The organism is Occultella gossypii, from assembly GCF_019947135.1.
GTDB classification, from domain to species: domain Bacteria; phylum Actinomycetota; class Actinomycetes; order Actinomycetales; family Beutenbergiaceae; genus Occultella; species Occultella gossypii.
Genome location: NZ_JAGSHT010000005.1, coordinates 226487 through 284157 on the forward strand (window position 1 = coordinate 226487; position 57671 = coordinate 284157).

Annotated in this window: 40 protein-coding genes (2 of these 40 running past the window's edge); 12 read left to right on the top strand and 28 right to left on the bottom strand. The window is 71.9% G+C overall.

All coding sequences use genetic code 11. From position 1 onward, the window contains the following. The 4 genes from KCQ71_RS05845 to acnA all read left to right on the top strand — a co-directional run. Window positions 1-54, top strand: the final stretch of a protein-coding gene (locus KCQ71_RS05845; protein ID WP_223403791.1) for an APC family permease. 1974 nt of this gene lie to the left of the window's left edge; the window shows 54 of its 2028 coding nt (coding positions 1975-2028); the start codon falls outside the window, past its left edge; the stop codon is at window positions 52-54. Beyond that, window positions 44-1369, top strand: coding sequence for a class I SAM-dependent RNA methyltransferase (locus KCQ71_RS05850; protein ID WP_223403793.1), 1326 nt, complete (start codon window positions 44-46; stop codon window positions 1367-1369). Before KCQ71_RS05845 ends, KCQ71_RS05850 begins: the two co-directional genes overlap by 11 nt. Continuing rightward, window positions 1366-3768, top strand: coding sequence for an HAD-IC family P-type ATPase (locus tag KCQ71_RS05855; RefSeq protein WP_223403795.1), 2403 nt, complete (start codon window positions 1366-1368; stop codon window positions 3766-3768). Before KCQ71_RS05850 ends, KCQ71_RS05855 begins: the two co-directional genes overlap by 4 nt. 94 nt (window positions 3769-3862) lie before the next feature. Further along, window positions 3863-6631: an aconitate hydratase AcnA gene (gene acnA / locus KCQ71_RS05860; RefSeq protein ID WP_308116609.1), complete on the top strand. Its 2769-nt coding sequence runs from the start codon at window positions 3863-3865 to the stop codon at window positions 6629-6631. Window positions 6632-6869: 238 nt separating this feature from the next. Here acnA and KCQ71_RS05865 read toward each other — a convergent pair whose 3' ends face one another. Beyond that, a complete protein-coding gene (locus KCQ71_RS05865; RefSeq protein WP_223403799.1) occupies window positions 6870-8828 on the bottom strand; it encodes an alpha/beta hydrolase family protein in 1959 nt (652 codons plus the stop codon). A 53-nt stretch (window positions 8829-8881) separates the two neighbouring features. Here KCQ71_RS05865 and KCQ71_RS05870 point away from each other — a divergent pair, with 53 nt between their 5' ends. After that, window positions 8882-10204 carry a serpin family protein gene (locus KCQ71_RS05870; RefSeq protein WP_223403800.1) on the top strand — a complete coding sequence of 441 codons (1323 nt, stop codon included), beginning with the start codon at window positions 8882-8884 and terminating at the stop codon, window positions 10202-10204. 36 nt (window positions 10205-10240) lie between these two features. Here the strand turns inward: KCQ71_RS05870 and KCQ71_RS05875 are convergent, their stop codons facing one another. Further along, window positions 10241-11695, bottom strand: coding sequence for a GuaB1 family IMP dehydrogenase-related protein (locus tag KCQ71_RS05875; RefSeq protein WP_223403802.1), 1455 nt, complete (start codon window positions 11693-11695; stop codon window positions 10241-10243). 51 nt (window positions 11696-11746) lie between these two features. Here KCQ71_RS05875 and KCQ71_RS05880 point away from each other — a divergent pair, with 51 nt between their 5' ends. After that, window positions 11747-13438: a long-chain-fatty-acid--CoA ligase gene (locus KCQ71_RS05880; RefSeq protein WP_223403804.1), complete on the top strand. Its 1692-nt coding sequence runs from the start codon at window positions 11747-11749 to the stop codon at window positions 13436-13438. Here KCQ71_RS05880 and KCQ71_RS05885 read toward each other — a convergent pair. The 4 genes from KCQ71_RS05885 to KCQ71_RS05900 all read right to left on the bottom strand — a co-directional run bounded on the left by KCQ71_RS05885 (window position 13435) and on the right by KCQ71_RS05900 (window position 17759). Next, a complete protein-coding gene (locus KCQ71_RS05885) occupies window positions 13435-14328 on the bottom strand; it encodes a carbohydrate ABC transporter permease (protein WP_223403805.1) in 894 nt (297 codons plus the stop codon). The two genes, KCQ71_RS05880 and KCQ71_RS05885, sit on opposite strands and share 4 nt — an antisense overlap. Beyond that, window positions 14325-15326 (bottom strand): carbohydrate ABC transporter permease, encoded by a 1002-nt coding sequence (locus KCQ71_RS05890; protein ID WP_223403807.1) that lies wholly within the window; start codon window positions 15324-15326, stop codon window positions 14325-14327. The genes KCQ71_RS05885 and KCQ71_RS05890 overlap by 4 nt, the downstream gene beginning before the upstream one ends. 35 nt (window positions 15327-15361) lie before the next feature. Beyond that, entirely contained in the window at window positions 15362-16645 is a 1284-nt protein-coding gene (locus tag KCQ71_RS05895) for a sugar ABC transporter substrate-binding protein (protein WP_223403808.1), read from the bottom strand. A gap of 103 nt (window positions 16646-16748) precedes the next feature. Beyond that, window positions 16749-17759: a LacI family DNA-binding transcriptional regulator gene (locus KCQ71_RS05900; protein ID WP_308116610.1), complete on the bottom strand. Its 1011-nt coding sequence runs from the start codon at window positions 17757-17759 to the stop codon at window positions 16749-16751. Window positions 17760-17930: 171 nt separating this feature from the next. Between KCQ71_RS05900 and KCQ71_RS05905 the strand changes: the two genes are divergently transcribed. The 4 genes from KCQ71_RS05905 (at window position 17931) to KCQ71_RS05920 (ending at window position 23842) form a co-directional block, all read left to right on the top strand. Further along, on the top strand, window positions 17931-20048 hold the full coding sequence (locus tag KCQ71_RS05905) for a glycogen debranching N-terminal domain-containing protein (RefSeq protein WP_223403812.1): 2118 nt from the start codon (window positions 17931-17933) through the stop codon (window positions 20046-20048). 92 nt (window positions 20049-20140) lie between these two features. Then, window positions 20141-20809 (top strand): YqaJ viral recombinase family protein, encoded by a 669-nt coding sequence (locus KCQ71_RS05910; RefSeq protein WP_223403814.1) that lies wholly within the window; start codon window positions 20141-20143, stop codon window positions 20807-20809. A gap of 83 nt (window positions 20810-20892) precedes the next feature. Beyond that, window positions 20893-22803, top strand: coding sequence for a 1-deoxy-D-xylulose-5-phosphate synthase (gene dxs / locus KCQ71_RS05915; protein ID WP_223403816.1), 1911 nt, complete (start codon window positions 20893-20895; stop codon window positions 22801-22803). A gap of 31 nt (window positions 22804-22834) precedes the next feature. Continuing rightward, window positions 22835-23842, top strand: a complete 1008-nt coding sequence (locus tag KCQ71_RS05920; RefSeq protein ID WP_223403818.1) for a ribose-phosphate diphosphokinase — start codon at window positions 22835-22837, stop codon at window positions 23840-23842. Here the strand turns inward: KCQ71_RS05920 and KCQ71_RS05925 are convergent. The 5 genes from KCQ71_RS05925 to KCQ71_RS05945 form a co-directional block, all read right to left on the bottom strand. Continuing rightward, complete coding sequence (locus tag KCQ71_RS05925; protein WP_223403820.1) at window positions 23815-25875, bottom strand: 3-hydroxyacyl-CoA dehydrogenase NAD-binding domain-containing protein; 2061 nt, start codon at window positions 25873-25875, stop codon at window positions 23815-23817. The genes KCQ71_RS05920 and KCQ71_RS05925 overlap by 28 nt on opposite strands. Then, complete coding sequence (locus KCQ71_RS05930; RefSeq protein ID WP_223403822.1) at window positions 25872-27098, bottom strand: thiolase family protein; 1227 nt, start codon at window positions 27096-27098, stop codon at window positions 25872-25874. The genes KCQ71_RS05925 and KCQ71_RS05930 overlap by 4 nt, the downstream gene beginning before the upstream one ends. Window positions 27099-27288: 190 nt before the next feature. Then, window positions 27289-28455 carry a hypothetical protein gene (locus KCQ71_RS05935; protein WP_223403824.1) on the bottom strand — a complete coding sequence of 389 codons (1167 nt, stop codon included), beginning with the start codon at window positions 28453-28455 and terminating at the stop codon, window positions 27289-27291. A gap of 156 nt (window positions 28456-28611) precedes the next feature. Further along, on the bottom strand, window positions 28612-29883 hold the full coding sequence (locus tag KCQ71_RS05940; RefSeq protein WP_223403825.1) for a ribonuclease D: 1272 nt from the start codon (window positions 29881-29883) through the stop codon (window positions 28612-28614). Further along, window positions 29880-30458, bottom strand: coding sequence for a DUF3000 domain-containing protein (locus KCQ71_RS05945; RefSeq protein ID WP_154794315.1), 579 nt, complete (start codon window positions 30456-30458; stop codon window positions 29880-29882). The genes KCQ71_RS05940 and KCQ71_RS05945 overlap by 4 nt, the downstream gene beginning before the upstream one ends. A 144-nt stretch (window positions 30459-30602) precedes the next feature. Between KCQ71_RS05945 and KCQ71_RS05950 the strand changes: the two genes are divergently transcribed. Then, window positions 30603-31844 carry a carboxylate--amine ligase gene (locus KCQ71_RS05950; RefSeq protein WP_223403827.1) on the top strand — a complete coding sequence of 414 codons (1242 nt, stop codon included), beginning with the start codon at window positions 30603-30605 and terminating at the stop codon, window positions 31842-31844. An 87-nt stretch (window positions 31845-31931) separates the two neighbouring features. Here the strand turns inward: KCQ71_RS05950 and KCQ71_RS05955 are convergent, their stop codons facing one another. The 7 genes from KCQ71_RS05955 to KCQ71_RS05985 form a co-directional block, all read right to left on the bottom strand. Then, a complete protein-coding gene (locus KCQ71_RS05955) occupies window positions 31932-32411 on the bottom strand; it encodes a hypothetical protein (protein WP_223403829.1) in 480 nt (159 codons plus the stop codon). A 26-nt stretch (window positions 32412-32437) separates the two neighbouring features. After that, window positions 32438-34867, bottom strand: a complete 2430-nt coding sequence (locus KCQ71_RS05960) for an HNH endonuclease signature motif containing protein (protein ID WP_223403831.1) — start codon at window positions 34865-34867, stop codon at window positions 32438-32440. Between the two features lie 251 nt (window positions 34868-35118). Beyond that, the gene (locus tag KCQ71_RS05965) at window positions 35119-35547 is read right to left on the bottom strand and encodes an HIT family protein (RefSeq protein ID WP_223403833.1); all 429 of its coding nucleotides are present in this window, start codon (window positions 35545-35547) and stop codon (window positions 35119-35121) included. Window positions 35548-35644: 97 nt separating this feature from the next. Beyond that, window positions 35645-36400 carry an iron ABC transporter ATP-binding protein gene (locus tag KCQ71_RS05970; protein ID WP_223403835.1) on the bottom strand — a complete coding sequence of 252 codons (756 nt, stop codon included), beginning with the start codon at window positions 36398-36400 and terminating at the stop codon, window positions 35645-35647. Then, a complete protein-coding gene (locus KCQ71_RS05975; protein ID WP_223403837.1) occupies window positions 36397-37455 on the bottom strand; it encodes an iron chelate uptake ABC transporter family permease subunit in 1059 nt (352 codons plus the stop codon). Before KCQ71_RS05975 ends, KCQ71_RS05970 begins: the two co-directional genes overlap by 4 nt. Beyond that, window positions 37448-38437 carry an ABC transporter permease gene (locus tag KCQ71_RS05980; RefSeq protein WP_223403839.1) on the bottom strand — a complete coding sequence of 330 codons (990 nt, stop codon included), beginning with the start codon at window positions 38435-38437 and terminating at the stop codon, window positions 37448-37450. The genes KCQ71_RS05975 and KCQ71_RS05980 overlap by 8 nt, the downstream gene beginning before the upstream one ends. A gap of 10 nt (window positions 38438-38447) precedes the next feature. Beyond that, on the bottom strand, window positions 38448-39488 hold the full coding sequence (locus KCQ71_RS05985; protein ID WP_223403841.1) for a siderophore ABC transporter substrate-binding protein: 1041 nt from the start codon (window positions 39486-39488) through the stop codon (window positions 38448-38450). 191 nt (window positions 39489-39679) lie between these two features. Here KCQ71_RS05985 and KCQ71_RS05990 point away from each other — a divergent pair, with 191 nt between their 5' ends. Continuing rightward, window positions 39680-40582, top strand: a complete 903-nt coding sequence (locus KCQ71_RS05990; protein ID WP_223403843.1) for an aminodeoxychorismate lyase — start codon at window positions 39680-39682, stop codon at window positions 40580-40582. A 27-nt stretch (window positions 40583-40609) separates the two neighbouring features. Here KCQ71_RS05990 and treZ read toward each other — a convergent pair whose 3' ends face one another. The 10 genes from treZ to KCQ71_RS06040 form a co-directional block, all read right to left on the bottom strand. After that, complete coding sequence (gene treZ, locus KCQ71_RS05995) at window positions 40610-42379, bottom strand: malto-oligosyltrehalose trehalohydrolase (protein WP_223403845.1); 1770 nt, start codon at window positions 42377-42379, stop codon at window positions 40610-40612. Continuing rightward, window positions 42376-44877, bottom strand: coding sequence for a malto-oligosyltrehalose synthase (treY, locus tag KCQ71_RS06000; RefSeq protein WP_223403847.1), 2502 nt, complete (start codon window positions 44875-44877; stop codon window positions 42376-42378). The genes treZ and treY overlap by 4 nt, the downstream gene beginning before the upstream one ends. Next, window positions 44874-47093 carry a glycogen debranching protein GlgX gene (gene glgX, locus KCQ71_RS06005; RefSeq protein WP_223403857.1) on the bottom strand — a complete coding sequence of 740 codons (2220 nt, stop codon included), beginning with the start codon at window positions 47091-47093 and terminating at the stop codon, window positions 44874-44876. The genes treY and glgX overlap by 4 nt, the downstream gene beginning before the upstream one ends. Window positions 47094-47143: 50 nt before the next feature. After that, window positions 47144-48724 (bottom strand): molybdopterin-dependent oxidoreductase, encoded by a 1581-nt coding sequence (locus KCQ71_RS06010; RefSeq protein WP_223403859.1) that lies wholly within the window; start codon window positions 48722-48724, stop codon window positions 47144-47146. A 70-nt stretch (window positions 48725-48794) separates the two neighbouring features. Further along, window positions 48795-50942, bottom strand: coding sequence for a DEAD/DEAH box helicase (locus KCQ71_RS06015; protein WP_223403861.1), 2148 nt, complete (start codon window positions 50940-50942; stop codon window positions 48795-48797). Window positions 50943-51155: 213 nt separating this feature from the next. Then, complete coding sequence (locus tag KCQ71_RS06020; protein WP_223403863.1) at window positions 51156-52889, bottom strand: NAD(P)/FAD-dependent oxidoreductase; 1734 nt, start codon at window positions 52887-52889, stop codon at window positions 51156-51158. A 28-nt stretch (window positions 52890-52917) separates the two neighbouring features. Further along, window positions 52918-54351 (bottom strand): AMP-binding protein, encoded by a 1434-nt coding sequence (locus KCQ71_RS06025; RefSeq protein ID WP_223403864.1) that lies wholly within the window; start codon window positions 54349-54351, stop codon window positions 52918-52920. Further along, window positions 54344-54964, bottom strand: a complete 621-nt coding sequence (locus KCQ71_RS06030) for a hypothetical protein (protein ID WP_223403866.1) — start codon at window positions 54962-54964, stop codon at window positions 54344-54346. The genes KCQ71_RS06025 and KCQ71_RS06030 overlap by 8 nt, the downstream gene beginning before the upstream one ends. Then, entirely contained in the window at window positions 54964-56739 is a 1776-nt protein-coding gene (locus tag KCQ71_RS06035) for a hypothetical protein (RefSeq protein WP_223403868.1), read from the bottom strand. The genes KCQ71_RS06030 and KCQ71_RS06035 overlap by 1 nt, the downstream gene beginning before the upstream one ends. Continuing rightward, window positions 56736-57671, bottom strand: the 3' portion of a protein-coding gene (locus KCQ71_RS06040; RefSeq protein ID WP_223403870.1) for a hypothetical protein. Its footprint extends 90 nt past the window's final position; the window shows 936 of its 1026 coding nt (coding positions 91-1026); its start codon lies beyond the right edge, outside the window; the stop codon is at window positions 56736-56738. Before KCQ71_RS06040 ends, KCQ71_RS06035 begins: the two co-directional genes overlap by 4 nt.

A 57671-nucleotide genomic window follows, 5' to 3' on the forward strand; every position in this document is an offset into this window, starting at 1 on the left:
GGCGAACGGCTCGGCGACCTGCCCGCGCCGGGGATGGTGCGACGTGGCGAGTGACGCGTTCACCGGACCCGTGGCATCCGGACCGGCGGCGGTCGGCGACGTGCTCACCCTCGATGTCGGCGCCCCCGTGCACGGCGGGCACTGCCTGGCCCGCCACGAGGGCCGGGTGGTCTTCGTCCGGCATGCGCTGCCCGGCGAGCGGGTCCGCGCGGTTCTGACCGAGGCCCGCCGCAAGGGCTACTGGCGGGCCGACGCGATCGAGGTGCTCACTGCCTCTCCGGACCGGGTGGACTCGGTCTGGCCGGCCGCGGGGCCCGGCGGAGTGGGCGGGGGCGAACTCGCGCACGTGAGCCTGCCGGGACAACTGGCTTGGAAGCGGGACGTGATCACCGATGCTCTCCGCCGGATCGGCCGGCTCGGCGACGACCACCCGGCGCTCGCCGGCCTGAGCGTCGAGCGGGCTCCCGGTGACGTCGAGCGTGGCGGTCTGCGCACCCGGAGCCGGATCGAACTCGTGGCCGACGGCGAGGGCCGGGCCGGTATGCACCGGTACCGTTCGCATGAGGTGCTCGCGCTGACGGACATGCCGCTCGCCGCCGAGCCGATCGCGGCCGCGGACCTGTTCGGGCGCACCTGGCGGCCCGGGGCCACCGTCGAGGCGGTCGCCCCGTCCGACGGTGAGGTGCTGCTCCTCGTCGACGGCGAGCCGCTCCGGGGTGGGCGGCGCAACGTGCGCGAGCGGGTTCGCCTGGCCGACGGGCGCGAGTTCGCCTACCGGGTGGCCGGAGGCGGCTTCTGGCAGGTGCACGTCGAGGCGCCACGGACCCTGGTCACCGCGGTGCTGGAGGCTGCCGCCGTCGGCCCCGGCGCAGCCGTGTGGGACCTCTACTCCGGTGCGGGCCTGTTCACCGTGCCGCTCGCCGACGAGGTCGGTCCCGAGGGTCGCGTCGACTCCGTCGAGGGCGATACCCGCGCCCTCGCCGACGCGCGTCGCAACGTCCACGGCCTCGATCAGGCGGTGCTCCACGGCGGCGACGTGGCGGCAGTGCTGGCGGAGCGCAACGGCCGCAATGGCGCCGCCGGCGCAGCGCCGGGCGCCGGCGCCGGGCGGGGCCCCGCCCCGCACGCCGACGTCGTCGTCCTGGACCCGCCGCGCGCGGGTGCCGGTGCGGCCGTGATGGACGCCGTGCTCGCGGCCGGCCCGGACCGGATCGTCTACGTGGCCTGCGATCCCGCGGCCCTGGCCAGGGACGTCGCCCACGCGCGCGAGCGCGGGCACGAGCTGGTGTCCCTGCGCGCGTTCGACCTGTTCCCGCACACCCACCACGTGGAGTGCGTGGCGGTCCTGGCTCCCACGAAGCGCGGATGAGCACCACCGAGGTGGGGCTCGGCCTGACCGCCGCGGATGTCGCGGCCCGGGTCGCCCGCGGCGAGGTGAACGTCGCCCCGGAATCGTCCTCGCGCAGCCTGGCCGCCATCATCCGCGGCAACCTGTTCACCCTGTTCAACGCCATCCTCGGCACCGCCCTGGTGGTGGTGCTGCTGGTCGGGAGCTGGCAGGACGCCGTCTTCGGGTTCGTGCTCCTGTCCAACGCCCTCATCGGCGGGCTCACCGAGTACCGGGCAAAGCGCACCCTGGACAAGCTCGCGATCCTCGACGCCCCGAACGCCACCGTCCTGCGTGACGGTGCCGAACAGGTCGTCGACCTCCATGAGATCGTCACCGACGACATCCTCCTGCTCCGCCTCGGCGACCAGGTGCCCGCCGACGGGGAGGTCCTGACCAGCCGCGGCGCCGAGATCGACGAGTCGATGCTCACCGGCGAGAGCGAGCCGGTGAGCAAGCGCCCCGGGGACGAGGTGCTCTCCGGCTCCGCCGTCGTCGCCGGCTCCGCGGTGATCAGGGCCACCCGGGTCGGCACCGCCGGCTATGCGAACCAGCTGACGGCGCAGGTCCGGCGGTTCTCCCTGGTGAACTCCGAACTGCGGTCCGGCATCAACCGGATCCTCGTGTACGTGTCCTGGGCGATCGTGCCGATCGCGATCCTGCTCGTCTGGAGCCAGATCCGGCACCACGGCGGCCTCGACCTCGCCCTGGCGGACGGCACCTGGCGCAACGCGGTGGTCTCCGCCGTCGCCGGTGTGGTCGGGATGGTGCCCGAGGGTCTGGTGCTGCTCACCTCGATCAACTTCGCCCTGGCCGCGATCGTGCTGGCCCGGCGGAAGGTGCTCGTGCAGGAACTGCCCGCTGTCGAGGTACTGGCCCGGGTGGACGTGCTCTGCCTGGACAAGACCGGGACCCTGACCGACGGCACCCTCGCCCTGGCCGAGCTGATCGAGCTCAGCCCGGTGCCGGGTGCCCGGGGGGCGCTGGCCGCGCTCGCCGCGGACCCGGATGCCAACGCCTCCGCGGCCGCGATCGCCGCCGGCGTGACGGACGTGCCCGTGCCCGCGGCGCAGGTGCTGGTCCCGTTCTCCTCGGCCCGCAAGTGGAGCGCGCACCGCACCGAGGCCGGCACCTGGGTGTGCGGCGCGCCCGAGGTGCTGCTCGAAGCGGGCGACGGCGTCCTGCAGCGGGTGCGCGACCTCGCCGACACCGGTGCCCGGGTGCTGCTCCTCGCCGCGGCACCGGCGGACGCGCTCACCGAGAGCGAGCCGGAGCCCGGCCCGCCGCGCGGATTGCGCCCGGCCCACCTGGTGGTGCTGCGCGAGCACGTGCGCCCGGACGCCGCGCAGACCCTCGCGTACTTCGCGGCGCAGGGCGTCACGGTGAAGGTGATCTCGGGGGATAACCCGGCCACGGTCGCGGCGATCGCCGGGGCCGTCGGCCTGGGTGGCGGCGACGTTGGCCGGCCGGTCACCGGGGTGGATGCCCGCACCCTGCCCGACGATGCCGAGGCGCTGGCCGACGTGGTCACCACCGAGCAGGTGTTCGGCCGGGTCACGCCGGAGCAGAAGCGAGCATTCGTGCACGCGCTGCAGTCCCGGGGGCACACGGTCGCGATGACCGGCGACGGTGTCAACGACGCCCTGGCCCTCAAGGACGCCGACCTCGGCATCGCGATGGGCTCGGGAGCGGCTGCCACCAAGGCGGTGGCCCGCCTGGTGCTCCTGGACGGGCGCTTCTCGACGCTGCCCGGGGTGGTCGACGAGGGCCGCCGGGTCATCGCGAACATGGAGCGGGTCGCCTCGCTGTTCCTGAACAAGACCACCTACGCCGTGCTGCTCGCCATCGTGGTGGCGATCACGGCGTGGCCGTACCCGTTCCTGCCCCGGCACCTGACCCTCGTCGGCGCGCTGACGATCGGCACGCCGGCCTTCTTCCTGGCCCTGGCACCCAGCCGGCAGCGGTACGTGCCCGGGTTCCTGCACCGGGTGCTGACCCTGGCGATCCCGTGCGGGGTCGCCTCGGCCATCGCGGTACTGGTGGTCTACGGCACCCTGAATGCCCGCGACGCCGGGCTGCAGGCGAACACCGGTGCCACCCTGACCCTCGTCATCATGGGCCTGTGGCTGCTCGGTGCACTCGCCCGGCCGTGGAACTGGTGGCGGGTGGCGCTCTTCGCCGCCATGGCCGCCGGCGCCGTGCTGGCCATCGTCGTGCCGTTCGTGCGCAACTTCTTCGCGCTCGAGGTGCCGGAGCCGTTCACCGCCGTGCTGGTGGCGGTCACGGCAGCGGTCGGGTGCGTCGTCATCGAGGTCGTGTACCGCCGTCGGCAGGCGCACCCGGGCGCCGCCGAGGTACACCCGCGCACGGAAGTGCGATAAGATATCTCGACATCGAGATAAATTACCTGATGCGGTCGTAGCATTAAATGCAAGGATGCGGACGCGACCCGCGAGAGAGCGCCGAGGAGTGGTTGTGAGTAGCGTCAACACGTTTTCCGCCAAGGGGACCCTGGACGTCGGTGGGACCGGATACGAGATCTACCGGCTGAGCGCCGTCGAGGGTCTCGAGCGGCTGCCGTACAGCCTGAAGGTGCTCGCCGAGAACCTGCTCCGGACCGAGGACGGCGCGAACATCACCGCCGACCACGTGCGTGCCCTTGCGGCCTGGGACCCGGACGCCCAGCCGGACACCGAGATCCAGTTCACGCCCGCACGCGTGGTCATGCAGGACTTCACCGGCGTGCCCTGCGTCGTCGACCTGGCCACCATGCGTGAGGCCGTCGCCGACCTCGGCGGCGACCCGGCCAGCATCAACCCGTTGTCCCCGGCGGAGCTGGTCATCGACCACTCCGTCCAGATCGACGTCGCCGGTCGTCCGGACGCGTTCCAGCGGAACGTGGACATCGAGTACCAGCGCAACCACGAGCGCTACCAGTTCCTGCGCTGGGGCCAGACCGCGTTCGACGACTTCAAGGTGGTGCCCCCGGGCACCGGCATCGTGCACCAGGTGAACATCGAGTACCTGGCCCGCGTGGTGATGACCCGCGAGGTCGAGGTGAACGGCGAGAAGGTCCTGCGGGCCTACCCGGACACCTGCGTCGGCACCGACTCGCACACCACCATGGTCAACGGCCTCGGGGTGCTCGGCTGGGGCGTCGGCGGCATCGAGGCCGAGGCCGCGATGCTCGGCCAGCCCGTCTCCATGCTCATCCCGCGCGTGGTCGGCTTCGAGCTGAACGGCCAGATCCCGTCCGGCGTGACCGCCACCGATGTGGTGCTCACGATCACCGAGATGCTCCGCCAGCACGGGGTGGTCGGCAAGTTCGTCGAGTTCTACGGCGCCGGCGTGGCCCAGGTGCCGCTCGCGAACCGCGCCACCATCGGCAACATGAGCCCCGAGTTCGGCTCCACGGCGGCCATCTTCCCGATCGACGAGGTCACCCTCGAGTACCTGCGTCTGACCGGCCGCTCGGACGCCCAGGTCGCGCTCGTCGAGGCGTACGCCAAGGAGCAGGGCATGTGGCTCGACCCCACGGCGCAGGGGTACTCCGAGCCCAAGTTCTCCGAGTACCTGAGCCTGGACCTGAGCACCGTGGTGCCCTCCATCGCCGGGCCGAAGCGCCCGCAGGACCGCATCGAGCTCACGCACGCCAAGAGCGCGTTCCAGCGGGACCTGCCGAACTACGCAGCCGACGTCGTGAACGGCGTGGACGAGGCCGAGAAGGAGTCCTTCCCGGCGTCCGACTCGCCGGCGGTCTCCCAGCAGACCCGGCGCACCGTCCAGGTGACCACGCCCGAGGGCAAGTCCTACGACCTGTTCCACGGCGCCGTCGCCATCGCGTCGATCACGTCCTGCACGAACACCTCGAACCCGTCGGTGATGCTCGCCGCCGGCCTGCTCGCGAAGAAGGCCGTGGAGCGGGGCCTGACCGTGAAGCCGTGGGTGAAGACCTCGATGGCGCCCGGCTCGCAGGTCGTCACGAACTACTACGAGAAGGCGGGCCTGTGGCCCTACCTCGAGAAGCTCGGCTACCACCTGGTCGGCTACGGCTGCACCACGTGCATCGGGAACTCCGGCCCGCTCGCCGACGAGGTCTCCGCCGCGGTCAACGAGCACGATCTGTCCGTGGTCTCGGTGCTCTCCGGGAACCGGAACTTCGAGGGCCGGATCAACCCCGACGTGAAGATGAACTACCTCGCGTCCCCGCCGCTCGTGATCGCCTACGCGCTGGCCGGGACGATGGAGTTCGACTTCGAGCACGAGCCGCTCGGCCGTGACGAGGACGGGTCGCCGGTGTTCCTGCGGGACATCTGGCCCTCCGCTGTCGAGGTCCAGGAGACCATCGACTCCTCGATCAACCGGGACATGTTCACCTCCGACTACGCGGACGTGTTCACCGGGGACGAGCAGTGGCGCGCCCTGCAGACCCCCGAAGGGGACACGTTCGAGTGGGATGCGGACTCCACCTACGTTCGCAAGCCCCCGTACTTCGACGGCATGGGCGCCCAGCCGGAGCCAGTCTCCGACATCACCGGTGCCCGCGTCCTGGCCAAGCTGGGGGACTCGGTCACCACCGACCACATCTCCCCGGCCGGCTCCATCAAGCCGGACTCCCCGGCCGGCACGTACCTCGCCGAGCACGGCGTGGCCCGCCGCGACTTCAACTCCTACGGCTCCCGCCGCGGTAACCACGAGGTCATGATCCGGGGCACGTTCGCCAATATCCGGCTGCGCAACCAGCTGCTGGACGACGTCGAGGGAGGGTTCACCAAGAACCTCCTCACCGGCGAGCAGACCACGATCTACGACGCGGCCCAGGACTACGCCGCGGCCGGTGTGCCGCTGGTCATCCTCGGTGGCAAGGAGTACGGCTCCGGCTCGTCCCGCGACTGGGCCGCCAAGGGCACCGTGCTGCTCGGCGTCAAGGCCGTCATCACCGAGAGCTTCGAGCGGATCCACCGCTCGAACCTGATCGGCATGGGGGTGCTGCCGCTGCAGTTCCCCGAGGGTGAGAACGCGGACTCCCTCGGCCTGGACGGCACCGAGACGTACGACATCGCCGGCGTGACCGCCCTGAACGAGGGCAGCACGCCGTCGACGGTGCACGTCACCGCAGCGAAGGCCGACGGCACCGCCGTCGAGTTCGACGCCGTCGTGCGCATCGACACCCCTGGTGAGGCGGACTACTACCGCAACGGCGGCATCCTGCAGTACGTGCTGCGCTCGCTCGTCGCTGCCTGACACGACAGGAAGCCCCAGCACGCGCCCTTGAATCCAAGGCCGCGTGCCGGGGCCCCTTGCTGCCCGGAGCCAGCCATCGGGACCGGCCCGGTCGACCCGCCCGGTTGTCAGTTCGCCTGACGCGAAGTGCGGGTTCCGGGCCGACCGACCCACAATTCGGGTCAGGGAAGCCGAGCGAGGGTGTCAGGGCTGGGGGCTGGGCGACCGGGTCGCGGGCGGCTGGGTGGTTCGCGCCGGCTCAGGCGGGGGTGAAGCCGAAGGCCTGGCCGTAGAAGGCCAGCTCCGCGGTGGCGGCGGCCTGGATATTCTCGGCGCCGCGGAAGCCGTGGCCCTCGCCGTCGAACATGACCAGTTCCACGTGCAGCCCCTTGTCCGCCACGGCCTTGGCCATCGACTCGGCCTGGTTCGGGGGGACCACCCGGTCGTCGGTGCCCTGGAGCAGGATCATCGGGGCGCTGAGCCGGTCCGTGTGGTGGATCGGGGAGCGGGCCAGGTACCGGTCCCGCTTCTGCGGGTAGGGCCCGATCAGCGAGTCGAGGTAGCGGCTCTCGAACTTGTGCGTGTCCCGAGCCAGCGCCTCGAGGTCGCCGATTCCGTACAGGCTCGCACCGGCCGTGAACGTGTCGGTGAACGTCAGGGCCGCCAGGGTCGTGAAGCCACCGGCGCTGCCACCCCGGATCGCCAGGCGGGCGCCGTCGACCCGCCCCGTGTCCGCGAGCCAACGGGCGCCGGCGGCGCAGTCCCGCACGTCCGCGAGGCCCCAGGCTCCGCGTAGGCGGTCCCGGTAGGCGCGCCCGTACCCGGTGCTGCCGCTGTAGTTCACGTCCAGGACGGCGAAGCCGCGGGTGGTCCAGAACTGCACGCTCGGCCGGAACCCGGGGGAGGTGGCCCCGGTGGGCCCGCCGTGGCTGAACACCAGCAACGGCGGCAGCTGCCCGGCCGGCCCGGCTGCGCTGCTGGACGTCGGCGGGTAGAAGAAGCCGTGGGCGATGCCTGCCTCGGAGCGCCATCGGACGGCCTCCGGCCGGGACACGTCGGCCGGGTCCAGGTGCAGCTGCGAGGAGGACCTCAGCACGTTGACCTGCCCGCCCGCGAGGTCGAGCTCGACGATCGCGCCCGGCTGCGTCGCGGACTCGCCGATGAAGACCACCCGGTCCCCGTGCGCTCGCACCGGGCCCCACGGTTCCCAGTCGCCGTCCCAGCGCTCCAGCTGACCGTTCGCGGTCAGCATCGCGCCGAGGAACCGGTGCCCGCCGCTGGACCAGGAGACCACCAGGTGCGCCTCGTCGAGGACGTCGTGGGTGCGCGGCCCGAAGCCCCACTGCGGCAGCGAGAAGTCCGCCTCGGCCGGGTGCAGGTGCCGGGTCCGGGCCTCACCCTCGACGAACTCGGTGCGGTACAGGTTCCACCAGCCGGTGCGGTCGTCGACGTGGATCAGGTCTCCGGTCGGGGTCCACTGCGGCTCCGCCGCGCTCACGCCGGGACCACCGGCGAGCGAGCGCTCGTGCAGGAGCCGGCCGCCGCCGTCGGCCACGGAGGCCACGTGCAGCGTGGTCGAGTCCCACGGCATGTTCGGGTGGTCCCAGGAGATCCAGGCCAGCAGCGCGCCGTCCGCGGACAGCCGCGGCGAGGTGACGAAGTCGGGGCCGTCCACCAGCACCGCGATTGCGGCCGGGTCGCCGACGGCGCTGCCGTCGAGCGGCAAGGAGACGAGGGTGGTCCGCGGGTCGGTCCGCTGACCGCCGGGGGTGCCGTGGTCCTCGGCGACGGCGTAGACCACCCCGCGCTCCGCGTCGACCTCGAGGTCGGCGTACCGGCGCCCGTCCGCAGGCACCAGCGGGACCGGGCGGGAGAACGAACCGCCGGCGTCGCGGTCGACCCGGTACAGCAGGTCGTCCTCGCGGCGGGACAGCACCACACCGGTGGGTGTCACCGCGTAGGACGCCCCGCCGTACTCGTGGGCACGGGTGCGCACGTCGAACGTCGCATCGACGACGTCGGTGACGGCGCCGTCGGCCTCATGCCGTACGAGCGCCTGCCGCCCGCCCTCGCTCGGCCGTCCCTCGATCCAGTAGGTCGCGTCGCCGTCGAGGGCGACCTCGGCGAGCCGGACCGTCCCCGAGGTGAGCTCGGTGACTCCGAGGGGGGAGGGCCATGCGCCGAACGGCGCACGAGTGCGGGTGTCGGTCTCGGTCATGGGCCCATCTTTCACCATCGAGGCAAGGCGCACCCCCGGTAGGCTGCACGGCCATGGGACGCGGGTCGATGAGGACGGGTGGGCGAGGGTCGATGGGGGCGCGGGCGAGCGTGGCGGGGCTGGGCATCATGCTGTTGGTCCTGGCCGGCTGCACCAGCCCGAACGGGACCACGCCGGGCCTGGACGTCCTGGAGTCGAGGGCACCACGGGCGGCCGTGGCCGTGACCGACGTGCCGGTCGCGGCCGCCGCCACCGTCGCTGCGGCCTCGGGGCTCGGCGCCCGGCTCATGGACGCGGCCCCGGACGAGAACCTGGTCGTGTCCCCGATCTCGGTCCTGGTGGCCTTCGGGATGCTGCGGGAGGGCGCCGCCACAACCACCGCGGCCGAGCTGGACGCCGTGCTGGGCTTCCCGGCCGAGCAGCGCGGGGAGGCGATGAACGCACTGCTGCGTCAGCTCGAGCTCCACGACGGCGACCCGGGCGAGGTACCCGCCGGCGAGGTCCCGGACGTGCCGGTGCTGCGCGTGGCCGACCAGGTCTTCCTGCAGGAGGGGTTCGCCGTGCAGCAGCCGTTCCTGGACGCCCTCGCCACCCACTACGGCGCGAACGCCGTCCAGGTGGACTTCACCGCGACCGGCCGCGCCGGCGGGCGCGCGGTCGTCGACGACTGGGTGGCCGAACACACCGGAGGGCAGATCGAGGCGGCGCCGGTGCCGTTCGACCGGAGCACCAGGCTCGCCCTGCTCAACACGGTCTACCTGGCCGCTGCCTGGCAGGAGCCGTTCGGCGACGGGACGTCGCTTGGGCAGTTCCACCGGCCCGACGGCACGATGGCCACGGCGCGGTTCCTCGAGGAGACCCGGGACCTGGCGTACTTCGTCGGTGCGGACGGTGCCGCGGCCGTACGGATCCCGTACACCGCGGACTTCGCGATGGATGTGGTGCTCGCTCCCGAGGGTCGCTGGGCACCGGCCGGATGGCCCGCGGTCGCGGCCGGCCTGGATGCCGCGGCGGGCGCGCCGGTGCCGGTGGAACTCACGCTGCCCACCTGGGAGCACACCACCAGCCTCGACCTGCGATCGATGTTGCGCGAGGCAGGCCTGTCCGAGACCCTCGGCGTGGCCCCCGACCTGAGCGGCATCGCGCCGGGGCTGTATGTCTCCGCGGCCGCACATGAGGCAACGATCACCGTGGATTCCGCGGGCACGGTGGCTGCGGCCGTCACCTCGGTCGCCGTCGGCGAGGCGAGCGCCGAGGTCACGCCGGACGCGGTCGTGTTCCGTGCGGACCGGCCGTTCGCCTACCGGATCGTGCACCTGCCCACCGCCGTGCCGGTGTTCATGGGCCAGGTGGTGGACCCGGGCGAGGGGGAGTGACGCTCGGCGGTGACACCGGCTCCCGCAGGTGGTGACTCACCAGCCCGCCGGCAGCGGGCGACCCTCGTCGTAGCCGACGGTCGACTGCAGTCCCACCAGCGCCTTGTCCGCGAACTCCGCCAGCGAGCGTGCGCCCGCGTACGTGCAGGAGCTGCGCAGACCGGAGGTGATGTGGTCGAGCAGGTCCTCCACGCCGGGACGGTCCGGGTCCAGGTACATCCGCGAGGACGAGATGCCCTCCTCGTAGAGCGCCTTGCGGGCCCGCTCGAACGGGGTCGACGTGGTGGACGTCCGGGCGGCGACGGCGCGCGCCGAGGCCATCCCGAAGCTCTCCTTGTAGGTGCGACCGTCGGCGTCGGTGTGCAGGTCGCCGGTGGACTCGTGGGTGCCGGCGAACCAGGACCCGATCATCACCTGCGATGCCCCGGCGGCGAGCGCGAGGGCGACGTCCCGGGGGTAGCGGACCCCGCCGTCGGCCCAGACGTGGGCGCCCAGCTCCTTCGCCCGCGCCGCGCACTCGAGCACCGCCGAGAACTGCGGGCGACCCACGGCCGTCATCATCCGGGTGGTGCACATCGCGCCCGGGCCGACCCCGACCTTGATGATGTCCGCACCGGCCTCGACGAGGTCGCTGACGCCGTCGGGCGTGACGACGTTGCCGGCCACGACCGGAACCTGCGGGTCGAGCGAACGAACGGCGCGCAGCGCCTCGATCATCTTCGCCTGGTGCCCGTGTGCGGTGTCCACCACGAGCACGTCCGCACCGGCCTCGAGCAGCCCCGTGGCGTGCGCGGCGACGTCCCCGTTCACCCCGATCGCGGCGCCGACGCGCATCCGGCCCGCGGCGTCGACGGCCGGCGTGTAGATCGACGAGCGCAGCGCCCCGGTGCGGGTCAGCACACCGACCAGCCGGCCGTCGGCGTCCACCACGGGGGAGAACCGGCGCCGGGCGGCGAACTGGGCCTCGAACGCGGTCCGCAGGGCGTCCGGGCCCTCGAGGACGCGCAGGTCCAGCACCGTCGGGTCCGGCGTCATCACCTCGTGCGCCTGGGTGAACTGGTCGACGCCCTGGCAGTCGCGGCGGGTGACCACGCCGATCGGCCGGCCGTCGGAGACGACCACGGCGGCGCCGTGGGAGCGCTTGTCGATGAGCGTCAGGATCGTGTGCACCGTGTCCGTGCGGCCTACCGTCACCGGCGTCTCGAGGACCGTGTGCCGGGCCTTCACGGAGGCGATCGTGCGACTGACCTCGTCCAAGGGCACGTCCTGGGGCAGGATCGCCAGGCCGCCGCGGCGCGCGACGGTCTCGGCCATCCGGCGGCCGCTGATCGCGGTCATGTTCGCCACCACCACGGGGATCGTGGTGCCGGTGCCGTCGGAGCTGGCCAGGTCCACGTCGAACCGGGAGGCGACGTCGGAGTAGGACGGCGCGAGGAACACGTCGCCGTAGGTCAGGTCGTGGGTGATCGTGTGGCCGGGCAGGAAGCGCATGACCGCCAGCCTATCCGGGCGGCTGCGTCCGGGGCGGACTAGGGTCGGGACATGAGCGATCCGATCCCGCCCTGGGTCACGAACTATCAGGAGGGGGTCCCGGCCACGATCGACCTCCCCACCGAACCGCTGCCGCGGATGCTCGAGGACTCGGTGCAGCGCTTCTCGACCGAGGTGGCGATGGAGTTCTTCGGTGCCCGCACCACCTACGCCGAGCTGGGGGACCAGGTGGCGCGGGCGGCGGAGGGACTGCGCCGGCTCGGCGTCGGGCCAGGGGACCGGGTGGCGCTGGTGCTCCCGAACTGCCCGCAGTACCTGGTCGCGTTCTACGCGGCGCTGCGCCTGGGCGCGGTGGTGGTGAGCCACAACCCGCTCTACACCGCCGAGGAGTTGCAGCACCAGTTCGACGACCACCGCGCCGAGGTGGTGATCGCCTGGGACTCGGTGGTGCCCCGGGTCGCGTCGTTCGCGGCAGCCACCGGCTTGCGGCACCTGCTCTCGGTCAGCCTGATCGCTGCGATGCCGCGCCTCAAGCGCATCGCCCTCTCGCTGCCGGTCCCGGCGGCCAGGGCCGGCCGGGCCGCGCTGAGCGGCCCCGCGACCGGGGCGACCGGCACCTGGGGCGACCTGCTCGCGGGCCCGGCCCTCGCCGTCGACCATCCGTTCCCGGACGTGCGCGACCTGGCCGTGCTGCAGTACACGAGCGGCACCACGGGACGCCCGAAGGGCGCCATGCTCAGCCACTACAACCTGCGTTCGAACGCGCTGCAGGGGCAGGCGTGGATGCACGGAGCGGTGCCCGGCGCGGAGACCATCTACGGCGTGCTGCCGATGTTCCACGCGTTCGGTCTCACCCTCTACCTGACGTTCTCGGTGCTCACCGGCTCCAAGCTGGTGCTGTTCCCGAAGTTCGACGTGGACCTGCTCCTCGGTGCGGTGCGGAAGTCGCCGCCGACGGTGCTGTGCGCGGTGCCGCCGATCTACCAGAAGGTCGCGGAGGAGGGCAAGGCGCGCGGCGTGGACCTGTCCACGATCCGGTTCGCGATCTCGGGTGCCATGGTGCTCCCCGGACAGGTCGTCGAGCTCTGGGAGTCGGTGGCCGGAGGGCTGCTCGTGGAGGGGTACGGACTCACCGAGGCCTCACCCGTGGCGCTCGGGAACCCGTTCGCACCGACCCGGCGCAACGGCACGATCGGGGTGCCGTTCCCGAGCACCGACATGCGCGTGGTGGACCCTGAGCAGCCCGACGTGGACGTGCCGCAGGGCGAGCCCGGCGAGCTGCTCATCCGCGGGCCGCAGGTGTTCTCCGGGTACTTCGGGGACCCCGAGGCCACCTCGCAGACCCTGCTCGACGGCGGGTGGCTGCGCACCGGGGACATCGTGACCGTGGACGCCGACCACTTCACCACGGTGGTGGACCGCCGCAAGGAGATCATCATCACCGGCGGCTTCAACGTGTCCCCGTCCGAGGTCGAGGAGGTGTTGGTGGCCCACCCCGACGTCGCCGAGGCCGCGGTGGTGGGCCACATGCGGGCCGACGGCGGAGAGCAGGTCGTCGCCGCCGTGGTCCTTGCCGAGGGGGCCCACCTCGACGAGCAGGCGCTGCGCGCCTACTGCCGCGAGCACCTGACCCCGTACAAGGTGCCGAAGCGGATCGTGGCCGTGGACGAGGTGCCGCGCTCGATGCTCGGCAAGGTGGAGCGGCGCAAGGTCCGTGAGGCGTTGGCGTCCCGCTGGGGTTAGCCCTTGATGGCGCCGTCCTGGGTGGACGTGATGCGGCGCTGGAACACGATGAACAGCACCGCCACCGGGATCGACATGATGACCGCGGCGGCCAGCTTCAGCGGGTACTGGGTGCCCTGACTGAGGGCCCCGGCGGTCAGCTGGGCGACGCCCTTCGTGAGCGTCTGCAGCTCGGGCCGGTCCGAGGCCACGATGAAGTGCGACAGCTCGTTCCAGGAGCCCTGGAAGCTCAGCACGACGATCGTGATCAGGGCCGGACGGGCCATCGGGAGCACCACGGACCAGAACACCCGGAACGGGCCGGCGCCGTCGATCCGGGCGGCCTCCTCGACCCCGAGGGGCACGGACATGAAGAAGTTCCGCATGATGAAGATACCGGCCGCGTCCGCCAGCAGCGGCAGGATCAGGGCCGCGAAACTGTTGTAGATGCCGAGGGAGTTGATGACCAGGAAGCGTGGGATCAGCAGCACCACGCCCGGTACGGCCATGATCGCGACGAGGGCTGCGAACACGAGGCTGCGGCCCGGGAACCGCAGGCGGGCGAGCGCGTAGCCGGCCATCGAGTCGAACAGCACCCGGCCGGTCGTCACGGCGAGGGTGACGATCACCGAGTTACGGACCCAGAGCGGGAAGTCGGAGTTGCGCAGGAGTTCGGTGTACGCGGCCGTGGACGGGGTGGCCGGGATCAGGGACAGCGGGTCCGTGGCGGCCTCGGCATCGGACTTCAGCGACGTCGCCAGGCTGATCGCGAACGGGTACAGATAGGCGACCGCGAGGATCACGAGCACGGTCAGCGCCACCGCGGTGCCGGACCGGGACCGGCGCAGCCAGGCGGGACCGCGGTCGCGGCGCACGGCGGACCGGCGGGCCGTGGCGACGGCTCCGGTCATCGCGGGTCCTCCCGCTCGCCCAGCAGCCGGCGGCCCACGAGGGTGCACGCCACGATGATCGCGAACAGCAGGAACGCGATGGCGGCGCCACGACCCCACTCCTGCTGCTCGAACGAGACCTGGTAGGACAGGTACGCCGGGGTCAGGGTGGTCTTGCCGGGCGTGCCACCGGTGCCGGTGTACACCTGATCGAACATCTGCCAGGTCCCGATCAGGCCGAGCGTGATCACTGTGAACAGCGTGGGGCGCAGCATCGGCACGGTGATCCGGCGCAGCCGCTGCCAGGGCGTGGCGCCGTCGACGACCGCAGCCTCCTCGACCTCGCCGGGCAGGTGCTGCAGGGCCGCCAGGAACAGCAGCATGAACGTCCCGGACGTGGTGAACACGGCGAGGACGATGAACACGCACATCGCCACGCTCGGACCCGAGATCCAGTTCCACCAGGACAGCCCGAGCAGCAGCGGGCCACTCTCGTACGGCGCCCGGACCCCGATCGCACCGAGGAACAGGTGCACCACACCGCGGGGGTCGGCGAACCAGTTCGGTCCCTCGACGCCGAGGACGGCGAGCAGCCGGTTCGTCGCGCCGGTGGCGGAGAACAGGAACAGGAACACCACGGTGATGGCCACCGACGACGTCACCGACGGGAAGTAGAACGCGCTCCTGAAGAAGCCCCGCCCGGCGTCCACCCGCCGGTGCACGAGGACGGCCAGTGTCAGCGCGAGGATCGTCTGTAGCGGGACCACGGCGAGGACGTAGTACACGTTGTTGCGCATCGCCCGGCCGAAGTCCTTCGTGGCGAGTCCGTCCCCGCCGAGCAGCTCGGTGTAGTTGGTGGCGCCGACGAACTGCGCGGACCCGGTCATCGGGTTCCCGATGCCGCGCCAGTCGGAGATGCTGACCCAGAACGCCATCGCGATCGGGACCACGAGGAACAGGCCGAGGATCACGACAGCGGGTGTGAGGAACACCCAGCCCGCCACGCCCTGCCGGGTCACCGACCGCCTACCGGTCCGCTGGGCCACCCGACGCCTCACCCGCCGAGCACGGCTTGCAGGTCCACCTGGACCGACGCGAGGATGGCCGCCGGATCGGCGTCCGGCAGGCCCTCGAGCTGGGCGTTGAAGTCGGCGAGCACCGCCGAGGCGCCCGGCGCGGACGGGAAGCCATGCGCGTAGTCGGCGCCGGCCAGGAACGCGGCCTGGTCCGGGTGCGCGGCGGCCCACTGTTCCCCGGCGGTGGACACCGACGGCATCACCCCGTACGCGTCCGCGAAGGCGAGCTGCTGGTCCGGGGAGACCAAGGTGGTGACCAGGTCGACGGCGGCCTCGGTGTCCGTGCCGGCCGCGACGCCCCAACAGTTCGTGAACTGCAGCGTGCCCGGGCCTCCCGGTCCCTGCGGTAGTTCGACCACCCGGTAGCGCACGTCCGGGAAGTCGGCGGTCATGGCCCCGACGACCCAGTTGCCCTCGATCACCATCGCGGCGTTGCCGCTGCCGAGGGCCTCGCCGCCCCAGCCGGTGTTCAGGCTGGATGGAAAGGCCGCCACCCCGGCGGCGAGCAGGTCGCGGACGTAGGTCAGGGCTTCGAGGTTCTCCGCGGAGTCGACGGTGGCTGCCGCGTTGTCCCTGGAGGTGAGCGTGCCGCCGGCCGCGGCCATGAACGCTCCGATGCGTTGCCATTCCGGTGCGAAACTCAGCCCGACGTGGTCATCGGTCGTCAGGGTCGTGGCCACCTTCCGCAGTTCCGCCCAGGTGGTCGGCAGATCGGCGTCCGTGAGGCCGGCCGCGTCCCAGTAGTCGGTGTTGATGACCAGGGCGAGCGTGGAGAAGTCCTTCGGGGCGCAGTAGGTGGTGCCCCCATACGTGAACGAGCGGAGCAGGCTGCTGTAGAACTCATCGGCCTGGGGGACCTGGTCCAGGTACGGGTGGAGCGAGCCGTTGTCGGCATACCCGGCGAACTGGTCGGAACTGAGGTAGAAGACGTCCGGAGGTTCGGCGGCCGCGAAGCCCTGGCTCAGCTGCTGGGTCAGGTCGGCCGCGACCAGGACCTCCGCCGGTGTGCCGGACTCGTCGGACCAGGCCGCGACGGCCGCCTCCACGGACTCCGTCTCGGCGGCCCCGCTGGAACCGATCAGCACGGTCACGGTGCCGTCGTCGACGCCGTCGTCCCCACCGCTCGGGGTCTCCTCGGTGAACCCCGTGCCGCCCGAGCAGGCCGCCAGGCCGAGGGTGATCGCGGCGGCGGCACCCGCGGCTCCAGCCCTTCGCCGACGGGACCGAGCGGCACGCCGGACCGGGGTCGTGTGCTGGTTCATGAGCAGCTCCCCGGTCGGTGACGGACGCCAGGCCTTCATCCAACCGCGCCCGGCGTCACTTGGCACGGCTTTGGTGGCCTCGGCAGCTCCCGCTCACCAGCACTCAGGACCCGACCGTGCCGGACAACGGGTCGGGCCGGATGCTCGTGCGCCGAACGATCAGCTCGGGAGGGAGCAGTTCGTTGCGAGCAGCAGTGCCACCTGGCTCAACGCCGATCTGACGCAGCACCAGGGCGAGGGCGCGACGCGCGGCCTCGGCGATCGGCTGGGCGAGCGTGGTCATCCCGGCCACGTAGGAGACAGCGGAGTCGTCGAATCCGGTCACCGCCACCCGGCGCCCCTGCGACTCGGCGGCCTGCATGACCCCCAGTCCGACCGTGTCGCTGACGCACACCACCGCACTCGGGCCCACCCGCCGCAGGAGTCTCGCGGCGGCCACCTCGGCGTGCTCGGTGGCGTTGTCCGTCGTCTCCTGCCACCGCTCGTCGGCGTTCAGACCGAGCTCGGCCATCGTCGACGACCACCCTGAGCGGCGGTCGTCACCGACGCCGGAGCCGTGGGGCCAGCCGAGGTAGGCGATCCGGGTGTGCCCCAGTTCGTGCAGATGCCGGGTGGCAGCGGCCGTACCGGCGGCTCCGTCCACGTCCACCCACGGGTGCGTCCCGTGCTCGGCGTCCCACGGGCGACCGAAGGTCACGAACGGGACGTCACGCTCGGTGAGCCAGGTGGTGCGGGGGTCGTCGTGATGGGTGTTCGTCAGCACGAAGCCGTCGAGGTCCGCGCCGGAGAGCAGCTCGTCGAACTGGACGATCTCCTCGTCGTCGTTCGAGGCCGCGAAGAGCATGATCCGGTAGCCACGTTCCTGGGCGGCCTGGGCCAGCCCGTGCACGAACCGGTCCCCGATGGTGCCGTACACGCTGTAGGTGACCGGCCCGAGGGCATAGCCGAGGATCTGGGAGCGCCGGGTCCGGAGCTGCCGTGCTGCCCGCGAGGGCTGATAGCCGAGTTCAGCGATCGAGTCGAGCACTCGGGCGAGGGTCTCCGGCTTGACGACGTCCGGGGCATTGATCGCGTTCGAGACCGTCTGACGGGACACCTTGGCGTGCGCGGCCACCGATTCCAGGGTGACTCGTTGCCGGGATCGCATTTGCCGCCTCCCCGCAGAATCGTGATCCAATCCGGGTCAATAATGGAGCAAAACCGTTCCAATCATATTGGATCGTTCAAACATTTGCCCTAGAGTGGTCCGGAACCGGGGTGGCTGTCAAGCATGGAAGGCGAGGTCATGGTCCGGCAACCGCTCCTGCATGAACAGCTGGTTGCCCTGGCCGCGCCGACGCAGGCATGGTCGGGTGCCGACGGGCAGATCCGAGCAGGGCGACCGGAGTTGCACGGGGTCTTCCACGCGGACGTCCGGGTGCTCAGCGAGGCTCTTCTGACGATCGACGGCGTCGAGCCCGAGGCGATCGTCACCGCGGGCGCGGGGGCCGGCACCGTCAGGGTCGTCGGGCTCGCTCGCGGTCTGGACGGGCCCGGTGCCGATCCGACGACGAGGATCGACCTTGAACGCACCGTCACCCCGGGTCGGATGCGGGAACGGTTGACCCTCTCCTCCGCCGCGGCCGGGACGGTCCGGGCCACCGTCCGGGTCCGCCTCGGCGCGGATCTGCTCGCCATGGACCTCGTCAAGCGCGGGCGGACCGGGGATCCGACGGTCCCCACCCGCACCGCAGCCGGCCTGCGGTGGGCCGGTGCCGGGGCCGCTGCCGGCGGGATCGGCATCCGGGTGCAGGCCCCGGGGGCGCGGATCGATCTCGACGATCCGATCGCCCCGACCCTGATCTGGACCGTCACCGCTGAGCCCGGGCGACCGGCCGAGCTCGAGTGGGACCTCGAGTGCGAGGACGCGGCGGGCGTCGTCCGCGCCGCGCCGCCTGCGCCCAGCCGGCCCGCCGACGCGGTCGGGGGTCGGCTGCCGTGGTCGACACCGACCGTGGACGCGTGGGACCGGCGCCTCCCGGAACTGCTGACCCGGAGCCTGGACGACGTGGCGGGTCTGCTGATGTCGAGCGCGCAGGCACCGGACGAGATCTTCCTCGCCGCCGGAGCGCCGTGGTTCTTCACCCTGTTCGGCCGGGACTCGATCTGGGCAGCGCGAATGATGCTGCCGTTGGGGACCGCCCTGGCCGGCGGCACGCTGCGCACCCTGGCGGCCTTCCAGGGCCGTGTGGTCGATCGCGCCACCGGCGAGGAGCCGGGCAAGATCCTGCACGAACTCCGGCGCGCCCCGATCGGCGCCGGCCACGCGAGGCTGCCGCCGCTCTACTACGGCAGCATCGACGCCACGCCGCTGTGGGTGTGCCTGCTCGCGGACGCGTGGCGCTGGGGCCTGCCGGACGCCGAGGTGGCCGCGCTGCTCCCGGCCGCCGAGCGTGCCCTGGACTGGATGGTCCGGTACGGGGACGCCGACGGCGATGGCTTCCTCGAGTACGACTCCGATGGTCGGGGTCTGGCGAACCAGGGCTGGAAGGACTCGGACGATTCGGTGCGGTGGCGCGATGGCGCTCTCGCCACGCCGGCCATCGCCCTGGTGGAGGTCCAAGGCTATGCGCACGAGGCCGCCCTCGCCGGAGCCGACCTGCTGGCCGCGTTCGGCCGCCCGGGTGCGGATCGCTGGCGGGACTGGGCGGGGGAGCTTGCCACGAGGTTCCGGGGCGCCTACTGGGTCTCGGACGCACGGGGCCCGTACCCCGCGATCGCCCTCGATGCGCAGAAGCGCCCGGTGGACTCCGTGGCCTCGAACATGGCGCACCTGCTCGGTACCGGCCTGCTGAACGCCGACGAGGAACGAGCCATCGCGGACCGGGTCGGTGGCGCGGCGCTCGACTCCGGGTACGGGTTGCGCACCCTTGCCGTTGGCTCCGGCGGGTACTGGCCGCTCAGCTACCACGGCGGCGCGGTCTGGCCGCACGACACGGCGATCGCGGTCCACGGGCTTGCCCGGGCCGGGTTCGGTGAGGTCGCCGCGCGACTCGGGGACGGGCTCGTGCGGGCCGCCCCTGCGTTCGACTTCCGGCTGCCCGAACTGTTCGCCGGTGACGCCGCCGCCGACGTGAGCCGACCGGTGCCGTATCCGGCGTCGTGCCGTCCGCAGGCGTGGGCCGCGACGGCGGCGGTGGCGATCCTGCAGGCACGCCTCGGTCTGACGGCGGACGTCCCGAACGGAATCGTCCGGGTGCGTCCCGCCGGCTCCGGCCCGCTGTCGGTCTCCGGCCTGCGGCTGGGGACCGAGGAACTGGCCGTGTCGGTCGACGCCCGTGGCGGTGTCGACGTGCAGGCGCCGGCCGGGTACCGGGTGGAGGGCCCGGCCGGCTTCCGTGCGACGAGCCGTGGCGGGACCTGAGGTTCACCGTCCGGCCCTTGTACCTGGGCCGGTCGCGCTCCGGCCCGCGAGCCTGCGCCGGGCAGGCCGCGTGGTCGCGTAACCTCTAGCGGGTGGAGCAGAACCGGTATCGCTACGTGCAGGGCCCGGGCGGCGATCCGATCACCTCCCGGCAGCGCGTCGCCTGGCTCCGGGCCAGGCTCTGGGGCGTCACCGCCACCGATGCGCGCCGACTGGTCACCTCCCGCGGGCAGGTCAGCAAGCAGCGCAAACGGCTGCTGGCCGCCAAGCTGAGCGGCTGGGAAGGACCCCGGTTGCCCCAGTTCGAGCATGGCATCCTGCGCGAGCCGGTCATCGCTGCCTGGGTGCAGCAGCGGTTCGGCATCGACCCGAACTCACACCTGTGCGCCGGGGAGAACCCGCGCCACCTGGCCACGCCGGACGGCGTCGGCGAGCATTCGATCTGTGAGATCAAGACCGCCGTCGCCGACCTCGACGAAGCCGCGGGCGTCTACCGGGACCAGCTCCAGTGGCAGCTGCACGTGACCGGCTGCGAACGGGTGCTGTTCGTCGTCGAGAACCGCCACAGCTACCGCCGAGACTTCCGCTGGGTCGGGCGGGACGAGGCCCGGATCGGGATGCTCGCCGAACACGCCGACGCGTTCCTGATCGAGCTCGACGAGCACCGTGCCCTGGCCATCGAGGCCGAACGACGTGGCGAGGAGTACCTGCTGGCGGGAGCGACGCCGTCGGGCTATGGGGCCCGGCCACGGACCGCCTGAGGCGACGAGCGGTCGTACCATGGAGCCCGCGACAGCAGTGTCGGTCGGCGCCGGCCGACGTGGGCACGGTGGGAGGATCGGCATTGGGTGAGCTCGAGAGGTTGAGCGGACCGGGCGACCTTCGCGGCCTGACCCCGAAGCGGATGCGCGCCCTGGCTGCGGAGATCCGCACGTTCCTCGTCGACTCGGTCTCGCGCACCGGCGGGCACCTCGGCCCCAACCTCGGCGTCGTCGAGCTGACCATGGCCGTGCACCGGGTGTTCTCGTCCCCGAAGGACAGCATCGTCTTCGACACCGGGCATCAGGCCTACGTGCACAAGATCCTGACCGGGCGCACGGACTTCACCGGACTGCGCTCGCGCGGCGGGCTGAGCGGGTACCCGAGCCGGGCCGAGTCCGACCACGACGTCGTCGAGAACTCCCACGCGTCCACGGCGATCTCCTGGGCCGACGGGATCGCGCGCGCGAACCAGGTGCTCGGGCACACGGACCGGCACGCCGTGGCCGTCATCGGTGACGGCGCCCTCACCGGGGGACTGGCGTGGGAGGCCCTGAACAGCGTCGCCGGCAGCGACGACCGCCGCCTCGTGGTGGTGGTCAACGACAACGGCTGGTCCTACTCGCCCACCGTCGGCGGACTGGCCCGCTACCTGGACGCGATGCGCACGGACCGCAACTACGAACGGGTGCTGAGCTGGGGCAAGAACACGCTGCGCAGCGGGGGCCTGCCGGGCCGGATGACCTATGACGCCCTGCACGGCCTCAAGGAGGGCCTCAAGGACGTACTACGCCCCCAGGGCCTGTTCGAGGGCCTCGGGATCAAGTATGTGGGTCCGATCGACGGCCACGACCTGGACGCGCTCGAGTCCGCGCTCCGCAACGCCAAGGGCTTCGGCGGGCCGGTCATCGTGCACGCCATCACCGAGAAGGGCCACGGCTACACCCCCGCCGAGCACGACGCCGTCGACCACTTCCACGCCGTCAAGGTGATCCACCCCGAGACGGGGTTGCCGGTCGCCGCCGCCGGGACCGACTGGACGTCGGTCTTCGGCGACGAGATCGTGGGCATCGCCAGGGCCCGGTCGGACGTCGTCGCGATCACGGCCGCGATGCCGGTGCCGGTCGGGCTCGGCGGGATGCAGAAGGAGTTCGCCGACCGCGTCTTCGACGTCGGGATCGCCGAGGAGCACGCGCTCACCTCGGCGGCCGGGATGGCATTCGCCGGCCTGCACCCCGTGGTCTGCCTGTATGCGACGTTCCTGAACCGGGCCTTCGACCAGCTGCTCATGGACGTCGGCCTGCATCGGGCCGGCGTCACCATCGCCCTGGACCGGGCCGGGCTCACCGGTGACGACGGGGCCAGCCACAACGGGATGTGGGACATGGCCATGGCCCGCATCGTCCCCGGGCTTCGTCTGGCGGCCCCGCGGGATGAGGCGACGCTGCGCGAGGCACTGCGCGAGGCCGTCGCCGTCCGGGACGCCCCGACCGTGGTCCGTTACCCCAAGGGCGCCGTTGGCGATCCGATCCCGGCGATTCAGCGGGACGGCGTCGTCGACGTGCTCGCCCGGACCCCTGGTGACGGCGACGCCCGGGTCCTCGTGGTGGGCATCGGCCCGTTCGCGGCCACGGCCGTCGAGGTTGGGAAGCGGCTCGCCCGGCAGGGCATCGGCAGCACCGTGGTCGACCCCCGGTGGGCACTGCCGGTCCCGGAGCAGATCCTCGACACCGCCACCCGGCACGACCTCGTCGTCACGATCGAGGACGGTGTCGTCCAGGGCGGCGTGGGGGCTGCGATCCGGGACGCCCTGGCCGAGCGGGACGTGCCGGTAGGTGTGCGTACGCACGGCCTCCCGACCCGGTTCCTCGGCCACGCGAGCAGGTCCCAACTCATCGAAGACCTCGGCCTGCGAGCCAAGGACGTCGCCCGCGACACGGCCGCGGCGGTGGCGGCGCTCACGGACCGTCGCGCCGACGTCGACCAGATCCCCTAGCATCGCCAGCAGACCCCCGAAAGGCACGCGCATGCGAGACATTGTGGTGTTCACCGGCAGCGCGCACCCCGCGCTCGCCAGGCAGATCTGTGACGAGCTCGGGATCGAGGTGTCCCCGTCGGAGACCTCCCGGTTCAGCAACGACTGCCTGCAGGCGCAGCTGCTGGCGAACTGCCGCCAGCGGGACGTGTACATCGTGCAACCACTGGTGCCGCCCACCCAGGAGCACCTGATGGAGCTGCTCCTCATGATCGACGCGGCCAAGGGCGCCTCCGCCGCGCAGATCACGGCGGTGATCCCGCACTTCGCCTACGCCCGGTCGGACAAGAAGGACGCGTCCCGGATCTCGCTCGGCGGGCGTCTCGTCGCGGACATGCTGGTCGCGTCGGGAGCCGACCGGATCCTCACGATGACGCTGCACTCGCCGCAGGTGCACGGGTTCTTCTCGGTGCCGGTGGACCACCTGACGGCCCTCGGGGTGCTCGCCGACCACTACCGCCGCCGTGACCTGTCCGACTCGATCGTGGTCTCGCCGGACCTGGGGAACGCGAAGACCGCGACCCAGTTCGCACGGCTGCTCGGCCTGCCGGTGGCCGCGGGCAGCAAGCAGCGGCTCGCCGACGACAAGGTGGTCATCGACGCCATCGTGGGCGACGTCGCCGGCAAGCGGGCGATCGTGCTCGACGACGAGATCGCGACCGGTGGCTCGATCGTCCAGCTGATGGCCAAGCTCGCCGAGGAGGGCTGTCACGAGGCGTCGGTCGCCTGCACCCACGGCCTGTTCACCGGCAATGCCGTGGCCCGCCTGAGCGAACACCCGATGATCACCGAGGTGGTCACCACGGACACGGTGCCCGCGCCGGGTGACTGGCACTCACTGGTGGTTCGGTCGGTGTCCCAGCTGTTCGCCGAGGCGATCCGGCGGATCCATGAGGGTGAGTCGGTCAGCAGCCTGTTCGACGGCGTCGACCCGACCCACGCCCCACCGCAGCCCTCCCTGTTCGAGCGGGCTCAGCTCGCCACGTCACGGGTCAGGTGACCCGACCGGCGCAGGTATGGCGTGATCCCACCCAGGTGGAACGGCCAGCCCGCGCCCAGGATCATCCCGAGGTCGATGTCGGCCGCCTCGGAGACCACCTGCTCGTCGAGCATGAGGGTGACCTCCTCGGCGAGCGCGCCGCCGACCCGGTCCAGCAGCTCCGGCGCCGTGTAGGCCCGGCCGGCCCGGGAACCGAAGTAGCGCTCGATCGCCGGGTCCACCGGTGAGGCGGCCGTGGGTCGCCCCTCGTAGGTGACGAAGGGCGTGCCGTCCTCGACCATCCTGGCCAGTCCGGGAGAGGTCGGGTACCGGTCGCCGAGGTTCTCGCGCAGGGTGTCCAGCACATGCATGGCGACGGCGGGGCCCACCAGCTGCAGCAACTGGAACGGGCCCATGGGTAGGCCGAGCGGCCGCAGCGCGGCATCCGCGGTGGCTACGTCGGTGCCGTCCTCGAGGGCACCGAGGACCTCGCCGAGGAGGCGCACGAGCACCCGGTTCACGACGAACCCGGGCGCGTCGGCGACGGCGATCGCCGATTTGCCCGACGCCTTCGCGACGGCGAACGCGGTGGCGTAGGCGGCGTCGTCGGTCCGCTCCGCGCGGATGACCTCCACGAGCGGCATCTGCGCCACCGGGTTGAAGAAGTGCAGCCCGACGACCCGCTCGGGGTGGGCGAGGTCGGCAGCCATGGCCGTGATCGACAGCGCGGACGTGTTCGTGGCGAGGATCGTGTCCGCACCGATGACCGTCTCGAGCTCGGCGAACACCTTCTTCTTCACGTCGAGTTCCTCGAACACCGCCTCGATGACCAGGTCACGGTCGGCGAGGTCGGAGAGCTCGGTGGTCGCGGTCACCAGGGACGTGATCCGGTTCGCCTCGTCGGCGCCGATCCGGCCCTGCTCGGCGAGCTTGGCCACCTCGGCCCGGACGAACCCGAGGCCCTTCTCGGCGCGATCGGCGTCCAGGTCCCGCATGATCACCGGAACGCGCATCCGGCGCGCGAACAGCAGTGCCAGCTGGGAGGCCATCAGCCCGGCGCCGACCACGCCGACGGAACGCACCGGCCGGGCCAGGTCCGCGGGCGGCGCACCCACCGGCCGCTTGGCGCGGGAGGAGGTCAGGTCGAACGCGTACACACCGGCCTTGAACTCCGGTGAGACGATCAGGTCGGCCAGCGCGTCGTTCTCGGCGGCGAAGGACGCGTCCTTGTTGCCATCCGCCGCCAGCGCGAGCAGGTCGAGGGCCACGTACGGGGCCGGCGCGGCGCCGTGCAGACGGGCGTCCACCTTGGCCCGGGCCGCCTCGACCACGTCGAGCCACCGGGCGCGGCCGGCCTCGTCGACCGGCTCGGGTCGGGTCGGGGTGACCTCGCCGCGGAGCACGCGGGCGCTCCAACGCAGCGACTCGGCCAGGAAGTCCGCGGGCTCCAGGGCGACGTCCATCAGGCCGAGCTCGACGGCCTCGTCGGCCTTGAGCTGGCGGTTGTTGCGCAGCGGGTTCTCCACCACCACGCCCAGGGCCTTCTCGATGCCGATCAGGTGCGGCACCAGGAACGTCCCGCCCCAGCCCGGGATCAGGCCGAGGAACACCTCGGGCAGGCCGAGGTTGCGAACGGAGACGGCAACCGTCCGGTAGGTGGCCGAGAGGGCCAGTTCCATGCCGCCGCCGAGGGCGACCCCGCCCACGTAGGCGAACGTCGGCACGGCCATGTCGGTGAGGATCCGGTAGGCGTCGTGCCCCGCCTCGGCGATCTCCCTGGCCTGCACGGTCGTGGTGATGCCGGCGGCGGCCTTCAGGTCGGCGCCGGCCGCGAAGTGGAACGGTTTGCCGGTGACCGCGGCGGCGACGATCTCACCGGCGGCGGCACGGGCCGCGACGGCCTCGACGGCCTCCCGTAGCGACGCCATGCCGCCGGCGCCGAGCGTGTTCGGCTTCGTGAAGTCGAGGCCGTTGTCGAGGGTGATCAGGGCCAGGGTGCCGAGGTCCTCGAGCTGGACGTCGCGGACCAGGGCGCGGGTGATGCGCTCGCTCATCGGTTGTTCTCCTCGGTGGCAGCGGAGTAGTCGGGGTGGTGGGGGTTCTCCCAGATGACCGAGCCGCCCTGGCCGAGGCCCACGCACATGGCGGTGACGCCGTAGCGGACCTCCGGGTGCGCGGCGAACTGGTGGGCGAGCTGGGACATCAGGCGCACGCCGGAGGCGGCGAGCGGGTGCCCGACGGCGATCGCGCCACCGTAGGGGTTGACCCTGGGGTCGTCGTCGGCGATGCCGAACGCGTCCAGGAACGAGAGCACCTGCACGGCGAACGCCTCGTTCAGCTCGAACAGGCCGATGTCGGTGATGGAGAGGCCGGCGATCTCCAGGGCGCGCTCGGTGGCCGGCACCGGGCCGAGGCCCATCACCTCGGGCGGGACGCCGGCGTACGCGTAGGAGACCAGGCGCAGCTTCGGGGCCAGGCCCCACGCGGCGGCGACGTCGCCCGCGACCAGCAGGGCCGCCGTCGCCCCGTCCGTCAACGGCGAGGACGTGGCCGCGGTGACCCGGCCGCCCGGCCGGAACGGGGTCGGCAGGCCGGCCATGCCCTCGACCGTGGTGCCGGGGCGGGGCGGCTCGTCGGCGGTGGCCAGACCCCAGCCGCGCTCGGGGTCGGGCACCCCGACCGGGACCAGATCGCCGGTGATGTGCCCGGCGGCCAGGGCCGCCGCGTACTTGGCCTGGGAGGCCGCGCCGAAGGCGTCCGCGCGTTCCTTCGTCAGCGCCGGGAACCGGTCGTGGAGGTTCTCCGCGGTGGCGCCCATGACCAGGGCGTCGGGGGAGACGATGCGCTCGGCGACGAACCGGGGGTTCGGGTCCGCGTCGCGGCCGAGGGGGTGACGGCCCATGTGCTCGACGCCGCCGGCCAGGGCCGCGTCCACGGCGCCGACGGCGATGCCGGACGCGAGCGTGGTGACGGCCGTCATCGCACCTGCGCACATGCGGTCGATCGCGAAGCCCGGGACCGTGGTCGGCAGCCCGGCGAGCAGGGCGACCGTGCGCCCGAGGGTCAGGCCCTGGTCGCCGGACTGGGTGGTGGCGGCGATGGCGACGTCACCGATCGAGGTGACCGGGACGCCGGGGTTGCGGCGGAGCAGGTCCCGCACGACCGCGACGGCGATGTCGTCCGCGCGGGTATGGGCGTACAGGCCATCCGGCCTGGCCCGCCCGAAGGGGGAGCGAACGGCATCGACAAGCACGACATCTCGACCGAGAAGGGGCATCGGGGTGACCTCCAGGTCACGTCGGCGGGACTTGAGTTGGGACTGCGAGTACTAGGTAACTCGTAGGCCACTCTACCCGCCTTGGCGTGTCCTGAACCACAGCGGGCCGCCCGCCTGGAGCGAGCGGCCCGGGATGGCCCGGTCCGTCATGGACATCGGTCAGGGTCTTCCGGTGGGCCGTCCCTCGGCGTCAGGGAAGCACGTCGGCACGAGACGACCAGAACAGGTAACGGTCGCCGCGTTCCTCCGTCTGGCCGTAGACGTTCGTCGCGCCGATGTACAGATCCTGCGGGATGTCGGTATCCGCACCGGTACGGCCCCAGGTCAGCGTGTCCCGGTCCGTCTGGGTGCCCACCCGCGCGAGGTCGAGGGTGCCCGCGGAACCACTGAACAGGTACACCCCGTCCTGTGCGGCGACCCCCTGGACCTTCTCGATCGAGGAGTCCTTGTCGATCCAGAAGTTGGCCTGCGATCCGACGGTTCCGTCCTGGCCGGCGAGGTCACCCGAGTCGGTCAACGGCCACCGGACGACCTCGGTGGTGACGTCGTCGGCCGAGTACTCGGACGAGACCAGGGCGGGCTCCCCGGTCCAGTCGGTGGAGATCGAGGACAGCCTCGGGACCCCGTACGGACCCTGGTCGACGCCGACGTAGGTGCGGTCCGGGACGAGGAAGTAGCCCTCGTCATCGGTCATCGCCGTGCGCAGGTCGAACCGGTGGATGCGGTCCGTCGCGGCCACGTACAGGTAGGGCCCGGCCCAGGCGACGCCGCCGTTGTGGCTGGCCAGCGGCTCGGTGGTCCAGCCGTCGTCGGTCTGCACCGGCAGCCGCAGCCCCGCCGTGCGGTAGCGCCAGTCGTCGGTGGAGACGAACGTCAGTGCCGAGTCCACGGCGGCATGGTCGTCGGGGGAGGTGCGCTGGTACCAGGCCGAGACGAGCACCTCGGTGGCCGGTGCCTGCGCCCAGTTGGACTCGCCGCTGCCGGCGAGGCCCTGCGGATACCACCGGTCGTCGGTGTTCAGGTCATCGGGCCAGGCACGGCAGGACTCGCCGCAAGCGGTGGTCTCGCCGGAGCGGCCCGCGATGAGCTCGGTGAAGCTGACGGGCTCCACGCCGGGCAACTCACCGATCGCTTCGACGGCCTCCGAACGGTCGGTGATATCCAGTTCGTACGTGCCTGGATCGTTGTGCGCGGCCTCGTCGAGGGCCGCACCGTTCGCGGCGGCTCCGGCCGGGCCGGGCACCGCGACAGCGAGTGCGCTCACCCCGATCAGGATGCCGATGACGCGCCCCGGGGAGCGCCGGCTGCGGCGCAGGGCCCTGGCGCCGGTGGATGGATGTGCCTTCTGAGGGTGCATGATGCCTCCTCTTCTCGAGTGCAGATCGCCATCGACCGTACGTCATCGAGTGGCGGAATGCAGCCCTCATATTCGGCCCGGCCGTCGCTGCGAGGCTGTGACCAGGCCGAATGCGGGCCAACGGCGGCGTCGGGGGTACTCGAGTGACGAGGGCGATCAGACGTCGGCGGCGCTCTCGGCGGGCGGCTCCGGCTCCTTGGGCCGGGGCGGGGCCAGCAGGGCCCGCGCGATCGGTTCGGAGACGAGGTCGACCTGCCAGGCACGAGCCCCCAGGTCGGTGAGAGCGATCGAGACCGTCTCCGGCGTGATCCGGCGGGGCGGCGCCCACGCGATCCGTCGCTGGAACTCCGGGGTGAGGAGGTTCTCCTGCGGCAGGTCGAGGCTGTCGGCGAGCTCACGCACGTCGTGGCGGACGTTCTCCAGCCGGATGGCACCCTCGGGGTTGCGGTCCCGCCAGGCACGGGGCGGGGGCAGGGTGTCGCCGATCGGGGTCCGCTTGGCCGGTAGGTCCCCGGGAGCCAGCGCGAGCGCTCGCGCGACGGCCGCGGCCCACGTGGGCAAGCGGCGGGCGGCGCCACGGTTCTTGAACGGGCGGAGCTCGGCGAGGGCGGCCTGGCTGCGGGGCTTGGCCTGCGCGGCGGCGACGATCGCGGCATCGGGGAGGATCCGGCCGGGGGAGATGTCGGCGCGTTCTGCCTCGATCTCGCGGGTGTGCCAGAGCTCGCGCACGATCGCGAGGCCCTGGGTGTCCCGGACCAGGTGGGTGCCGGAGGTGCGGCGCCACGGGTCGATGCGGGGCGACGGTGGCGGCGCGGTGCGGATCGTCTCGAACTCCTGCTCGGCCCATTCGAGCTTCCCGGCCTCCGCGAGCTGACCGGCGAGCACGTCGCGCAGCTCGACGAGGACCTCGACGTCGAGGGCCGCGTAGCGCAGCCAGCTCTCCGGCAGCGGACGCTCGGACCAGTCGGCGGCAGAGTGCTCCTTCGCGAGGGCGAGCCCGAGCTCCCCGGCGACCATCGGGCCGAGGCCGACCCGGTCGCGGCCGAGCAGCCTGCCGGCGAGCTCGGTGTCGAACAGGCGCGACGGCGTGAAGTTCAGTTCCGCGAGGCACGGCAGATCCTGGTTCGCGGCGTGCAGAACCCACTCGACGCCGTCGAGCGCGGCACTCAGGCCGGTGAGATCCGGCAGCTCGCGCGGGTCGATCAGGGCCGTGCCGGCACCGGTGCGGCGGATCTGCACGAGGTAGGCGTGCTGGCCGTACCGGTAGCCGGACGCACGTTCGGCGTCCACGGCGACCGGCCCGGTGCCGGCGGCCATCCGCTCGGTGACCTCGTCCAGGGCGGCCGCGGTACTGGTGACCTCGGGGACCCCGCCGGCCGGTTCGAGGAGGGGTCGTAGTTCGGGTGCCACGGGCTCGACGTCGGTCATCGCTTCCTGTTCAGTGGGCTCACGTTGTCCGGGATCGGCGGTAGACCCGCAGTCTGGCAGGACAGCAGGGCCCAGGCACGCAGGTGCGGCGCCAGGTCGGTGCCCTCCGGGGTCCAGGACGCCCGGATCTCGATCTCGACCTCCCCGGAGCGAAGGTGCAGGCCACCGAAGGTCTCCGAGAGCACGCGGGTGACGGTGCCGGAGAGCGAGTGGTGCTCGGCGCCCTCTGCCTCGAGTGCGTCGGTGAGCCAGGACCAGCCGACCTCGCCGAGCATCGGATCCGCGGAGAACTCCGGTTCCAGCTCCGCCCGGGCCATGATGATCACCCGGAACTCGCCGTTCCAGGCCTCCTGGCCCTCGGGGTCGTAGAGCACCACGAACCGCCCGTTGCCGAGCATGTCGTCGGGGTCCCGGGTCGGGTTCACCTCACCCGTGAGTGCCAGGGCGTACGGTGCGATCCGCGTCGGTGCCGGCACCTCCTCGAGGTGGAACTCCGGACGCATACGGTGCCCACGCAGGCTCAACAGAGCCGCCTCGAAGTCGGGGGGCGCGACCGGCGTCTGCTGCACGTTCACTCGTTCAGGCTAAGCCGCGCGAGGCCAACCTTCGAGAGGCGCGCCGAAGGTGGGCCGGTAGACTCGCCCAGGTTCCGCCGTCGGGCATCGGCCCCGCGCAGCGAACCACCCACCCCGCCAGAACCGCACGGAGGACGCGCGCCCATGACCATCCGGACGCTCTGCCCAGTGCTGCTCGGCACCGACCTCGGCATCTACGCGATGGCGCGGTCCTTCCACGAGGCGTACGGGGTGCGGTCGGTCGTCATCAGCGAGCTGCCGCGGGGCCCGATCAACGACTCGGCGATCCTGGACAACGTGCTCATCGGCGACGGCGCCGACGACGACAGGATCCTCGCGGCGCTCGACACCGTGGCCGCTGCGCACCCCGGCACCGACCGGATCCTGGTGGTCAACTCCGACCACCAGCTCGCGTTCGTGCTGCGGCATCGGGAGCGGCTCGAGGCGAGCTACGTGATCCCGTTCGCGGACGCTGCGACCGTGGATGCCCTCGCGGACAAGACCTCGATGTACGCGGTGCTGGAGCGGCTCGGGATCCTCGCCCCGGCCACCGTCGCGGTCACGGCGCTGCCGAGGGACGAGCAGGCGTGGCGGGCCGCGGCGGCGCAACTGACGTTCCCGATCGTGATGAAACCGTTCGCGGGCGCCGAGTTCGAGGAGTTGAAGTTCTCCGGCCGGCGGAAGGTCTACGCGCTCGACGACGCCGACACGCTCGTGCGCGAGTTGGAGCGGATCGCAGCGGCCGAGTACGGCGGAACGATGTTGCTGCAGGAGCTCGTGCCCGGCGACGACACGTGGAACCGGGTGGTGAACTGCTACGTCGACTCCCACGGGGACCTGACGATGGCCGCCTCCGGGCGGGTGTTGCTGGCGATGCACCAGCCAACGTTCATCGGGAACTCGGCGATCATCATGGTCGACTACGACGCCGAACTCGTGGAGTCGGTGCGTGCGGTGCTCGCCGAGGTGGGGTTCCGCGGGTTCGCGAGCGTCGACTTCAAGATCGACCCGCGGGACGGCCGAGCCCGGCTGCTGGACATCAACCCGCGCCTGGGCCGGTCGCACTACTACGCGAACGTCGGTGGGGTGAGCACCGCGCAGGTGCTCGTCGAGGACCTGGTACGTGGTCGGCGGGTCGAGCCACAGCGGGCGACGGCGGACGGCATCTACGCCTATATCCCGACGTTCGTGCTGGGTCGGTACGTGCGCGACGAGGCACTGCTCGCGCAGGCGCGCGGCGTGCTGCGGCGTCGCCGTGCGGTGCACCCGTTGAAGTACCGCAAGGACCGGAACGTGAAGCGGTGGCTGTACCGGCTGCTGGCGCAGGTCAACCAGCTGCGGGCGCTGCGGACGTACTACCCGCGCCCGACCGACAGCGGGTTCTGAACCGAGCGGACAGGGCGTCGGGGCAGCCGGCCGACGTCGGTACGTGCGTGGAAGCGTCAGCCGACGAAGTCGGTATCCGCGTAGAAGTCAGCCGACGAAGTCGGTACCCGCGTAGAAGTGGAGCACCGGCACGCCGAGCTCCTCGCGCGCTCGCGAGGCCCAGTCCTGGTGGAAGGTGTCCTCGACGGCGTGCGGCCGGGTGACCACGATCAACTCGGCAGCCTTCAGGTTGTTCACGGCCTGCTTCACGGCCGGCAGCGGGTCGTCCGCGATGACCGACCCGGACGCCGTCGCCCCGGCGGCGCTGAGACGCTCCAGTGACGCGCCGAGAGAGATGTCCGCGGTGAACTCGGCCTTCTGCTTGTCGGCACGATGGATGAGGGAGTCCCACGCCTCGCGCATCTCGAACAGGCTCAGGTGGTCGATGAAGTCGGTGACGACGTTGCGCTCGGTGTCGGCCGGCACCAGTACCTCGAAGGTTGCCTCTGGGTCGTCGTGAAGGTTGAGGATGTTCTTCACGTCGCTCTCGCGGAGAGCTTCTTCGGTGAGGATGAGAATGGTCGGCATGAGGCGAGCATAGTGTGGCCGGCCGGTCAGAACGGCGGCGGCTCGTCCCGACGATCCGCGGCTGTGGGGGCCGCTCTGCGGGCGAGGTGGAACGTGTCCCCGCCAGGGAGTTTGCGGTACCGCTGACCGGTAGGCGTGGTCCACTCGAACACGCCGGGCGTCGGCTGGACGAGGCGGTAGCGGGCGTGCGTCTTCAGCAGGTGATGCCGCTTGCAGAGCGGCCCGAGATTGTGGGCCGCCGTCGGGCCGGCGGGGTAGGGCACCGTGTGATCGAGCTCGGAGTCGACGGCCGGTTGCGAGCAGCCCGGGGCCACGCAGATCTGGTTGCGCTGGCGCACGTGGTCCGCGAGCCCGACCGGGGGACTGTAGGTCGTGGTGCCGACGTCCAGGACCGTGCCGGATGCAGGGTCGGTGAGCAGACGGCGTAGCGTCGCCTGCGCAGCGTAGGCACGCGCGTCGTTGGCCGGGATCGGCCCGAGCGAGGTGACGTACGCCGGGGCATCGCCGCCGAGGAGGGTGGTGACCGGCACCGTGACGTCCACCCGGGCCCGACGGCCGGCCAGCGAACTGATCGGGTACCGGTGCAGCACCGTGCCAGACACCGGACCGGCCGGCGTGGGGTCCGGTTGGGAGCTTGTCGGCGGCGCGGGATCGACGTCGCTGGCGGAGGGGACGAAGCCGAACGCCGATCGAGGTGTGTCCGCTGCCCCCGGCTCGAACGGCGCTGTCACCGAGGTGCCGCGGACGTAGGCGCCGCCCTTGAGCAGTCCGGCGTCAACCCGCTGGTACTTCGGAGTCGGGTGCGGGCTGGGCAGGGCCGTGCCGTGGGCCGCAGCCGTGACGGTCCGGAGCACCGTGCCGGTGGGCGGAGCGGTGCCGGTGGGCGGAGCGGTGCCGGTGGGCGGAGCGGTGCCGGTGGGCGGAGCGGTGCCGGTGGGTGGAGCGGTTCCCGTGGACAGAATTGCGCCGGTTGGAGCGGCCGCCTGTGGTGGAGGGGGCACGGGCATGCCAGGGAGCGCACCGACGGTGGGAGTCACCAGGCCGGGCGGCGTGTTGCGCACGCGTTGCCGGCGCTCATCCTCGCGCACGCGGTCGCGGTACCACTCGATCCCGGCTGGGCTCAACGCATTGATCACCAGCTCGCGGTCGCGTCCGGTGCGCGCGGCAATCGAGAGGTACCGTGCGATCGCACGCGCCGTGGGCATGACACCGTCTGCCATGAGAGCGGTGGCGTCGAACGGGGCGACGAGGCCGAGAATGACCGGTGGCAAGGTGCACGGGCCGCCGACGGGCACGGTTGCGGGCGCCGGAGCGGCCGCAGTGCCCGGTGCGGCGGTTCCGGACGTGGCGCCGCCGGTCGATGCAGCGCCCGGCGGGACGGTGAGCACAGGAGGCGGGCTCGTCACCGACGCGCCGGCGATCGGAGCATCCGTACCCACGGGGAGCTGGATCACGATGGTCCCGGTGGCCAGGGCGGTGTGCCCGAACAGGCCGAGGAAGTCCGCCCGCAACTGTTCGATCGTGTTCGGGTCTCCGTTGGCACGCGCGGCGCGCGCGGCACCGTCGAGGGCGGCGTCCAGGGCCGCGGCGTCCAGCGTGGGTATGACCGCGTAGAGCGAACTCATCCCGTCGCCGAGCGGCCTGGGGCGATCGACCCGCCGCTTCTTGGCTGCCTCCTGCGACCGCTGGGTGAAGTGCGCGTGGTCCACCTCTGCGACCGCACGCGCCAGATCTTGGCGGACCTGGTGGTGCGGCCGGTGCCGTGCCTTGGGGAGGACGATGTCCTGCACCTCGATCGCCTGGTCCGAGGACAGGTGCTCGACGGCCGCCACGATCAACTCGGCCTTCGCGGCGTCGATCTCACCGGCGGCGAGGGCGTCGGCGGTCGGGATGCACTCGTGTCGCAGAGAGTCGCCGGTTCGGATCAGGTTGCGGCCGCGCTGCTTGGAACAGCCCAGCCGCATGGCCACTTCTTCGCCGGCGAAGTTCGTGTTCTTCGTTCCGGCCGTTCGTGCGGCCGCGGGGCCAAGTTCAAGGCGCACGTCCTGTCCCACTAGCGACGCGCATTCGCGGACCTTACCTGCCGCCCAGGAGCTGATCCGGTCCCAGGCCGCCATCTCCTCGAGTGTGGTGTACGAGTCCCCGCGCAGCCCGCCCGCCTCCAGGAGCAGACCCAGCAGCTCGGGCCCGGGAGCGAGGCCGGCGAGGTCATCGGCGTCGACGACCCTGGATTCCGCTCCTCCAGGGTCCGGAGCGCCGGGCTCGGTGGTGGGAACTCCGAAGATCTGCGCGAGGAGTTCCTCCGGCACCTCCTGCAGCCACTCGGCCGGGACCGTCAGCTCGCCGTCGGCGTCGAGCCAGGAGGCGCACTCGGCGGCAGCGTCGGCGCGGTCGGCAGCCGCGAGTGCGGCCGCCTCAGCGTCGGTGAGCCGCTCGTCGGCTGTGCTTGACTCCATACCCAAACTCTAGAACACGCGTACGACATCGTGTTCGGGGGTGTGGACAAAGGTGCCGCGCTTCAGGCAAGGGGCGGCCGGGCCGGGGCGAGGGGCGGCCGGGTCCGGGGGCCGAGGCGAGGGGCGGCCGGGTCCGGGGGCCGAGGCGAGGGGCGGCGGAGTACGGGGTGGCTGGGGCGAGGGGCGGCCAGGTCCAGGAGCGGCGGGATGCGACTCTGCCAGGGCACGGGCGGCGTCAGCGCCCGCCGAGGTCAGTGCTCGGGCACGAAGTCAGCGTGCCCGTCGCGCCGGAGCTGCTCCCGCAGCATCACGGCCGCCCGATCGGCGTCCGCATCGGGGACGTCGCGCATGACATTGCGCAGGTCGAAGTCCTCCGGGGCCAGGCTCGGCCACACATGCACGTGGGCGTGAGGCACCTCATAGCCTTCGATCAGCACACCGATCCGCTGAGCGTCGAACGCGCTGCGCTGCGCCACACCGATCATCTGCGCCACCGCGAAGACGTGCGCGGCCACGTCCGCCGGGAGGTCGACCCACTGGTCGACCTCAGCTCGCGGGACCACCATCGTGTGACCGAGCTGGCGCGGTTGGATCGTCAGGAACGCGACACAGACCTCATCGGCCCAGACGAACCGGCCGGGGATGTCGCCGTCGATGATGCGCGTGAACAGGGTCGCCATGACCGCCACCGTAGCGCGCCCGGGACACGCAGACGAGTAGGCGTCGGCGGCGCATCACCGACACGAGCGGCGGGCCGCGAGCGTCAGCCGATGGGGCTCAGTAGTACACCGCCAGCGCCCCGTTCGGCCCGTCGATGACCTGCACGTCGGTGTCGAACACCCGGGTCAGGACCTCATCGGTCATGATCACCGCAGGCGTCCCGAACTCGACCACCCGACCGTCCTTGACCGCGCAGATGTGGTCGGCGTACTGCCCCGCGAAGTTGATGTCGTGCAGCACCACGATGATCGTCCTGCCCAGCTCCGTCGCAGCGCGCTTCAGGTGCCGCATCATCTGTACCGAGTGCTTCATGTCGAGGTTGTTCAAGGGCTCGTCGAGCAGCACGTGGTCGGTCTCCTGGCAGAGCACCATCGCCACGTACGCACGCTGACGCTGCCCGCCGGAGAGCTGGTCGAGGTACCGGTGCTCCAGATCCGTGAGCTCGAGGAAGTCGATCGCCTTGCTGATCGTGTCCTCGCAGTGCTGCGTCAGCCTGCCCTTGGAGTACGGGAACCGCCCGAAACCGACCAGCTGTCGCACGGTGAGCCGCGTGATGAAGTGGTTCTCCTGCCGCAGGATCGACACGATCTTGGCCAGATCCTTCGACGCGGTGGACGCGACGTCGAAACCCGCGATCTCGATCGCACCCTGGTCCATGCCCATGAGCCGGCCGATCATGGTCAGCAGCGTCGACTTCCCGGCGCCGTTGGGGCCCACCAGCGCCGTGATGCCCCCGGTCGGGATCTGCAGGTCGACCGGACCGATCGTCACCTCGTCGCCGTAGCTCTTGCGGACGTTGGTCAGGGTGATCACAGCCGGCCCTTTCTCAGGATGACGAAGAGGAACACCGACCCGCCGACGAGCTCGATGATGATCGAGACGACGCCCTGGGCGTAGAAGACGTTCTTCATGATGAAGTACGCGCCGGCCAGCACCACGAAGCCGGTGAGGACCGCCACCGGGAAGATGTGCCGATGATCGGCGGAGCCGGCGAACTGGTAGGCCAGAGTAGCCACGAGGAAGCCGAGGAACGTCATCGGCCCGACCAACGCCGTCGACGTGGCCATCAGCAGCGAGACGAGAAACAGCACCTTCATGATCTCGGACTTGTGGTTCAGTCCGAGATTGATCGTCGCCTCACGGCCGAGCGTGAGCACGTTCAGCCGTCGGGAGCGCAGCCACAGCGCGACCGAGGCGACGACGCACAGCGGGATCGCCACGGGGAAGTAGTCCGGGTCCGCGTTGGAGACGGACCCGAACAGGCGCGCGGTGAGGACGTCGAAGTCGCTCGGGGTCAGCAGCCGCTGCATGAACGTCGAGATCGACCCGAGCCCGCCGCCGATGATGATGCCGATCAGCAGCATGATCTGGAGGTTCCCGTACCGCCCCGAGAGCAACCACCCGTACAGCAGCAGCGACAGGCCCACCATGACGGCGACCTGCAGCACGAACTGGGGGAGCCCGGTCAGCGCGACCAGCCCGGTGACGCCGAGGAAGTAGATCGCGGACGTCTGGATCGCGATGTAGAGCGACTCGAAGCCCATGATCGACGGTGTGATGATCCGGTTGTTCGTCGCCGTCTGGAAGCTCACGGTCGCCGTCGCCTGGCAGACCGCGACGATCGCCATGACCAGGACCGACGTCGCGCGCATCTGGGCGATCCGCCAGAACCCATCGGATCCGACCGGCAGCGGGTTGTCCCACGCGAGCAGGCCGAAGGCGAACCCGGTGGCGAGCACGATGAGGATGGCGAGCACGATCCAGTAGCGGCGGCGCGCGCGGGGGGTCGGGAGGGCTCCCGACGTCCGGCGGCGTGCGGGCGGGGTGCGGCGTTCGGCGGCCGGCCGCGCGATCGTCGCCTCAGCCATGACGTCGCTGCCGCAGCAGGAGGGCGATGAACACGATGGCACCGACGACACCGAGGATGAGCGAGACCGGTACCTCGAACGGCGCGATGATCGTCCGCCCGACCAGATCGCACACGGTCACGATGGCGATGCCGAGCAGGCACACCCACGGCAGGTTGCTGCGCAGGTCGTCGCCCCGGAACATCGAGACGATGTTCGGCACGATCAGGCCGAGGAACGGCAGGTTCCCCACCACCACCGTGACGACTCCGGTCGCGATCGCGATGAGCCCGGTCCCGAGCATGATGACCCGGTCGTAGTTCAGGCCCACGTTCGTGGCGACCTCCTTGCCGAGCCCGGCCACCGTGAACCTGTCCGCGACCAAGAAGACCGCGACCACCACGACCGCGACGATCCAGAGCGCCTCGTACTGGCCACGCATGACCGAGGTGAAACTCCCGGCGAACCAGATGCCGAGGCTCTGCAGCATGTCCGTCTGCAGGGCGATGAACGTGGACACCGAGCCGACCACCGCGCCGAACATGATCCCCACGATCGGCACGATCAGCGAGGACTTCAGCGAGACGCGGCGCAGGAACAGGAAGAACACGAACGTCCCGATGAACGCTGCGAGGACCGCCCCGCCCATGCGGGCCGCGATGCTCGCACCCGGGAACAGCACCATCACACCGAGCAGGCCGAGGCCGGCCCACTCCGTCGTCCCGGTCGTGGTCGGCTCGACGAACCGGTTCTGCGTGAGCAGCTGCATCACGAGCCCGCACATCGACATCGCGGCCCCGGCAAGCACCAACGCGAGGGTTCGGGGGATCCGCGTGATGGCGAACATCCGGGCGCCATCCGGGTCGCCGAAGATGTCGAACTGCCCGGTGAACAAGGAGACGACGAGCAGCACGGCGACGCCGAGCACGCCCAGGAGCAGCCTCCAGTCGAAGAGGCGGCCCCCGGCGCGACTCGGCGTCGCGGTGGGGAGGGTCGTGGTCACGTGTCCAGGCTCAGGCGTTGCCCTCGAGGGCGTCGGCGAGCGTGTTGAGGAACTCCGTGTAGGTCTGGATGCCCTCGTTCGTGTAGGTGTCCGCCGGCATGTAGACGATGTTGCCCTCGGTGATGGCGGTGACGTTCGCCAGCGCCTCGGAACCCTCGAGGATCTCCGCGCCGGGCACGTAGGCCGGGTCGTCCGCGCTGACGGCGGCGTCGCGGTCCATGACGAGGATCCAGTCGGGGTTGGAGTCCGCGATGGCCTCGACGGAGATGTCGTCGCCCTCGTGGTCATCGGTGCCCTCGGGAACCTCGAGGGCCGGGGTGAAGCCGAAGATGTCGAACAGCGGGCCGAGCGTGCGGCCGATGCCGGGGGCGATGTAGCCGATCTCGCCGCCGGAGGTGTTGACGGCCATGACCGTGCTGTCCGCGGAGTAGGCGGCCTCGACGCGGGCGATCGCAGCGTCGAAGTCGGCGATCAGCTGCTCGGCGTCGTCCTGGTGGCCGAAGACCTCACCGAGCACCGTGATCTGCCGGCGCAGCTCGGAGTCGAACGGCTCGCCGTCGCGCGGGTCGAGCTCGAGGATGACGGCGTCCGGGGCCAGGTCCACGAAGTCGTCGTGGTACTGGGCGAACCGCTGGCCGTTGACGATCAGGTCGGGTGCGACGGCGACGACGGCCTCGAGGTCGGGCTCGCGGTGGTTGCCGAGGTCGATGATCGCCTCGTCCTGGGTGTACGCGATGGTGTCCGGCATCAGCGACACGGCCGCCGCGGACAGCTCGACGCCCCAGTCCGAGAGGGTCTCGAAGGTGCGGTTGTCGGTCGCGACGACCGACTCCAGCGGCAGGTCGATCGTCTGGGCGCCGTTGTTGTCCTCGACCTCGACGGACGTGGCCTCAGCGGTGGTGGCGTCCTCGGCGGAAGTCTCGTCGTCGGCCGTGGCCTCCCCACCACAAGCCGCGAGGGCGAGCACGGAGGCGGCGGCCAGGGCGGCCACCAAGCCGCGGGTGGCTCGTCGGCTGCCGGGGGCATGGGCGAGGGTGGGACGGGATGTCATGGATCAGTCCTTCGGCGCGTGATGTCGGGAAGGCGGCCGAGCTGTGCTCGGCCTGGACATCTTCACCCTATGGGTGAGCAAAGGCTTACCTAACCAACGGTTGGATGAAATTGATCACAGGTGAGTGTCATAAAAGGGATGGCCGACGGCGTCCCTGCCGTTCTCGAGGTCGCCGCGCCTATGCTTCGGTTGTGTCGTCAGAACCCGATCCCGTGCTCGTCCTGGTCAGTGCCCCCACCGAGGGCGAGTCGATCGCGGGGCCGGGCTTCGCGCTGGCGGACCCGAGCGTGCCGCACCTCGACGTCAACGACCTCGGTGCCGTCCGCGGCGACGGGGTCTTCGAGACGATCGGCGTGATCGACGGACACCCCCAGGCCCTCGATGCCCACCTGCTCCGGTTCGCACGGTCCGCAGCCCAGCTCGAGCTGCCGGCACCGCGCCTGGAGGTCTGGCGCGAGGCGGTCCTGGCCGCCGTCGACGCGGCGCGCTCGGCGGGCACGCTCGCGGTGGAGGCCGGCGCGAAGACCGTGCTCACCCGCGGCGTCGAGGGCACCGGCGTGGCCACCGGCTGGGTGCGGCTCAGTGCGGCGCCCGACATGAGCGTGGCCCGGCGCGACGGCGTCCGGGTCATCACCCTCGACCGTGGTTTCCCGGCGGACATCGCCCAGCGCGCCCCGTGGCTGCTGCAGGGCGCCAAGACCCTCTCCTACGCGATCAACATGGCCGCCCTGCGGTACGCGCGCAGCCGCGACGCCGACGACGTGATCTTCGTCAGCTCCGACGGCGCCGTCCTCGAAGGGCCTACCGCGAACGTCCTGGTGCGCATCGGCGACGAGGTCATCACGCCGCCCACCGACCAGGCGATCCTCGCCGGCACCACCCAGGCGCGGGCGTTCGACTTCTTCGCAGGCCGGGGGCTGCGGACCAGCGAACGGCGTCTCGGCCTGGCGGAGCTGGCCGGCGCGGACGGTCTCTGGCTCACCTCGAGCGTCCGGCTGGTGGTCCCCGTCACCACGCTCGACGGCGTCGCGTGCGCCGTGGACGCCGACCTCACCGAGGGGTTGCTACGGCACCTGCGCACGGTCACGGACTGACCCTCAGCCAGGCTCTCGCGGTGGCGGTCAGCCCAGCACGGCCACACTCTCCGCCGGAAGCCGCACGCCGTCGGCCGTGAGCGCGTCCGGGGGCAGGTCGTCCCAGCCGAGCAGCACCCGTAGGTCGGTGGCACCGGTCAGCGGTACCACGAACTCCTCCGGCCCGACGTTGATCGCGACCACCACCGAACCCCGCCGGATCCGCACCCACTGCGCGTCGGCGTCGTGATCCACCGTGGTGGCGCGACGGTCACCGCTGCGTAGGTCCGGCGTGCGGGCCCGGAGCGCGATCAGGTCGCGGTAGAACGCCAGGATCCGGGCGTGGTGGCCGTGCCCGACCTCGTCCCAGTCCAGGGTCGACGCGGTCACGGTGGCCGGGGCCTGCGGGTCCGGGGGCTGGACGCCGGCCCCGTACAGTTCGGCCCAGCCGTGGGCGCCGAACTCGCGCGCCCGGCCGTCCCGGATCGACTGCGCGAGCTCCGGCTCGGCGTGGTCGGTGAAGAACATCCAGGGCGTGGCCGCGGACCACTCCTCACCCATGAACAGCATCGGCGTGAACCCTGTCGTCAGGAGCAGCGCCGCGGAGATCGCCTGCCGCCCCTCGCTCAGGCGCGCGGCCGGCCGGTCGCCCCGGCCCCGGTTGCCGACCTGGTCGTGGGTGGTGGTGGACACCACGAAGGCGTGGCCGCTCACGTCCTTGGGAACCGGCGCACCCCACACCTGGCCGCGGAAGGTCGAGAACTCGCCGTTGTGCACGAACACGTCGGTGAGGGCCTTGGCGAGCGTCTCGTACGACCCGAAGTCGGCGTAGTAGCCATGCCGCTCGCCGGTCAGGAGCGCGTGGATGGCGTGATGCACGTCGTCGTCCCATTGGGCGGTCATACCGAGGCCGCCATCGGCCACGGGCGTGACCATGGCGACGTCGTTGAGGTCGGACTCGGCGATCAGTCCGAGTGGCCTGCCGAGGTCGTCGGCACAATGCCCGACGGCGGTGGCGAGCTCGGCGAGCAGGTGCACCGGGGAGTCGTCGACCAGGGCGTGCACGGCGTCGAGGCGGAGCGCGTCGAGGTGGAAGTCGCGTAGCCACCGCACCGCGTTGTCGATGACGAACGCGCGCACCTCGGCAGAGCCGGGGCCGTCGAGGTTCACGGCCTCGCCCCACGGTGTCTCGTGGCGGTCGGTGAAGTAGGGGCCGAACCGGCTCAGATAGTTCCCGGAAGGGCCCAGATGGTTGTACACGACGTCGAGGGCGACGCCGAGGCCGAGCCCGTGAGCGCCGTCGACGAATCGCTGCAGCGCGGCGGGACCCCCGTAGGCCTCGTGCACCGCGTACAGGTCCACGCCGTCGTAGCCCCAGCCGGCCCGGCCCGGGAACGCGGCTACCGGCATGAGCTGGACGACCTCGACCCCGAGATCCACGAGGTGGCCGAGCCGGGCCAGCGCCGCGTCCAGGGTGCCCTCGGCGGTGAACGTGCCCACGTGCAGTTCGTAGAGCACCGAGCCGCGTACGTCGATGCCCCGCCAGCCGGCGTCGGTCCAGGCATAAGCGCCCGTGTCGAACGTGCGCGAGGGCGCGTGCACCCCGTTCGGCTGCCACGGGCTGCGCGGGTCGGGCAGCGGGTCGCCACCGTCGAGGCGGAAGCCGTAGTCGGTCCCGGGCGGGACCGGCTCCGCGGTCTCCCACCAGCCGCCGGCCACGGCACGCAGGGGCACGAGTCGGTCGCCCAGCTGGGCCATCACCTCGCGCGCCTCCGGCGCCCAGACCCGTAGCGGCGCGGCGCCCCTCACCTCGCTCACCCGGCCGGCTCCAGTGCTTCCAGGACGGCCACGGGAGAATCGGCCAGCAGCACCGCCAGGTCCACCGAGCCACCGCCGTACTCGACGCCGGTCAGCACGTCGCGCCAGCGACCCTCGGGCAGCACCACGGTCCTCGCCCCCCACCCGCCGCCGGCGGACAGGCCCACCGACAGCCTGGTGACGACCGTGACCACGGCGGGGACGCCGTCGGCCGTGCGGGCGAACGCGACCGCGTGCCCGGTCGACGTCGGCAACGGCTCGTAACCGGCCGCACCACCTACGAACGCATCGGGCCGGCCGCGGCGCAGCCGCAGCACGGCGGCGGTGAGCCGGAGCTTCTCGGCGGCCAGGTCCCGGGGCGACGCGCCGCCGTCGAGCCGCTTGAGCTCGCGGGCGAGCGGCTCGTGAGCGACCGGGCCACGGTTGTCCGGATCCACGAGGGCAACCAACGTTGACTCGGCGCCCTGATAGGTGTCCGCGACCCCGGGCAGGGTGAGCTGCAGCGCCTTGGTCGCAAGCGTCGCGGCACGCACCGGCTCGGCGGTGAGGCGGACCCACTCGGTGAGGATCTGCGCCACGCCCGGGTCCTCGAGCAGTGCCGCGACGAAGGCCGTGAGCGCGTCCTCGCCGGCGGTATCGGGCGACGTCCAGCTGGTCCAGGTCTTCGCCTCCCGGGCAGCCTTGACCAGGTAGCCGGAGAGCCGGTCCGCCGTGATCGGGCCGTCGGCGGTCCACGTGCCGGCCAGCGTCTGCCAGAGCAGGTTCTCGGTGCGGCCGTCGAGGTCGGCGGGCCGGACCTCCGCGGTGGCGGCGCGCAGGGCGGTCACGGCCTGCTGCCACGGCCCGGACAACTCGGAGAGCACCCCGATCCGGGCGCGGACATCCTCACCGCGCTTGTTGTCATGCGTGGACCCGGCGGTCATCGTGGCCGGCCGTTGCAACTGGGTGGTCGCGGCCCAGGCATGTAGCTCGTCGCCGTCGATGGAGAACGTCTGCGGCGCACCACCGACCTCGCACAGCGCGGTCAGGTGCGTCCACCGGTAGAACGTGGTGTCCTCCACGCCCTTGGCGACCACGGCCCCACAGACCTGCTGGAACCGGACGATCACCTCGTTGCGGCGAGCCTCATGGTGACGTCCGGCACTGCCGACCTCTCGGCCGAGGACGAGGTCGACCACGACCTCCAGGGTCTCGGCACGGTCCGGCTCCAGCCGTGTCGCGGCCACGTGCGCCCACTCGCGCACGAGGTTCTCGCTGGCGCCCGGGGCCGCCTCGCCGGGGACCACGTACGCGCGGTAGCGGTCGCAGGCCACAACGAGCTCAGTGACGCAGTCGGTGATCGCGCGCAGGGTGTGGTCGCGGAGCCGGACGTCGTCATGACACAGGTCCGCGATCAGCGACGAGAGGCGATGCACCTCCGCGTAGAGCGGGCCGGTGGCGATCTCCCGCTTGGCCACCTCGGTCAGCCGCGGCAGGGTCCCGACCGAGTCGCCGGTGAGCTCGGTCAGCACGGCGCCGAGCGGTCCCGCGCCGGACGGGTCGATCAGGACCTGGCCGATCCGCCACGCCGCGTCGTAGCCGGTGGTCCCGGCCGTCGGCCAGTCCGCCGGCAGCGTCTCGTCCGCCTCGAGGATCTTCTCCGCCACGGTCCACGCGCCGCCGGTGCGCTCGTCCAGACGCCGGAAGTAGCCGCGCGGATCGGCGAGGCCGTCCGGGTGGTCGATGCGGAAGCCGTCCACGAGACCGGCGTCGAAGAGTTCGAGGAGCAGGGCGTGCGTGGCATCGAACACCTCCGGGCGTTCCACCCGGACGGCCACCAGCGAGCCGACGTCGAAGAACCTGCGGTAGTTCAGCTCCTCGTCCGCGACCCGCCAGTAGGCGAGCCGGTAGTGCTGGCGCTCCAGCAGTTCGGCGAGCGGCAGGTGCTCGGTGCCGGGCCGGATCGGGAACCGGTGCTCGAAGTAGCACAGGACGGGTTCGTCTGCACTGATGCCGGACTCGGGCTCGTCCAGCCGGGACACCGTCAGCTCGCCGTCGGCCATCGCGGCGCCCAGCCGGCGCCCGAGGACGGGCATCAGCACCTGCGCACCGTCGCCGAGATCCACGTCGAACCAGGACGCGTACGGGGACTCCGGCCCCTGCGCGAGCACCGACCAGAGCACCCTGTTCAGGCTGGCCGGCGTGGGCACCGCCATGTGGTTGGGCACCACGTCGACGATGACGCCGAGGTCATGGGCCCGGGCGGCCGCGACGAGCCGCTCGAACGCCGGCCGGCCACCCATCACGTCGGACAGCCGGCCGTGGTCGATGACGTCGTAGCCGTGCGTGGACCCGGGTGCGGCGGCGAGCACGGGGGACAGGTACAGGTCGGTGACACCGAGGTCACTCAGGTAGCCCACCCTGGCGGCGGCGTCGTCGAACCCGAGATCCGGGCCGAGCTGCAGACGATAGGTCGAGATCGGGGTGCGGCGTGCGAATCCGTGCGTGCGGTCGGTCACTGCGTGCGGCCTCCGGGCGTCCGGCTCGTGGTGGTCGGGGGAGTCTCGGCGGCCGCGGGTGACGGCGCCGACAGGGCGCTCTCGGTCTCCGCCGCACTCTGGCGGGCGAGGATGACGATGCTGCGGGCCGTGACGGCGAGCTGCGCGCCGGGTTCGTACGCGGCCCCGAGTTCCTGCTCGGTGTCGGTACTGAGTACCGGGCTCCATGCGGCGCCGAAGTCGGCCTCCGGCAGACGGAACTCGATGTCGTCGGCGTCGGCGTTGATGAGCAGGTACAGGGAGTCGTCGGTGACCCGTCGCCCGCGCACGTCCGGTTCCTCGATGGCCTCACCGTTGATGAATACGCCGACCGACCGGGCGAACGCGGTGTTCCAGGCGTCGGAGTCCATCGCGGTGCCGTTCGGTTCGAACCAGGCCAGATCGGGCAGCTCCGGCAGGCCGTTCGCCGGCGAGGTCGAGCCGTTGAAGAACCGGCGCCGGCGGATCACCGGGTGGTCGGCACGGAAGGAGATCAGGCGGCGGGTGAACGCCAGCAGCGCGTTCTGCTCCTCGTTCAGGTCCCAGTGCACCCAGGCCAGTTCGTTGTCCTGGGCGTAGGTGTTGTTGTTGCCGTCCTGGGTGCGGCCCATCTCATCGCCGTGGGCGATCATCGGCACCCCCTGGGACAGCAGCAGGGTGGTCAGGAAGTTGCGCTGCTGGCGTGCCCGCAGCGCGTTCACCTCCGGGTCGTCCGTTGGGCCCTCGACGCCGCAGTTCCAGGACCGGTTGTGGCTCTCGCCGTCCTGGCCGTCCTCGCCGTTGGCGTCGTTGTGCTTGTCGTTGTAGGAGACCAGGTCCCGCAGGGTGAAGCCATCGTGGGCGGTGACGAAGTTGATCGACGCGATCGGGGTGCGCCCGGTCTGCTCGTACAGGTCCGAGGATCCGGTGATCCGGCTCGCGAACTCGCCGAGGGTGGCCGGCTCGCCGCGCCAGAAGTCGCGCACGGTGTCCCGGTACTTGCCGTTCCACTCCGTCCACAGCGGTGGGAAGCCACCTACCTGGTACCCGCCGGAGCCGAGGTCCCACGGCTCGGCGATCAGCTTGACCTGGGAGATCACCGGGTCCTGCTGGATGATGTCGAAGAACGAGGACAGCCGGTCGACCTCGTGGAACTGCCGGGCCAGGGTGGCCGCGAGGTCGAACCGGAACCCGTCCACGTGCATGTCGGTGATCCAGTACCGCAGCGAGTCCATGATCATCTGGAGCACGTGCGGGGATCGCATCAGCAGTGAGTTGCCGGTGCCGGTGGTGTCGAAGTAGTGCCGCTTGTCGTCGTCGACGAGCCGGTAGTAGGAGGCGTTGTCGATGCCGCGGAAGGACAGCGTCGGGCCGAGGTGGTTGCCCTCCGCGGTGTGGTTGTAGACCACGTCGAGGATGACCTCGATGCCCGCGGCGTGCATCGCCTTGACCAGGCTCTTGAACTCGAGCACCTGCTCGCCCCGGGTGCCGAACGCGGAGTAGCCGTTGTGCGGGGCGAAGTAGCCGATCGTGTTGTAGCCCCAGTAATTGCTCAGGCCCTTCTCCGTGAGCGGGGGGTCCTGGACGAACTGGTGCACCGGCATGAGCTCGATCGCGGTCACACCGAGGTCCACCAGGTGGGAGATCACCGACGGGTGCGCGAGCGCGGCGTAGGTACCGCGGATCTCGTCGGGCACGTCCGGGTGCAGCATCGTCATGCCCTTGACGTGCGCCTCGTAGATGACGCTGTCGTGGTACTCCCGATCCGGCGGCCGGTCGTGGCCCCAGTCGAAGAACGGATTCGTCACGACCGATGTCATCGTGTGCGGCAGCGAGTCGTCATCGTTGACGACGGTCTGGAAGTCAGGGTCGTCGAAGCGGTAGGCGAAGAGGGCCTCATCACCGTCGATCTGGCCGTCGATCGCCTTCGCGTAGGGGTCCAGCAGGAGCTTGTACGGGTTGCAACGATGGCCACGGTCCGGGTCGTACGGGCCGTGCACCCGGTAGCCGTACCGCTGCCCGGGCTGGACCGTGGGCAGGTAGACATGCCACACGTACGCGTCGGTCTCGGTGACCTCGCAGCGGGTCTCGTTGCCGTCGTCGTCGATCAGGCACAGCTCGACCCGCTCCGCGACGGAGGAGTACAGCGCGAAGTTCGTTCCCGTGCCGTCGTAGGTGGCACCCAGCGGGTAGGGATGTCCGGGCCAGGTCTGTTGCATACGCCCAAGAGTGCCATCTCGGCCCGATCCGCGCGTGACGGCGGCTGCGCTCAGTCGACGTACACGTAGATGGTGTGCCAGCCGGTGGCGCCGTCGGGGATCACGCCCTCGACCGTCGAGGTCTGCACCCCGTCCGGGTCGTAGGCCCGGGAACGCAGCGTGTGCTGGCCGGGCTGGGCATCGGTCCAGGTCCAGGACCACTGCCGCCACGTGTCCACGGTCGCCTCGGCGGCGAGCGTGGCCTCCTCCCACGGGCCCTCGTCGACCTGGAGCTCCACCTTCGCGATGCCGCGGTGCTGTGCCCAGGCGGCCCCGCCGACGGCGACGTCCCCGGCGCTCACGTGGGCGCTCGGGCGTGGGACCGAGATACGGGATGCGGTCTTGATCGGCCCGCGCTCGGACCAGCCGCGGTCGGTCCAGTAGGCGGTCGCGTCCGCGAACCGGGTCACCTCGAGCTCGACGACCCACTTCGTGGCCGAGACGTAGCCGTACAGTCCCGGCACCACCATCCGGACCGGGAACCCGTGCTCCGTGGGCAGCGGCTCCCCGTTCATCCCGACGGCGAAGATCGCGTCCCGGTCGTCGGTGAGCACCTCGATCGGGGTGGACGCGGTGAAGCCGTCGATGCTGCGGGAGAGCACCATGTCCGCCTCCGGCAGCGGCACCGCCTCCGCGAGGACCTCCCGGATCGGCAGCCCGAGCCAGAGCGCGTTGCCGATCAGGTCACCGCCCACCGGGTTCGACACGCACGTGAGCGTCACGTGGGTCTCGATGAGGTCCCGGGCGAGGAGGTCGTCCAGGTTCAGCTCGACCTCGTTCTCGACGAGCCCGTGCACCCGGACCGTCCACGCCGCGGGGTCCACGTCCGGCACGATCAGCGCGGTGTCGATCCGGTAGAAGTCGTCGTTCGGGGTGACGAACGGCTCGACGCCCTCGGTGGCGGAAGCCACGCCGTCCGGCAGCGGCGGCGCGGGCACCGCCGGGGCCGGCAGCTGGAGCAGGTCGCGGGCCCTCGAGGCGGTGGACCTGGCCGCCGAGACGATCACACCGGTGACCGCCGAGGCCACCGCGACCACGCCGACCACGGTCGCCGAGCGCATGAACGAGCGCCGGTCGGGCCCGCCGGCGTCCCGGGACGGTTCGTCGAGTTCGTCACCGGTGTCCTCGCGGGGACCGTTGAGCGTCTCCACCATCGCGCGCAGCGCGATGACCCCGGCACCCGCTCCGACGAGTGCCGGCAGCCAGGCGAGCATCCCGGTGCCGGCCCGGCCCATGGCGGCCACGCCACAGACCCCGGCGAGAACGACCACGGCGATGGCGGCCGCCGTCGGGCGTTTCACCGCGAGGAGGCCGATGCCGTAGGCGAGCGCCGCGGCCACCAATGCCATGCAGAGGAACAGCACCGCCTTGTCCGCGGTCCCGAAGGTGGAGGCCGCGAAGTCCTTGAGCCAGGTGGGGGTGGCGTCCACGACGGCGCCACCGAGGGCGATGAACGGGGAGGCGTCCGGGTCGATGATCGCGGCCACGAGATGACCGACGGTCAGGGTCAGCGCCGCAGCGAGCAGACCCGCGATCCCCGCGCTCCGACGTGCGGTGGCGGGGCCGGGTGGCGAGATCGTCGAGACGCCCATGTTCACGAGGGTACGCTCCGGCGCCCGCGCGCTGCGGGAGGTCTGATGGGCACCTCTGCCCGGCGGGCGGTCAGCCCTCGAGGGCCTGCAGCATCAGGTGCACGAGGGCGTCGAGCTGGACCGAGTCGCTGCTGACGATCTCCTCGTCGCTGCCGTCCAGGGCGCGAGCGGCCAGGCTCTGCTTGGCGTCGATGAGCTCGGCGATCTTGGTGTCGATCGTGTGCGCGGCGAGGATCCGCCAGGCGGTGACCGGCTCCTCCTGACCGATCCGGTGCACCCGGTCGATCGCCTGGTCCTGCTCGGCGGCGGTCCAGGAGAGCTCGGCGAGGACCACGTTGGAGGAGGCGTGCAGGTTCAGGCCGACGCCGGCGGCGAGCAGCGAGCAGACCGCGACGGACACGTCGGCGTCCTTCTGGAACGCGTCGATGGCGGCCTGGCGCTGCGTGGTGGTCTGGTCGCCACGGATCGACACCGTGCGCAGGCCCGCGTCGGCGAGCATCCGCTCGGCGGTGTTCATGACGTCGATGTGCTTGGCGAAGAAGACGACCTTGCCGACCGAGTGCACCAGCTGCGCGGCGTAGTCCGCGGCGAGGGTGGCCTTGGCCTGCCCGATCTTGCGGACCATGGTGAACACGTTGTCGCCGTCAGCGGTCGGCGAGCTCGAGTCCAGTTCGGCCTGCGCCACCCGGCGCATGAGCTCCAGATCGGGCTCGTGGTTGTTCGGGATGCCGCCCTCGCGGGCCTCGAGCATGCGCAGGTAGCGGTTCACGAGGCGCTGGCCGAGCTCGTGCTCGGCGGCGCGGATCGAGCGGCCGATCTCGCCGTCCAGCTCCACCGGAAGGTCCGCCACCCGCTTCGCGGGCAGGTCCTTCGCGACGGCGGCCTTGGTGCGGCGCACGATGCCCATGTCGATGACGGCGGCGCGGGCCTGGGGGTAGAAGCCGCGGTCCGCTGGGGTGAGGCCGGTGGCCTCGAGCCGGCGGGTCAGGCGCGGGGAGGGCTGCTGGCCGTCGGTCCAGCCGAGGAACTGCCAGATGGCGTTGAAGTCCTCGACGTCGTTGATCAACGGGGTCCCGGTGAGCGCCATCAGCAGGGGGTTGTGGGTGGGCTCGCGGTCGCGGATCCGCTTGGCGAGGGACAGCACGTGCTGGGACCGCTGCGAGGTGAGGTTCTTGATGAAGTGGGCCTCGTCGACGACCATCGAGCGGAACCCGAGGTTGGACAGCCAGGACAGGTGCCGGTCCAGGATCGCGTAGTTCACCACGAACACGTCCGCGAACGCGTCCATGTCCCGGCCGTCGCCGTGGATCACGGTGACGCGGCGCTGCGGGGTCCACCGCTCCACCTCGCGGGACCAGTTGATCTTCACGACGTTAGGGACGACGGCCAGCATCGGGTAGGCGTCCGCCACCGAGGCCGCGATCACTGCCTGCGCGGTCTTGCCGAGCCCTGGCTCGTCGGCCAACAGGAAGGTGCGGTGGCCCCGGCGGACGCTCTCCAGCAGCTGGATCTGGTGGGGCATCAGTTCGAGCCCGGGTGGGGAGAACCGGTCGATCTTCGGGACCGGCGGCAGGTTCATACTGGCGGCGCCACCGCCGGCGCCCTGCTCGAAGGCTCGGTACAGGGGGTCGATCAGATCCCAGCCGGAGAGGTAGCCGACCGGCTCGGGGTCCGCGGGCCGGGACAGGTCCGGCTCGAGGAACGGGTTCGCGCGGACCCGGGCGCGCACCGCGACGGGCACGACCTGCTTGGCGGCGAGCTGCTCGGGCACGACGTCTTCGCGGCGCTGGACCGGGGCCTTGATCTGGCGCTCCTCCTCGCTGAGCTCGGCGCCGGATTCGAGCAGCCAGTCCAGGCGCATCCGCTGGGTGGCGGCCGACGGCGTCCCGTTCGGTTCGAGCAGCGACAGCAGGGAGGTGTCCTGGGCGGCGGTGCGCGCGAGGATGGTGGCGACGCCGTCGAGGCGCTTCATCAGCTCGGTGCGGGTGCCGCCCGAGAGCGACTCGTCCGCCTTGATGCGGGCCCGCTCGGAGCGCACCAGGAGCGCGATCACCTGGAACTTGGTGCGGTTCGTCGGCCCCACCTTGCCGTTGGCGGACTTCGCCTCCACCTCGCGCACCCGGCGGGCGAGGATGGGAAGCAGGGGCGCTGGGTCGTTCTGGCGGGCAGAACGGGTCCCGTTGCGACCCGAGGTACGGCGGCGGCCGTTCGACGGCATGATCCTCCTGGAAAGGTCGAGGACCGGACCATGGGTCCGAACTCTCGAGAGGCGTGGCGTCCCGGATGCGGCGACGGACAGGAGAGCCGACGTCATAATCGACGGTCGGGCCGACCCGCGTGGGGACCTGCGCTACACGCGATGCTACGGGAAAACGGCCTTTCCGTGCACGCCCACGCCGCATCCCGGAGTGTGGCCCCCCTCACACCCGGTTCAGAGCGCGAGGTGGGTGTGCACCTGGGCGACCGCGGAGGCGCCCTCACCGCTGGCCGCGGCGACCCGCTTCATCGACCCGTCGCGCACGTCTCCGGCGGCGAAGATCCCCGGCACCGTGGTCTCCAGCGGGGCGGGTGGGAGCCCGTCGCTCCAGTGCTCGCTGGGCACGTCACGACCGGTCAGGACGAAGCCCCTGGCGTCGCGGACGACCTCCGGCGGCAGCCAGCCGCACCCGGGGTCGGCGCCGAGCAGCAGGAACAGCCCATCCGCGGACACCCGCTCGGGCTCGGCGCCGCCGCTGCCGCCGCTGCCGTCGATGCCGATGCCCGCGAGGGTGAGCCACTCCAGATACCCGGAACCGCCGCCGTCGACCACGCGGGACCCGGTCCGCACCGTGATCCGCCGGTGGGTCCCGATCTCGTTGATCAGGTAGGCGGACATGGTCGCGGCCAGCCCGTCGCGGCGCACCACGATGGTGACGCTGCGGGCGAACCTGGCCAGGTGCAGCGCGGCCTGCCCCGCGGAGTTGCCGCCGCCCACCACGAAGACGTCCTTGCCCGCCATGTCCCGGGCCACGCTCGAGGCGGCGCCGTAGTACACGCCGCGGCCGATGAGCGACTCGATGTCGGGCACGCCGAGGCGGCGGTAGCTGACCCCGCACGCGATCAGGACCGTCCTGGCGCGCAGCTCACCGTCCTCGTGCTCCACGATGTGCGGCTGGCCGGGCGCCGCGGCGGGGCGCAGGCCGACGACGTTGCGGCCGGTGAAGATCCTGGCCCCGAACCGGGTGGCCTGCACCCGGGCGCGCAGCGCGAGCCGCATCCCGGAGATACCGCGGGGGAACCCCAGATAGTTGCGGATCATCGAGCTCGTACCGGCCTGTCCACCGACGGCGTCAGCCTCCAGGACCACCGTGCTCAGCGCCTCGGACGCCCCGTAGACGGCGGCCGCGAGCCCGGCCGGGCCGGCGCCGACGACGAGGAGGTCCGCGATGTGATCGGGGCCGAGGTCGTCCGGGGTGCCGTAGAACGCGCTGGCCACCGATCGTTGGGTCGCCCCGGCCAGTGGTGGGCGGCCGAGGCTCGCCACGATGGGCAGCGCCGCGTCCGGACCCACCGCCGCGCTCAGGCGGCGGCCGACCTCGCTGTCCGGGGTGAACCGGGCGTACGCCAGACCCATCCGGTCGAGGAAGTCGCGGATGCCAGGGACCTCGACCTGGTGACCGTCGTCCACGATGGAGACCTGGGTGACCTCCGGTGCCCGGGAGGACCAGGCCCAGTCCGAGAGGAAGTCCGAGATGGCGCTGTGGAACTCCTCGTCGCGCGGTCCCTGCGGGATCATCAGGTAGCTGTCGATACGCCCCTGCGCCAGGGCGGCACGCAGCCCGGCCAGCCCTGTGAAGAACGCCGCCGGCGCGGCCAGGATGATCCGGCGGCTGCGCGGGGTCTTGAGCCGGAGTGCGTCCATCAGCATCAGCGCGTCGCCGCTGACGCCGTGGTCCACGCCCACCAGGGCGACGTCCCGGCCACTGGTGACGAGCTGGACGAGCATCGCCTTGGCTGCCGGGCCCTCGACGACCGTGCGCACGTCGTAGTCGCGCGCGTACCGGCTGGTGAACTCGGACTCGAGGGCGGCACGCCGGTCGGCGATGGTGACGACGACGATGACGGGCAGCTCGGCCGGATGGTCCGGCACGGGGGGTGCAGTGGGCAGCGTGGGTGGAGTGGTCACGGGTGCGAAGGTACGCCTCCTCGACGCGCTACGGCGTGGCGCCGGGGATTTCGGAGCTGAAGCGGCGGGGTTTTCCGGGGCCGAGGTCGGCGGGCCGGGCCAGGCGGAGGCTGCGTGGCCGCCGGCCGAGCAGGCGCTGGATGCTGCGCAGGGCCGGTTCCTCGTCGCCGCCGACTGCGCGCAGGCGGAGTTCGCCATCGGCGCCCTGATGCAGGTGCCACGCGAGCGTGCCGTGGGCCTGGAGCACCTGGGTCAGGCCAACGGCGTCCACCCAGGTGCCGTCGGAGGCGGCGAACCGGACCGGGGTCCGGCCCTCGAGATCGGCCAGGGCGCCGTCCGCGGTGAGGCTCGCGTGGTCACCGGTGCGGTACCGCAGCAGCGGCAGGTACGGGTTCTCCGCGGAGGTCACCACGATCTCGCCGCGCTGCCCGACGGCGACACCTCGCCCGTGCGCGTCGAGCACCTCGACGTGGTGGCTGCGTGGGAGCAGGACGTGCGGGCCGCCGTCGACGGAGGCGGCCACCGGCCCGGTCTCCATCAGCCCGTACAGGTCGACGACGGGCGCGCCCCAGCGGGCGCGGAGCAGGTCCCGGGCCGCGGGGGAGAGCGCGTTGGCGCCGCTGATGACGGCGACCGGGCGCAGGGTGACCTCGACCTCGGCGAGGTCCACCAGCGCCGACGGCGTCGACGTGATCACCTGCGGGTCCACGGCGGCGAGGAACGCCTCCCGGTCGCCCGGCCGGCGCCACGCCGTCGGGTGCAGGTTGATGCGGGCCAGGCCAGCCTGCTCGAACGCCGAGAGCAGGCTGGCGTAGGTGAACGCGGTCTCCTGGGAGACGACGCTGAGCACCGCGAGCCGGCCGGGGTCCGGGGCCCAGTCCGCCCCGGCGAGTGCGACGAGCCGGCGCAGTTGGATCAGGTCCGAGCCCACCGTGCGGGCGTGCTGGGGGAGCACCAGGGCGGCACCGGTGCTACCGGTACTGGTGCCGGTGAACGCGTCGGCGAGGGACAGGTCCACCGGCACGAACGAGGCGAGGTCCGCGGCCAGGTCGGCCCGGGTGATGGTGGGCACGTCCGCGAATGCCGGTGGTGCGCCGCGCCAGGTCCGCCGGTAGCGGGGCACGGTGGTCGCGGCCCGCTCTAGCAGCGCGGTGACCCACGACGGCGGTGTGGATCCGGCCCGGGGTGGCTCGGCCCCACTGATCTCGGAGTGCAGGTGTGCCAACGCGGCGAGGTCGTCGGCGCCGAGGCGGTCGCCGCACTCGTGCACCCACGCGGGCGCGTGCGGGTGCGCCCGCAGCGCGGCCAGGCGGGCCGCGCCGGTCCCGGTCAGGGTGGGCCAGCGTTCGGCGTCGGTGAGCGCGGTGTCCGCGAACGGCTCGTACTCGCCCAGGACCGGGTCGCCGTCGTGGTGCGGCGGCAGCGGCCGAGCCGATGCGGCGGCGCCGGGGTGCTCAGACATAGGTGGTCCTCGCGGCGGCCTCACGGGCGCGTTTGTCCGCCAGCTGGGCGGCGAGCTCGGCCGCCCGGCGCTGCTCCTGCGCCAGCTCGGCCAGCGCTGCCGCGAGCGCAGGACTGCTCAGCGCGGTCAGCCGGTCCGCCGCGACCGCCTCGCTCTCCCCGGCCGGGCGCAGCCCGAGCAGGTCGAGGAACAACCGGGCCGCCTCCTCGCGGGACCGCGGGTCGGCCACCCACTGTGACGGCGGCACATACGCCGCGAGGGTGCCGACCATCCGCTGTGCCGCCTCGGTCAGCCGCTCCGGGGCCCACCATCCGGTCCACGGCCGCAGGGCGGGCCCGTGGAGCAGCGCGGCGAGGATCCCGATGGCGGCGCGGGTCGGCCCCTGCGCGGGCGCGGCGAGCGGCTCGGCCGCGCGGTGGGCGTCCCGGCCGCCCGGAAGGTCGCGGGCGACGTCGGCGAGGGTGTCCGACCAGAGCGCGAGGGCATCCACTCCCGGATCCCACACGTCCGGTGGTGTCGCGGCGAGGTCGCGCATGAGGTGGGACAGGGCCGGCCCGGGCGCGGACCCGGTCCGCCCTGCCTGCCCTGTCGACGCCGACTGCGGGGCGCTCATCATCTGCTCTCCGTGCGCTCGAGGTCCCAGACCCGGGCGGCGAAGTCCCGGGCGAACGGGATCAGGTCGTTCCAGGTGGAGACGGTGTAGACGTCGTAGTCCCCGGCCATCTCGACGTATTGCTCGCGCCGCTGCTGCGAGAGGTTCAGGATCAGGGAGCCACCACCGCGTGCGGCCACGAGGCACTCAGCCGCCTCGCTCGTCGTCTCCCGGTTCCTGAGGAACATGGAGTTGACCCCCGAGTCCGAGACGACGGCGATGTGGCACCGACGGCCCGTCTCGCTGGTCTCGCGTGGCCGCTCCTGCGTGCCGGTGCCGAGGTGCGTGGCCACGAGGTGCTCGAGCGGGAACGAGGTGCTCCCGCCGAAGTAGGCGACGACGGCGGCCAGGACCTCGTCGGCATTCTCGGTGAACCCATCGGTGCCGGCGACCTCGTTGTGGCCGGACCATGTGGTCGCCTGCACCCTGGCCCCGGCGCGAAGGGCCGAGAGGGCCATGATCGCGCCGGCCAGCGCGAGCGGGGAACGCGTGCGCCGTGGGTCGGGGATGGAGCCGGAGGAATCGAGGTACAGATCGAGGTCCACGGGCACCCGGTCCGGTTCGGTGCCGGCGTCGGACAGGAATTCCCGGCGCTGCAGCGTCACCCCCGGGATCGGCACCGGGCTTCGGACCAGGGACCCGGGCCAGTCGATCGCGCCGAGGTCCTCGCCGACATCCCAGTCCGTCAGGCCGGCCAGCAACGGGTCGGGGTGGGCGGGGGAGACCGTGCTCGGGAACGGCACCAGATGAGGGGCGGCGTTCTCGGCGTACCAGGCGATCGCGGCCCGGACCGGGTCCGACTCGAGGCCGAGCTGGCGCAGCACCGCCGCGTACGCGGCGGGCTCGAGCCCGTGTGGCTGCTCGTTCGTGACGGGACCGGAGCCCTGGTCCGCCAGATCGGACACCTCGGACTCGTCTGCAACGTCTAGCCCCGGGACGCTCGGCACCACCCGCGGGTCGAGGCTCGGATGCAGGGCGGGAGCCGCGAGCGACGGGTCGCTCGCGAGGCCCGTCGGGATGCCGCCGCCGTCCTCCTCCTGGTGACACACGACCCGCCAGATGGTGTGCATCGGCATCTCCTCGGGATCTGGCACCAGCTGACGGACCAGGGCCCCGAACCCGGCCGCCCCGCCGACCGCGTCGTCGGCGTAGGCGCGCACCGCGCGGGCGAGCAGCTGCGCCTCCCGCTCCACGGGGCGGTCAGGGATGTCGGGGCCGGCGAGTGAGCCGGTCGGCAGTGACCAGAGCAGCTCGTCGGCCCGCATCACGAGCCGCATGATGGTGTCCTGCTGACGCGGCGGCCCGATCCGGCGCCACACCTCGTCCATGCGCAGACCGGCGCGGCGCTGCAGACGGTCGTTGATGAGCAGGTCCGACCACAGGTTCGCCATCACGGGGGCGAGGTCGTCGCGGTCCACCAGGCCCACTCGCATCCGGATCAGCACTCGGGCGGCGGTGCCGAGATCGCCCGGCGCGAGCACGTGGTGGCCCACCTCGTGGGCGAGGATCTCGGTGGGCAGATCGCTCAGTCCCATCTGCTTGATGAGGTCGAGAGCGATCGAGACCCGGACGTCGCGCAGGTTGAACCAGGCGAAGGACCGAACGCCCTGCGGCCGGTCCGTCACGCGGATCAACTCCGGGCCGCTCAGCCGCAGGTGGCTGCCCCACGCGGCAAGGGCGTCCGGCCACGCCGCGTCCCACCGGGCGGTGAGCTGCTGCCGCTCCTCGGCCCTCATCGTCGCGTCACGTGCAAGTAGTAGGAGTGCTCGTGCGCCCGCACGGCCACGGCGCCCGACGGCGAGGGCGCGGCCCAGGCGGGCCGGTCGCCACCGGCGGGGGCCGGCCTGGGCACGGCGCGGGAGCCGTGGATGTCGGCGCGGACCTCCCAGTACCGGTATGGCGGGACGTCGCCGTGGGAGTCCGCGGGCTCGATGTCGTCGGCGCCGGCGGCACCATCGGTCGGCGCCGACTCGGTGCGCACCCACCAGCGCAGCCCGTCACCACCGAGCAGTTCCGGGATCCTGACCCACGGGCCCCCGAAGCCACGGAAGCCGCCGATGCGCCACGGGCCCGTCAGCCCCGGCCACCACCACGGGTCCTGCGCGTTCCGGGCCAGCACGCTCCGAGCGCCCCCGTCGGCCGCGGGGCCGACGGGGGCCTCCCACGGCGCGGCCGCCGACCCGCCCTGGCGCAGCCGCGCCGCACCGCCGAGCACGTGCTCGGGCAGATCGGCGGCCACCGTGAGCGCGGCAGCGCGCCAACCAACCGCGCCACAACGCCACGCCGCGACGGTGACGGCGCCGCGCAGGTGCGTCGGATCGGTCGCACCGGCCATGGCGACACCGACGAGGTCGCGCCAACGCACCACGTCGACGGTGCCCCGCAGCCGGGTGACGGCCGTGATCAGGTCCGTCAGCGCCGCCGCCGGCTCCGGGCCGAGTGCCGGTGCGAGCCGGGGGACCCAGTCGAGCAGCACCGCGGTCGTCGGGTCGTGCGGATGCCACCGGTGCGCGCTCACACGTGCGGCGGCGCGGGCCAGCACCTCCTCGGCGAGGGCGTCGAAACGCCCGGCCGGCAGACCGGCCGTCGCCACGCCGTCGAGCATCACCCCGATGCCCCAGAGCGCGCCGTGCAGGTCCGCCCGAGCTGCTCCGGCCGCCTGGGCGCG

What these genes read in the sequence shown, in the direction of transcription:
- KCQ71_RS05935 (WP_223403824.1), bottom strand. Translation starts at nt 28,455, where the DNA reads ATGCACCCTCAGAAGGCACATCCATCCACCGGCGCCAGGGCCCTGCGC.
- KCQ71_RS05875 (WP_223403802.1), bottom strand. Translation starts at nt 11,695, where the DNA reads ATGCGCTTCCTGCCCGGCCACACGATCACCCACGACCTGACCTACGGC.
- KCQ71_RS05940 (WP_223403825.1), bottom strand. Translation starts at nt 29,883, where the DNA reads ATGACCGACGTCGAGCCCGTGGCACCCGAACTACGACCCCTCCTCGAA.
- KCQ71_RS05905 (WP_223403812.1), top strand. Translation starts at nt 17,931, where the DNA reads ATGGTCCGGCAACCGCTCCTGCATGAACAGCTGGTTGCCCTGGCCGCG.
- KCQ71_RS06015 (WP_223403861.1), bottom strand. Translation starts at nt 50,942, where the DNA reads ATGCCGTCGAACGGCCGCCGCCGTACCTCGGGTCGCAACGGGACCCGT.
- KCQ71_RS05920 (WP_223403818.1), top strand. Translation starts at nt 22,835, where the DNA reads ATGCGAGACATTGTGGTGTTCACCGGCAGCGCGCACCCCGCGCTCGCC.
- KCQ71_RS06010 (WP_223403859.1), bottom strand. Translation starts at nt 48,724, where the DNA reads ATGGGCGTCTCGACGATCTCGCCACCCGGCCCCGCCACCGCACGTCGG.
- KCQ71_RS06030 (WP_223403866.1), bottom strand. Translation starts at nt 54,964, where the DNA reads ATGAGCGCCCCGCAGTCGGCGTCGACAGGGCAGGCAGGGCGGACCGGG.
- KCQ71_RS05950 (WP_223403827.1), top strand. Translation starts at nt 30,603, where the DNA reads ATGACCATCCGGACGCTCTGCCCAGTGCTGCTCGGCACCGACCTCGGC.
- glgX (WP_223403857.1), bottom strand. Translation starts at nt 47,093, where the DNA reads ATGCAACAGACCTGGCCCGGACATCCCTACCCGCTGGGTGCCACCTAC.
- KCQ71_RS06035 (WP_223403868.1), bottom strand. Translation starts at nt 56,739, where the DNA reads ATGAGGGCCGAGGAGCGGCAGCAGCTCACCGCCCGGTGGGACGCGGCG.
- KCQ71_RS05895 (WP_223403808.1), bottom strand. Translation starts at nt 16,645, where the DNA reads ATGAACCAGCACACGACCCCGGTCCGGCGTGCCGCTCGGTCCCGTCGG.
- KCQ71_RS05885 (WP_223403805.1), bottom strand. Translation starts at nt 14,328, where the DNA reads ATGACCGGAGCCGTCGCCACGGCCCGCCGGTCCGCCGTGCGCCGCGAC.
- KCQ71_RS05955 (WP_223403829.1), bottom strand. Translation starts at nt 32,411, where the DNA reads ATGCCGACCATTCTCATCCTCACCGAAGAAGCTCTCCGCGAGAGCGAC.
- KCQ71_RS05985 (WP_223403841.1), bottom strand. Translation starts at nt 39,488, where the DNA reads ATGACATCCCGTCCCACCCTCGCCCATGCCCCCGGCAGCCGACGAGCC.
- KCQ71_RS05880 (WP_223403804.1), top strand. Translation starts at nt 11,747, where the DNA reads ATGAGCGATCCGATCCCGCCCTGGGTCACGAACTATCAGGAGGGGGTC.
- KCQ71_RS05855 (WP_223403795.1), top strand. Translation starts at nt 1,366, where the DNA reads ATGAGCACCACCGAGGTGGGGCTCGGCCTGACCGCCGCGGATGTCGCG.
- KCQ71_RS05960 (WP_223403831.1), bottom strand. Translation starts at nt 34,867, where the DNA reads ATGGAGTCAAGCACAGCCGACGAGCGGCTCACCGACGCTGAGGCGGCC.
- KCQ71_RS05965 (WP_223403833.1), bottom strand. Translation starts at nt 35,547, where the DNA reads ATGGCGACCCTGTTCACGCGCATCATCGACGGCGACATCCCCGGCCGG.
- KCQ71_RS05930 (WP_223403822.1), bottom strand. Translation starts at nt 27,098, where the DNA reads ATGCCCCTTCTCGGTCGAGATGTCGTGCTTGTCGATGCCGTTCGCTCC.
- KCQ71_RS05975 (WP_223403837.1), bottom strand. Translation starts at nt 37,455, where the DNA reads ATGGCTGAGGCGACGATCGCGCGGCCGGCCGCCGAACGCCGCACCCCG.
- KCQ71_RS06025 (WP_223403864.1), bottom strand. Translation starts at nt 54,351, where the DNA reads ATGTCTGAGCACCCCGGCGCCGCCGCATCGGCTCGGCCGCTGCCGCCG.
- KCQ71_RS05925 (WP_223403820.1), bottom strand. Translation starts at nt 25,875, where the DNA reads ATGAGCGAGCGCATCACCCGCGCCCTGGTCCGCGACGTCCAGCTCGAG.
- KCQ71_RS05865 (WP_223403799.1), bottom strand. Translation starts at nt 8,828, where the DNA reads ATGACCGAGACCGACACCCGCACTCGTGCGCCGTTCGGCGCATGGCCC.
- KCQ71_RS05870 (WP_223403800.1), top strand. Translation starts at nt 8,882, where the DNA reads ATGGGACGCGGGTCGATGAGGACGGGTGGGCGAGGGTCGATGGGGGCG.